At 40.3% G+C, this 57,671-nt stretch carries 54 protein-coding genes (1 of these 54 running past the window's edge); 23 read left to right on the forward strand and 31 right to left on the reverse strand.

The features are described 5' to 3' along the window. Positions 1-116: 116 nt before the first annotated feature. A complete protein-coding gene (yihA, locus tag AC4PL9_RS07870; protein WP_491604204.1) occupies positions 117-731 on the forward strand; it encodes a ribosome biogenesis GTP-binding protein YihA/YsxC in 615 nt (204 codons plus the stop codon). 3 nt (positions 732-734) lie between these two features. Beyond that, complete coding sequence (locus AC4PL9_RS07875) at positions 735-1,175, forward strand: YqaA family protein (RefSeq protein WP_491604205.1); 441 nt, start codon at positions 735-737, stop codon at positions 1,173-1,175. Here the strand turns inward: AC4PL9_RS07875 and AC4PL9_RS07880 are convergent. Genes AC4PL9_RS07880 through AC4PL9_RS07890 form a run of 3 tightly spaced genes read right to left on the reverse strand, consistent with a single transcriptional unit; the run spans position 1,172 to position 3,393 of the window. Next, a complete protein-coding gene (locus AC4PL9_RS07880; RefSeq protein ID WP_491604206.1) occupies positions 1,172-2,362 on the reverse strand; it encodes a sensor histidine kinase in 1,191 nt (396 codons plus the stop codon). The two genes, AC4PL9_RS07875 and AC4PL9_RS07880, sit on opposite strands and share 4 nt — an antisense overlap. Before the next feature lie 2 nt (positions 2,363-2,364). After that, entirely contained in the window at positions 2,365-2,925 is a 561-nt protein-coding gene (locus AC4PL9_RS07885) for a suppressor of fused domain protein (RefSeq protein WP_491604207.1), read from the reverse strand. Continuing rightward, the gene (locus tag AC4PL9_RS07890) at positions 2,926-3,393 is read right to left on the reverse strand and encodes a DUF6495 family protein (RefSeq protein ID WP_491604208.1); all 468 of its coding nucleotides are present in this window, start codon (positions 3,391-3,393) and stop codon (positions 2,926-2,928) included. A 97-nt stretch (positions 3,394-3,490) separates the two neighbouring features. On the opposite strand from AC4PL9_RS07890, the gene AC4PL9_RS07895 reads away from it, so the two are divergent. From AC4PL9_RS07895 to AC4PL9_RS07920, 6 genes are all read left to right on the forward strand, one after another. Beyond that, positions 3,491-3,958 carry a MarR family winged helix-turn-helix transcriptional regulator gene (locus tag AC4PL9_RS07895; protein ID WP_491604209.1) on the forward strand — a complete coding sequence of 156 codons (468 nt, stop codon included), beginning with the start codon at positions 3,491-3,493 and terminating at the stop codon, positions 3,956-3,958. Positions 3,959-4,224: 266 nt separating this feature from the next. Continuing rightward, complete coding sequence (locus AC4PL9_RS07900) at positions 4,225-4,698, forward strand: GNAT family N-acetyltransferase (RefSeq protein ID WP_491604210.1); 474 nt, start codon at positions 4,225-4,227, stop codon at positions 4,696-4,698. 2 nt (positions 4,699-4,700) lie between these two features. After that, a complete protein-coding gene (locus tag AC4PL9_RS07905) occupies positions 4,701-5,780 on the forward strand; it encodes an alanine racemase (RefSeq protein WP_491604211.1) in 1,080 nt (359 codons plus the stop codon). 74 nt (positions 5,781-5,854) lie between these two features. Then, a complete protein-coding gene (locus tag AC4PL9_RS07910) occupies positions 5,855-6,832 on the forward strand; it encodes an OmpA/MotB family protein (RefSeq protein WP_491604212.1) in 978 nt (325 codons plus the stop codon). A gap of 238 nt (positions 6,833-7,070) precedes the next feature. Then, positions 7,071-7,385, forward strand: a complete 315-nt coding sequence (locus AC4PL9_RS07915) for a hypothetical protein (RefSeq protein WP_491604213.1) — start codon at positions 7,071-7,073, stop codon at positions 7,383-7,385. A 103-nt stretch (positions 7,386-7,488) separates the two neighbouring features. After that, positions 7,489-8,814, forward strand: a complete 1,326-nt coding sequence (locus AC4PL9_RS07920; protein WP_491604214.1) for a sigma-54-dependent transcriptional regulator — start codon at positions 7,489-7,491, stop codon at positions 8,812-8,814. On the opposite strand, the gene AC4PL9_RS07925 is transcribed toward AC4PL9_RS07920, so the two are convergent. The 10 genes from AC4PL9_RS07925 to AC4PL9_RS07970 all read right to left on the reverse strand — a co-directional run bounded on the left by AC4PL9_RS07925 (position 8,811) and on the right by AC4PL9_RS07970 (position 19,499). Further along, positions 8,811-11,252 (reverse strand): ATP-binding protein, encoded by a 2,442-nt coding sequence (locus tag AC4PL9_RS07925; RefSeq protein WP_491604215.1) that lies wholly within the window; start codon positions 11,250-11,252, stop codon positions 8,811-8,813. The two genes, AC4PL9_RS07920 and AC4PL9_RS07925, sit on opposite strands and share 4 nt — an antisense overlap. A gap of 109 nt (positions 11,253-11,361) precedes the next feature. Next, positions 11,362-12,240, reverse strand: coding sequence for an alpha/beta hydrolase fold domain-containing protein (locus tag AC4PL9_RS07930; protein WP_491604216.1), 879 nt, complete (start codon positions 12,238-12,240; stop codon positions 11,362-11,364). A gap of 106 nt (positions 12,241-12,346) precedes the next feature. Next, the gene (gene accC / locus AC4PL9_RS07935; protein ID WP_491604217.1) at positions 12,347-13,684 is read right to left on the reverse strand and encodes an acetyl-CoA carboxylase biotin carboxylase subunit; all 1,338 of its coding nucleotides are present in this window, start codon (positions 13,682-13,684) and stop codon (positions 12,347-12,349) included. A 39-nt stretch (positions 13,685-13,723) separates the two neighbouring features. Next, positions 13,724-14,236, reverse strand: a complete 513-nt coding sequence (gene accB, locus AC4PL9_RS07940) for an acetyl-CoA carboxylase biotin carboxyl carrier protein (RefSeq protein WP_491604218.1) — start codon at positions 14,234-14,236, stop codon at positions 13,724-13,726. A gap of 40 nt (positions 14,237-14,276) precedes the next feature. Beyond that, positions 14,277-15,266: a beta-ketoacyl-ACP synthase III gene (locus AC4PL9_RS07945; RefSeq protein WP_491604219.1), complete on the reverse strand. Its 990-nt coding sequence runs from the start codon at positions 15,264-15,266 to the stop codon at positions 14,277-14,279. Further along, on the reverse strand, positions 15,266-16,204 hold the full coding sequence (gene plsX, locus AC4PL9_RS07950; RefSeq protein ID WP_491604220.1) for a phosphate acyltransferase PlsX: 939 nt from the start codon (positions 16,202-16,204) through the stop codon (positions 15,266-15,268). The genes AC4PL9_RS07945 and plsX overlap by 1 nt, the downstream gene beginning before the upstream one ends. A gap of 27 nt (positions 16,205-16,231) precedes the next feature. Then, complete coding sequence (rpmF, locus tag AC4PL9_RS07955) at positions 16,232-16,423, reverse strand: 50S ribosomal protein L32 (protein ID WP_343790725.1); 192 nt, start codon at positions 16,421-16,423, stop codon at positions 16,232-16,234. 37 nt (positions 16,424-16,460) lie between these two features. Further along, positions 16,461-16,976, reverse strand: a complete 516-nt coding sequence (locus AC4PL9_RS07960; protein ID WP_491604221.1) for a YceD family protein — start codon at positions 16,974-16,976, stop codon at positions 16,461-16,463. A gap of 53 nt (positions 16,977-17,029) precedes the next feature. Beyond that, positions 17,030-18,094 carry a 4-hydroxythreonine-4-phosphate dehydrogenase PdxA gene (gene pdxA, locus AC4PL9_RS07965; RefSeq protein ID WP_491604222.1) on the reverse strand — a complete coding sequence of 355 codons (1,065 nt, stop codon included), beginning with the start codon at positions 18,092-18,094 and terminating at the stop codon, positions 17,030-17,032. After that, positions 18,084-19,499 carry a leucyl aminopeptidase family protein gene (locus AC4PL9_RS07970; RefSeq protein ID WP_491604223.1) on the reverse strand — a complete coding sequence of 472 codons (1,416 nt, stop codon included), beginning with the start codon at positions 19,497-19,499 and terminating at the stop codon, positions 18,084-18,086. Before AC4PL9_RS07970 ends, pdxA begins: the two co-directional genes overlap by 11 nt. Before the next feature lie 177 nt (positions 19,500-19,676). On the opposite strand from AC4PL9_RS07970, the gene AC4PL9_RS07975 reads away from it, so the two are divergent. Together AC4PL9_RS07975 and AC4PL9_RS07980 are read left to right on the forward strand one after the other, a co-directional pair. Next, positions 19,677-22,277: a T9SS type B sorting domain-containing protein gene (locus tag AC4PL9_RS07975; protein ID WP_491604224.1), complete on the forward strand. Its 2,601-nt coding sequence runs from the start codon at positions 19,677-19,679 to the stop codon at positions 22,275-22,277. A gap of 5 nt (positions 22,278-22,282) precedes the next feature. Further along, positions 22,283-22,861, forward strand: a complete 579-nt coding sequence (locus AC4PL9_RS07980; protein ID WP_491604225.1) for a riboflavin synthase — start codon at positions 22,283-22,285, stop codon at positions 22,859-22,861. A 15-nt stretch (positions 22,862-22,876) separates the two neighbouring features. Here AC4PL9_RS07980 and AC4PL9_RS07985 read toward each other — a convergent pair whose 3' ends face one another. The 4 genes from AC4PL9_RS07985 to paaZ form a co-directional block, all read right to left on the reverse strand. Then, positions 22,877-23,437 (reverse strand): hypothetical protein, encoded by a 561-nt coding sequence (locus tag AC4PL9_RS07985; RefSeq protein WP_491604226.1) that lies wholly within the window; start codon positions 23,435-23,437, stop codon positions 22,877-22,879. Positions 23,438-23,514: 77 nt separating this feature from the next. Continuing rightward, positions 23,515-24,465 (reverse strand): methylenetetrahydrofolate reductase [NAD(P)H], encoded by a 951-nt coding sequence (gene metF / locus AC4PL9_RS07990; RefSeq protein WP_491604227.1) that lies wholly within the window; start codon positions 24,463-24,465, stop codon positions 23,515-23,517. Between the two features lie 99 nt (positions 24,466-24,564). Then, positions 24,565-25,752, reverse strand: coding sequence for a glycine C-acetyltransferase (kbl, locus tag AC4PL9_RS07995; RefSeq protein ID WP_491604258.1), 1,188 nt, complete (start codon positions 25,750-25,752; stop codon positions 24,565-24,567). A 20-nt stretch (positions 25,753-25,772) separates the two neighbouring features. Then, positions 25,773-27,824 carry a phenylacetic acid degradation bifunctional protein PaaZ gene (gene paaZ, locus AC4PL9_RS08000; protein ID WP_491604228.1) on the reverse strand — a complete coding sequence of 684 codons (2,052 nt, stop codon included), beginning with the start codon at positions 27,822-27,824 and terminating at the stop codon, positions 25,773-25,775. A 166-nt stretch (positions 27,825-27,990) separates the two neighbouring features. On the opposite strand from paaZ, the gene AC4PL9_RS08005 reads away from it, so the two are divergent. Both AC4PL9_RS08005 and AC4PL9_RS08010 read left to right on the forward strand, forming a co-directional pair. Continuing rightward, a complete protein-coding gene (locus AC4PL9_RS08005) occupies positions 27,991-28,734 on the forward strand; it encodes a hypothetical protein (RefSeq protein WP_491604229.1) in 744 nt (247 codons plus the stop codon). Positions 28,735-28,767: 33 nt separating this feature from the next. Next, a complete protein-coding gene (locus AC4PL9_RS08010) occupies positions 28,768-28,959 on the forward strand; it encodes a hypothetical protein (RefSeq protein ID WP_491604230.1) in 192 nt (63 codons plus the stop codon). Positions 28,960-29,019: 60 nt separating this feature from the next. Here AC4PL9_RS08010 and hflX read toward each other — a convergent pair whose 3' ends face one another. From hflX to AC4PL9_RS08025, 3 genes are read right to left on the reverse strand one after another with little or no spacing between them, the layout of a single operon-like run. After that, the gene (hflX, locus tag AC4PL9_RS08015; protein WP_491604231.1) at positions 29,020-30,213 is read right to left on the reverse strand and encodes a GTPase HflX; all 1,194 of its coding nucleotides are present in this window, start codon (positions 30,211-30,213) and stop codon (positions 29,020-29,022) included. 3 nt (positions 30,214-30,216) lie between these two features. Continuing rightward, positions 30,217-30,546, reverse strand: a complete 330-nt coding sequence (locus tag AC4PL9_RS08020; protein WP_491604232.1) for a c-type cytochrome — start codon at positions 30,544-30,546, stop codon at positions 30,217-30,219. Further along, a complete protein-coding gene (locus tag AC4PL9_RS08025) occupies positions 30,537-30,980 on the reverse strand; it encodes a hypothetical protein (RefSeq protein ID WP_491604233.1) in 444 nt (147 codons plus the stop codon). Before AC4PL9_RS08025 ends, AC4PL9_RS08020 begins: the two co-directional genes overlap by 10 nt. A gap of 92 nt (positions 30,981-31,072) precedes the next feature. Between AC4PL9_RS08025 and AC4PL9_RS08030 the strand changes: the two genes are divergently transcribed. Together AC4PL9_RS08030 and AC4PL9_RS08035 are read left to right on the forward strand one after the other, a co-directional pair. Then, on the forward strand, positions 31,073-34,120 hold the full coding sequence (locus AC4PL9_RS08030; RefSeq protein WP_491604234.1) for an amidohydrolase family protein: 3,048 nt from the start codon (positions 31,073-31,075) through the stop codon (positions 34,118-34,120). Further along, positions 34,107-35,414, forward strand: coding sequence for an amidohydrolase family protein (locus tag AC4PL9_RS08035; protein WP_491604235.1), 1,308 nt, complete (start codon positions 34,107-34,109; stop codon positions 35,412-35,414). Before AC4PL9_RS08030 ends, AC4PL9_RS08035 begins: the two co-directional genes overlap by 14 nt. Positions 35,415-35,482: 68 nt before the next feature. Here the strand turns inward: AC4PL9_RS08035 and AC4PL9_RS08040 are convergent, their stop codons facing one another. From AC4PL9_RS08040 to AC4PL9_RS08055, 4 genes are read right to left on the reverse strand one after another with little or no spacing between them, the layout of a single operon-like run. Further along, positions 35,483-38,953, reverse strand: a complete 3,471-nt coding sequence (locus AC4PL9_RS08040) for an efflux RND transporter permease subunit (RefSeq protein WP_491604236.1) — start codon at positions 38,951-38,953, stop codon at positions 35,483-35,485. Positions 38,954-38,960: 7 nt separating this feature from the next. Beyond that, positions 38,961-40,073 (reverse strand): efflux RND transporter periplasmic adaptor subunit, encoded by a 1,113-nt coding sequence (locus tag AC4PL9_RS08045; RefSeq protein ID WP_491604237.1) that lies wholly within the window; start codon positions 40,071-40,073, stop codon positions 38,961-38,963. A gap of 30 nt (positions 40,074-40,103) precedes the next feature. After that, positions 40,104-41,456, reverse strand: coding sequence for a TolC family protein (locus tag AC4PL9_RS08050; RefSeq protein WP_491604238.1), 1,353 nt, complete (start codon positions 41,454-41,456; stop codon positions 40,104-40,106). Continuing rightward, on the reverse strand, positions 41,449-42,066 hold the full coding sequence (locus tag AC4PL9_RS08055) for a TetR/AcrR family transcriptional regulator (protein WP_491604239.1): 618 nt from the start codon (positions 42,064-42,066) through the stop codon (positions 41,449-41,451). Before AC4PL9_RS08055 ends, AC4PL9_RS08050 begins: the two co-directional genes overlap by 8 nt. A gap of 104 nt (positions 42,067-42,170) precedes the next feature. Here AC4PL9_RS08055 and rnhA point away from each other — a divergent pair, with 104 nt between their 5' ends. Then, positions 42,171-42,653, forward strand: a complete 483-nt coding sequence (gene rnhA, locus AC4PL9_RS08060) for a ribonuclease HI (protein ID WP_491604240.1) — start codon at positions 42,171-42,173, stop codon at positions 42,651-42,653. 10 nt (positions 42,654-42,663) lie between these two features. Here the strand turns inward: rnhA and AC4PL9_RS08065 are convergent, their stop codons facing one another. The 3 genes from AC4PL9_RS08065 to AC4PL9_RS08075 form a co-directional block, all read right to left on the reverse strand. Next, the gene (locus AC4PL9_RS08065; RefSeq protein ID WP_491604241.1) at positions 42,664-43,359 is read right to left on the reverse strand and encodes a CTP synthase; all 696 of its coding nucleotides are present in this window, start codon (positions 43,357-43,359) and stop codon (positions 42,664-42,666) included. Positions 43,360-43,449: 90 nt separating this feature from the next. Beyond that, positions 43,450-44,076, reverse strand: coding sequence for a hypothetical protein (locus tag AC4PL9_RS08070; RefSeq protein ID WP_491604242.1), 627 nt, complete (start codon positions 44,074-44,076; stop codon positions 43,450-43,452). A gap of 97 nt (positions 44,077-44,173) precedes the next feature. Continuing rightward, positions 44,174-44,491 carry a hypothetical protein gene (locus tag AC4PL9_RS08075; RefSeq protein ID WP_491604243.1) on the reverse strand — a complete coding sequence of 106 codons (318 nt, stop codon included), beginning with the start codon at positions 44,489-44,491 and terminating at the stop codon, positions 44,174-44,176. A gap of 166 nt (positions 44,492-44,657) precedes the next feature. Here AC4PL9_RS08075 and AC4PL9_RS08080 point away from each other — a divergent pair, with 166 nt between their 5' ends. From AC4PL9_RS08080 to AC4PL9_RS08105, 6 genes are all read left to right on the forward strand, one after another. After that, positions 44,658-45,950, forward strand: a complete 1,293-nt coding sequence (locus tag AC4PL9_RS08080) for an aminopeptidase P N-terminal domain-containing protein (protein WP_491604244.1) — start codon at positions 44,658-44,660, stop codon at positions 45,948-45,950. A 4-nt stretch (positions 45,951-45,954) separates the two neighbouring features. Then, entirely contained in the window at positions 45,955-46,689 is a 735-nt protein-coding gene (locus AC4PL9_RS08085; RefSeq protein ID WP_491604245.1) for an alpha/beta fold hydrolase, read from the forward strand. Positions 46,690-46,975: 286 nt separating this feature from the next. Then, on the forward strand, positions 46,976-47,752 hold the full coding sequence (locus AC4PL9_RS08090) for a LytR/AlgR family response regulator transcription factor (protein WP_343790803.1): 777 nt from the start codon (positions 46,976-46,978) through the stop codon (positions 47,750-47,752). A 2-nt stretch (positions 47,753-47,754) separates the two neighbouring features. Next, positions 47,755-50,739, forward strand: a complete 2,985-nt coding sequence (locus AC4PL9_RS08095; protein WP_491604246.1) for a ligand-binding sensor domain-containing protein — start codon at positions 47,755-47,757, stop codon at positions 50,737-50,739. A 51-nt stretch (positions 50,740-50,790) separates the two neighbouring features. Beyond that, positions 50,791-51,027 (forward strand): hypothetical protein, encoded by a 237-nt coding sequence (locus AC4PL9_RS08100; protein WP_491604247.1) that lies wholly within the window; start codon positions 50,791-50,793, stop codon positions 51,025-51,027. A 189-nt stretch (positions 51,028-51,216) separates the two neighbouring features. After that, positions 51,217-52,767, forward strand: a complete 1,551-nt coding sequence (locus AC4PL9_RS08105; RefSeq protein ID WP_491604248.1) for a hypothetical protein — start codon at positions 51,217-51,219, stop codon at positions 52,765-52,767. Here AC4PL9_RS08105 and thiL read toward each other — a convergent pair. Then, positions 52,746-53,792 carry a thiamine-phosphate kinase gene (thiL, locus tag AC4PL9_RS08110; RefSeq protein WP_491604249.1) on the reverse strand — a complete coding sequence of 349 codons (1,047 nt, stop codon included), beginning with the start codon at positions 53,790-53,792 and terminating at the stop codon, positions 52,746-52,748. The genes AC4PL9_RS08105 and thiL overlap by 22 nt on opposite strands. 126 nt (positions 53,793-53,918) lie before the next feature. On the opposite strand from thiL, the gene rseP reads away from it, so the two are divergent. Beyond that, positions 53,919-55,232 (forward strand): RIP metalloprotease RseP, encoded by a 1,314-nt coding sequence (gene rseP, locus AC4PL9_RS08115; protein ID WP_491604250.1) that lies wholly within the window; start codon positions 53,919-53,921, stop codon positions 55,230-55,232. A gap of 12 nt (positions 55,233-55,244) precedes the next feature. Here the strand turns inward: rseP and AC4PL9_RS08120 are convergent, their stop codons facing one another. Then, entirely contained in the window at positions 55,245-55,688 is a 444-nt protein-coding gene (locus AC4PL9_RS08120) for a nucleoside deaminase (RefSeq protein WP_491604251.1), read from the reverse strand. A gap of 148 nt (positions 55,689-55,836) precedes the next feature. Here AC4PL9_RS08120 and AC4PL9_RS08125 point away from each other — a divergent pair, with 148 nt between their 5' ends. Then, entirely contained in the window at positions 55,837-56,721 is an 885-nt protein-coding gene (locus tag AC4PL9_RS08125; RefSeq protein ID WP_491604252.1) for a hypothetical protein, read from the forward strand. A 47-nt stretch (positions 56,722-56,768) separates the two neighbouring features. Here AC4PL9_RS08125 and AC4PL9_RS08130 read toward each other — a convergent pair whose 3' ends face one another. Together AC4PL9_RS08130 and AC4PL9_RS08135 are read right to left on the reverse strand one after the other, a co-directional pair. Next, the gene (locus AC4PL9_RS08130) at positions 56,769-57,419 is read right to left on the reverse strand and encodes a signal peptidase II (protein ID WP_491604253.1); all 651 of its coding nucleotides are present in this window, start codon (positions 57,417-57,419) and stop codon (positions 56,769-56,771) included. A gap of 12 nt (positions 57,420-57,431) precedes the next feature. Next, positions 57,432-57,671, reverse strand: partial view of a TraR/DksA family transcriptional regulator gene (locus AC4PL9_RS08135; RefSeq protein ID WP_343790830.1) — the 3' portion only. 150 nt of this gene lie beyond the right edge of the window; only the last 240 of its 390 coding nucleotides appear in the window; the start codon falls outside the window, past its right edge — the gene reads right to left on this strand; it ends in the stop codon at positions 57,432-57,434.

The raw sequence follows: 57,671 nt of genomic DNA on the forward strand, positions 1-57,671 counted from the left end.
TTTCAATTAGCCCCACAAAGATAACCAATCCTTTTGTCTGGTGTTTTTGATTATTCCGCAAAATAGAAGGTATTCACGTATCAAAAATCCTAACTTTGTAAAAAATTCGTGTACCCATGAAAATTAAGTCTGCTAAGTTTGTTATCTCCAATACCAAACCGGAGAATTGTCCGAAACCCGATATGCCCGAATATGCGTTTATTGGTCGTTCAAACGTTGGTAAATCTTCATTGATTAACATGTTAACCGAGCAGAACAAACTAGCCAAAACTTCAGGAAGACCCGGAAAAACACAATTAATCAATCATTTTCTGGTCAATGACAACTGGTATCTGGTTGACCTTCCCGGATATGGTTTTGCAAAAGCTTCAAAATCCGAACGGAAGAAATGGGAGGAGTTTATTCAGAAATACCTGAACACACGTGAGAATCTGATCACAACATTTGTACTGATTGACAGCAGATTGGAACCTCAGAAGATTGATCTGGAATTTATGGAATGGTGTGGAATTAAAGGAATTCCATTTGCAATGGTATTTACAAAAATTGATAAACTTTCCAGCTCTGCGCTCCAGAAAAACATGGCTGCTTATAAGAAGGAAATGTTAAAAGTCTGGGAAGAAATGCCTCCCGTTTTTACTACTTCCTCGGAGTCTGCTTTCGGAAGAGAAAAACTTTTGAATTATATTGATCAGCTCAACGAGAATATCGGAAACGCTTTCGGTAACTAATCGATGACTCACGAGTATCTGAGTTGGGGACTGGCAGGATTGTTTTTCATGACATTTCTGGCAGCTACGCTTATACCACTCGCTTCTGAAGCTGTTTTTATCACCTACCTCATTCTGGGGTACGATCCGATAAGTGTAATTTTTGTAGCTACTGCCGGGAATTCAGGAGGAAGTATTCTCAATTATTTCATCGGAAGACTGGGAAACCCTAAATGGATCAAAGTTTTCGGGAGTTCAGAAGCAAAACTAGTCTCCGTTCGTGAACGAATTCGCACATACGGTCATTGGACAGGACTTCTATCCTGGTTACCCATCATTGGTGATCCGTTAACATTAGCGATGGGTTTCTTCAGAACACGACCTATCCCTTCATTTCTGGTTATAATAGGAGTAAAGTTATTGCGCTATGTTGTACTTTGGCTAATCTGGGCTTATTTTTCTTAATCCTCCAGTTTCGTAAGCGTAAATTCATAACGACTTCCTTCGCGATGTAATTCTCCCTCCATCTGATCGGTAAGAAGCTCTATCAACTCCAGTCCGAAACCAAAATGGGAACTTTCTTTCCAGTTACCTGAATCTGAATACATCAATGTAAATCTCCCTCCTTCCCTATCTTCTATCCGAATCTCTATTTCTCCTTCCGATGTAGCAAGAAAAGCATGCTTAAAGGAGTTTGTCAATAGTTCGTTGAGCAATAAACCAAGAGGCACAACCGTTTTCGCTCCTGTTTCGTGAAGCTGACAAACAACTTTCACATTAATATCTTTGGACACGTCCCGCGACAAACGAACAATGTCATTTACAAGATCATTGACATAAATTCTCAAATCCGAGCTTGAAAGAGCCTTTTCATTATACAACTTATCATGTACCAGAGACATGATCATTATCCGGTTAATCGCATCGGAGAAATTCTGTTGGCTTTCTTCGGAGCTCAGATCATCCCGCTGCATTTTCAACATACTTACAATAATCTGAAGGTTGTTCTTTACCCGGTGATGTACTTCGCGCAGCAAAAAAGAATTGGTTTCATTCTTTCGCATCAATTCCTGATTGATCTCAATCAGCTTGTTTCTGGCATAGTCCTGAAAAATGAGGTGTTGATGAATCAGATAGCCAAAAACAAGAACTGATACCACTACTTCAATTAATAGGGCGAAGACCTGCGTGCGATTATGCAGTATCAGTGCTTCAATATTCGCATTCAGACCAAAAAGGATAAACCAGACCAGCAGTCCGATATGATAGATCAGGAAAAAGACACCCGCTTTTTTCCCGGAACCAACAAAAGCAAAGGTCACGATACAAATCATCCAGATCAAATCCGCATAATGCAGAATCTCCTGCACATAAATGGTTGATACGGAAACAATAATACTCGCAGAAATATTAAAAATCCAGTAAGCTGTTTTATAGAACCCGCTGCATTTGTATAAAATTAGCAAGGTTATCAGGGAAACCAGAAACGACCCGATGTAAAAGCTGAGCATCAATGGGTTTCCATCCAGATAAAAAAGAGAAAGTATAGCAAAAATGAATACAAAAACAACATTCAGTCTCCATACAAGTAGAAAACGACCTTTTTCATAAAAGTCCTGAAAATTGGCTGTTTTTGGGGTAAACAAGGACATAATCAGAAGATATAATATTTCTTTCTAACCGAAGAGGTTCTAAAATCATCCAATACTTCCGAGTTTCCTTTTTGTCTGAACTTATCTTCCAGTTTGAATGTTCCCTTTGCAACTTTATAGTCAAATTCATCCTGAAACAATGGAATAACTGCGAGGTACTTCTTTCCTTCCAATTGACCTTTAAACAATGGAGCCGTGGCAATCGGTTCCGAAAACATAAAATAGGTTTGTTTCATCGTTTCCGAAAGAGGCTCAGGCGGATTTCCAGCTGCTATGGTATGACCGTGATCAAAAAACGTTTTATTCTTCACCAGGTAATCCGAAAACCGAAACAACCAGTTAATCACCCAGTTAAACCTGGGATTCTCCAGTTCCTCCAATAACCAATAAGACGGCAAACAAAAGAAAAGTTCAAAAGATTTATCTTCCTCAACTCCTTGCTCTTTTATAATTTCGGATAATCCGCTCGTAGCAAGAATTCGAAAATCTCTTACTTCCTCCCAGTTGATCAGCTGTAAATCAACTCCATTTTTCGATTCAATGTTTTTTATTTCAAGAGCCATCTATTCTACCATTTTAAGTACTGCTTCAAAGAATACAACAGAAGACTTTAAACAACCTTTCTCCGTCATTTCAAACAGTTCTTCTTCCCGTTTTTTAGCATAAGGTTTGCTTTGTCGAAAAGAGACAATTTTATCCGCATGATATTGTAAACTCTTGTGAATATTATCTGTTGTAGAAAAATCTACCTCAGGAGCTTCGCTCCGAAGACCAATCAGGTTAATACTATTTTTCTCACAAGAGAACAGCAGTAACTGCTTCGAACCCCTGTGTTCAAGATGCGTGATTCGCTCCATCAATTGTGAGAAAACGCTTTCGGAAAACAACCGAACTAATTCTATTGCTTTCTCCGGCTCATCTTTATTCAAACGTTCCCAGTCTTCTGCACTGACCCCGTTGATTATTAGAAACTGTTTCAATTCATCCTCAAAGTGGATCAATTCATCCTCTTTCAGCATTCTGTATCGCATACTGCAAAGGTAGGAAAGTTTTGGATTGAAAAATTTGTACTTTATTTGTACACGAAAATAATTTTACCTCAAATAATTCTGAAAAATAATCTGATTTATGAAGAGTACTGATATCTTATTAAGCATCCGGAAAATAGTACGCACCGTTCACCTTGAAAGTAAACGGATTGACAAACGTTTTGGTGTCAGTATACCACAACTACTTTGCCTTGGATTCCTTCAGTCTCAACCCGACTTCAGAGCAACCCCCAAGCAAATCAAATTATTCCTTCAGCTAAACGCCAGCACCGTTACGGGAATATTGCAGCGTCTCACTGCTAAAGGACTTATACACAAAATTGACAATCCTGCTGATAAGAGGGCTCCGTTTATCACGTTATCCGTATCGGGAGAAAGGCTCCTCAACAACTCTCCTGAACTTATCCATGAAAAGATTGCACGTAAACTGGAGAACATGACCCCTGAAAAAGTGGGTGAATTACGTAATGCGCTGGAGCTTATTGAACGACTCATGGAAATAAATGACAACGAGGATGAAAATGAGATTGGTCCCTTGTATGTTTAACAGAAATTGGGACAGAAACATCTCGTTTATCAACTGATAATCTGGATAAAATTTGGAAAATACGTTACATTTCACTACTTTTGTACGTATACAAACAAAATATCATATTTAAATGTCCAACAGAAAAAGTAAACAAAACTCAAATTCAAGATTAAACGCAAGAATAGGAAAAACCAAAAAAGCACCTAAACTCTCAGAAAAAGCCAAAAAACATCACGAGAAGTTGTGGCGATTAACAAAATCAGGCTGCATTTAAAATCAAAACTATGAATAACTCAGGAGTAACCAATGAGTTGCAAGTCGACTATGAGGTTCTTCACCAACTAAGTGTTCCTACACTTTTAGAAATGGTAGAAATCACTGGTTTTCTGTCCAGTCAACTTGGAGAGTATAGTGATACTCCTGAATTTATCCAATCCAGTCTCGAATATGCATTTAATAAAAGTGCAGGTACGGGAGGATTTGCCATACTTGCCAAATTTAAAGGAAAACTTATTGGTGCAAGTGTTGTAAACACGACTGCGATGCGGGGATATATCCCTTCTAATACGCTCGTTTATATCGCCGTTCATAGGGATTTCAGAAACAAGGGAATTGGTTCCCGCATTCTGAAAAAAACACAACGGCTTGCTAAAGGCGGCCTGGCTCTCCATGTTGAGCCGGATAACCCTGCCAGAAAATTATTTGAAAAAATAGGTTTTAACTACCGCTATCTCGAAATGAGATACGAAAATGAATAACAGTGGCCCAGTTTATTCTTAACAAAACTGCACTCAGGTGCAATTACGAATATCTCAAAACTCTTTTTGAGAAAAACAATATACAATTTGCGATCGTTAGTAAACTCCTGTGTGGAACCAAATCTTTTCTGAAAGAACTGGTTGACTTAGGCGTACAAGAAGTTGCTGACTCAAGAGTTACTAATCTTGAACGTATTAAAAAGATTAATCCGGATATCCGGACGATCTATATTAAACCTCCTGCGAAGAGATCGATACGTAAAATTGTTCAATACGCAGACGTTTCCTGTAACTCGGAGTTACAAACCATTCTTTGGTTGAATGAAGAAGCCAAACGACAGAATAAGATTCATAATGTACTTATTATGATCGAAATGGGTGACCTTCGCGAAGGAGTTATGGGTGATGATCTTATGAGTTTCTATGCATCTATTTTTGAACTGGAGCATATTCATGTCATTGGTCTTGGAACTAATCTGAACTGTTTGCACGGTGTTATGCCTTCAAGTGATAAGTTGGTACAACTGGGATTATATAAGCAACTTATTGAATCCAAATTCGGACAAAAAATAGAATGGGTATCGGGTGGTACCTCTGTTGTACTTCCTCTGCTATTCAGACAGCAAATCCCAGCCTCTAACAATCACTTCAGAATTGGAGAAACATTGTATTTCGGGAATAATCTTTTTACCGGTGAAATCATCCCTGAAATGCGCAATGATGTATTCAGATTAAAAGCAGAAATCATTGAAATTACAGATAAGCCCAAAGTTCCCTTTGGAGAATTAGCAACTAATCCGAGTGGAGAACAGTTTTCTTTCGAGGAAGAAGATTACGGACAGACTGTTCACCGCGCAATAGTTGATATCGGAATCCTGGATGTGAACCCCGATTTTCTGTTCCCTATTAATCCGAAGATCAAAATAGGAGCAGCAAGTTCGGATATGCTTGTTGTAGAAATTCCGGCAGACCCGGGATATACAATTGGAAGCACCATTGAGTTCCGTGTTGAATATATGGCTGCTTTACGATTATTAAACTCTTTTTATATCGAAAAAGTTGTGGTAGAAGATCCTTCCTGATATTTTCCTGTTGATACGTACCTGTTTCGTCTCTTTTTGAGTACTTTTAAGCAGAATCAAAAAAAGATAAAACAGTGAAAAATAATGTATTCATTTTATCTGCTTCCTCTTTGTTATTCCTGGGTTCTTGCGGAACCGTTTACAAATGTGGGGAAGATCGTCCGGAAAGGTTTGCTGCAGGTAATCGGCTAATGGCCGTTGTAGAAGAACGGGATCAATTATGTGATCGCATTTCAGGCTATGAAAGCGAGAACAAGGAATTGCAGGATTCTGTACTGACTCTTAATGAAGAAATAGCCTCCCTTTCGTCTCACAATAGTGTTCTCAAAAATACTATCCTAAACCTTGAAGAGAGCAATCAGCAATTAACAGAAGAGAATCAGGCTCTCACTAAAGAACAAATTAAACTACAAAAAGAATATTCGAATTTATTTACGGATAGCTACACCCAGGCTCACTTATACAACGAGCGTTTGAAAGTTAAAGAGCAAGAATTATCCAGAAAAGAGCAACTACTTTTGGAACGGGAAGCGGCTATTCATGAACTACAGCAAGAGCTTGCCCGACAGGATTCTATTGCAAAACGCATGAATGACATCCTGAGAAATGCTTTGCTCGGATTCAATTCAGATGAACTTACCGTCGAGATCAAAAACGGGAAAGTATACATATCTATGTCAGATAAGCTGCTTTTTAAGTCAGGAAGTGCCGCTGTTGAAAACAAGGGTCAGGAAGCTTTAGAAATTGTTGCCCGTGTATTGGAAAAAAATCAGGATTTTGACATTCTTATCGAAGGGCACACGGACAATGTACCTATCAAAACAGCTCAGTACGCTGACAACTGGGATTTAAGCGTTGCTCGCGCAACTTCAATTGTCCGTATTCTTGCAGACAAATACAATTTGGAACCTAAACGACTTACAGCTTCTGGTAAAGGAGAGTTCTCGCCGAGAGCATCTAATGAGACAACACAGGGAAAAGCTCAGAATCGTAGAACCGAGATTATCCTTTCGCCGAGACTCAATGAGCTTATGGAACTTCTGAATGAGTAAACTCACTTCATAACTGCCCCTGTTTTTGGGGAACATCTCTACAAACTGTGGAAATTTTCCACAGTTTTTTTGTTTTTGTGAAACACTTTTCCGCTTATACCAAAAACAATCACATACACACAAAAACCTATAAAACAATTATTTACAAGCGAAAAATTATGTTTTTCCTGCTATTCCATTTTTTCATGGCACGGTTTTCTCACTATGGTAAAGCGTAAACATTTAAAACATAATAGTTATGAAAAAGTTGATTATAGCAGTAGCAGCAGTAGCTTTAACAGGAATTTCTTTTGCAGCGGTAAACACAAACACTGAAGCAATTACAAACCAGGTACGTATCATGGAAGAAGAGCAGGACAAAACTCCAGTAAAAGCTGAAGAACTTCCTGAAGCAGTGAAAAAAGTTCTTTCATCCGATGCGTATGCCGGAACAACAATAAAGCAAGCTTTCCTTGTACAAGGCGAAAAAGCGTACTACGAAGTAGAGCTTGTAAAAGAAGATGCCTCTACAATGACAGTAATGCTGGATGAGCAGGGGCAGGAAGTGAAGTAGGCAGTAATAGTGTGTAGAGTAAGATATTTTCCTAAAATATCTTAAAGAAGGCTGGCATTTGTCCAGCCTTTTTTACTTTTATAGTACATCCAAATATTGGTCCGTGAAACAAATATTACTCATTGAAGACGACGTTACTTTTTCAACTATTATTTCGAGCTTTCTCAAAAAAAAGGGCTTTGAAGTAACAGCTGTTTCCGGTATACAAAAAGGATTAGAACAGTTGAGGAACGAACGTTTTGATCTTTTACTACTCGATTATCGACTTCCTGACGGAAATGGTCTTGAACTTATCCGCGAAATGGGAGGAGAAATTCCTTTTACTCCGACTATAATCATTACCGGGTTCAACGATGTCCGCACAGCCGTTAAATCTATTCAGTCAGGCGCGTTCGAATATATTATCAAACCAGTTAATCCGGACGAATTAATGATGGTCATCCAGGCAGCCCTCCGGAAAAAAATTGAGGTTCGAAAACCGGAACCTTCCGTTTCTCAATCTATCATCCAGGGAGAAAGTAAAGTATCAAAAAAACTGTATGAACATGTAAAACTGGTTGCTCCTACAGAACTTTCTGTAATGATTATCGGGGAGAGCGGTACGGGAAAAGAACATATCGCACGGTCTATACATGATCAAAGTAATCGTTCCGGAGAGCCTTTCGTTGCTGTCGACTGCGGTGTGCTTTCAAAAGATCTTGCTGGTAGTGAATTATTCGGACATATAAAAGGCGCTTTTACCGGTGCATTAACCGACAAAAAAGGGTTAATGGAAGAGGCAAACGGAGGGACTCTCTTTCTGGACGAGATCGGGAACCTCAGTTATGATGTACAGGTAAAACTGCTTCGCGTCATTCAGGAGCGAATTATTCAACCTCTGGGCAGTTCAAAAACAATTCCTGTCGATCTACGTCTGATTACCGCTACGAATGAGAATCTGATGCAAAAAGTTGAAGAAGGTGATTTTCGGGAAGATATTTACCATCGCATCAATGGGTTCAAAATTCAAATGCCAGCTTTGCGCGAAAGAGGTACCGATCTAGATCTTTTCATTACGCATTTTATCCAAATGGCAAATTCCGAACTGAATCGCGAGGTACGACAGATTTCTCCCGAAGCTCTGGTGACATTGAAACGATACGACTGGCCAGGAAACCTGAGAGAATTGAAAAATGTAATTAATCGCATGGTTCTGTTGAGTACATCTTCTGTAATTGGTCCCGAATTAATCCCTGATGAAATGCTGTTCGCTCTCCGCCACCAGGAACAAGAAACAGATTTAAAACAAACACAGGAAAGTACGGAAAAGGAAATGATTATTCAGGTTCTTGAACAAACCCGGTATAACAAATCCAAAGCTGCCCGCTTATTGAATATTGACAGAAAAACGCTTTACAATAAGATGGAGAAATACGAAATTGATGGTTAATTTGCTTCCATTATCTGAATGGTCAGTCCCTTCAGTGTAATAACTCTATGTCTTAGTTGTTCGTCAGTCAGATACTTTTCTTCTGCTTCCAATACGCGAAACTTTCCTGCCAGCTCTTTTAATCCCATTTGTGCACAACGTCCAGCCAGACGATGCACTAATAACAGGATATCTTCCCGTTTCTTTTGGGAAAGTGCTGTTTCCAACCCATCCAAATCCTGTCTGGTATCTTGATAGAATTGTTGAATTACGAGCTCCAGTTCCTCTTCGCTACTCAACATCTCTCTCAAGGCGGATAATTCAAACTTTTCGTTCGTACGCTCTTTATTTTCAAGTACAGCGTAAAGTTCCTCTGCTGTAAACGGTTTCAAAACAATCGCATCAAAACCACTTCTCAATACAATCTCCTTTTCTTCAGGTAAAACCTGGGCAGTAAGAGCAATAAGACGCACTCGATCTGTTCTTTCTCTGATAATCCGACACAATTCAATACCACTCATTCCAGGCATCCGTATATCGGCCAAAATCACGTCAGGATGCGCTGTATTTAACGCATGCAATATATCTTCCGGTGCGTTGAAGAATCTTGCCCGACCTACCCTGTCTTCCAATAGCTTTCTACACAGGTTTAGAATAAACGAATCATCATCTATGACCCATACTTCCAGATCTGAATCCTGAGTCTCGTCTTTCACCTTTTCCTCAGGCAGATCAATAAGTTCAGCAACTCTTACGTACAATTCGATACTAAAACAACTCCCTTCACCCGGTTCACTTTCGACTTCCACTTTTCCCTTCATCTGGCGTACCAACTGACTGACAATACTCAACCCTAATCCGGTTCCCGAATGTACCGAAGCATTATCCAATTGTTCAAACTGGTTGAAAATTCTGTCTTTATCATCCGGTTTCATTCCTACTCCTGTATCATGCACCTGCAAAATCAATTTCGCAGAACCTGGTCCGGTTCTTTTAATTGTAACGCCAAGAGCTATTTCACCCTTTTCGGTAAATTTCAGGGCATTACTTAAAAGATTTATAAGAATCTGACGAAGTCTGAAAGGATCTGAAAGTATACCTTTCTTTTCATGCTCATTCCGATACGTACATCTCCATTCTATACCCTTCTGCTGACATTGTAATCGCATCCAATCATCTATTTCAGCAATAACCTGCTCCGGGTTCATTTCTTTTTCTTCTATCACAAGACGATTAGAAATAATACGGGAATAATCCAATACTTCATTTACAACCTGAAGCAAGTGTTTCGATGATTGATAAATTGCTTTGGTATGTTCTTCGGGTCGTTCTTTCATGACCAATTCCGAAAAACCAATAATCGACTGCAGGGGTGAGCGTATCTCATGGCTCATATTTGCAAGGAATCGTTGCTTCGCTTCGCTATGGAAATCAGCTCGTTTTTTGGCTTCTTCAAGTTCTTTTCGGTAGCTATTCATCCGGAAAATATCCCGGATTACCAATGTAATAAGCAGAAAGGTAAGGATAGTAAAAAGCATCATTAGTCCCCGGTTGAATCCAATCGTATCACGGGCAATTTCAATAGACTCTTTCTGATCCTGCGTCATCAGATTCTCATTCTGCCTTTTTACATCATCCAGAAGCTGCATCAGACCTCCATAAACAGTCTCATTACTGGTAATTAATAAATGTTCCTGTTTATTGAGATAATTCAGGTTAAATCTCCGTTCCCTTTCCGCTTCTTCAAATGACACACGAATGGTTTCAAGAATACTATCTCTTTGGTGTGTTGTGGAAAGGGTGTCCACCTGAACTTCCGTATATTCTTCTACCAAAACTTTTGGCTCCTCAATCTTCTCTTCTGTCTTCTTCCTTCTCTTAAACAAGCCTTTTTTCTCTTCTTCCTCTTCGGGAAGAGTATAATCGTAGGTTAAGGTTTTTGTTCGGGTGGTTGTTGTAACAATATTACTGTCTATTTTAAGCTTATTCTTTTCTACTTCTTCTGCCAGCGCCTCAAACTGCCGGTCTACAATTCCATTATGGATATAACTGTAGCGCGTTTTCAGGTATTGCTCAAATAATTTCTCGCGAATACGGAAAAGGGAATCGATCTTCAATAAACGATCTAATTGCTGAGGCTGATTTTCGAATGCATCTGTCAGCTTATCCAAGCGGGCATAAATTTCTTTCAGTTCCTCTGAAAACTCTTCTGAAATATCTCTTCTTCCTGATAATGCTTCCTGACGATACATATCGTTCAGCACCACCATTCTATCTCTGAGAGCAATGAGGGAATCCTGTCGGGCATCCGGCTCCGTCAACCGCGCAACTACATCGTTCATCCGATGAAATGCCTGCCGGTTCACTAACCATAAACTTAAAGAAAGTGTAAGTACAAACAAGAAAGCTATGGCTAACTTACCGCCAACAGATTGTATAAAATTTCCCTTTTCCTTCAAAAACCAATTTTACCTTAAAAATAGAGGTTTAGAGGAAGTACTTTTCCCAAAAAATGTAAAAACAGTCGATTTTAGGAAAAAACGGGCAGAATTTTAGAAAAACCGAAGATTAATGGATAAAATGATTCGTAATAAAACTGATGATTTTTGTCTGGTAATCATTTGCATTCGTGGAATTCCAGTTACCATGTCCCTCTCCCGCATACAATGTCCACTCATTATATACGGAGACATCCGATAATTTATTGTGAAGAATTGTCACTTGCGTTGCCGGAACCAAAGGGTCCTGATCACCATAAAAAGACAAGGTCTTCGGAGCATTTTGCGTAATGTGGTATACCGGACTTACTTCCTGATACAAAGCTGGGTTCTGATCGTAAGTTACAGGCCCTACCAGACTTATCAGTCCATATTCAAAATCAGGTTCATTGGTATAAGAGGGATCTGTAAAATCAGCCGGACCAACCGTATTACAAATTGCTTTTATGTACCCCTCATCATCAAACTTATACGCGTATAGCATCGCAAGATGGCCTCCCGCACTATTCCCAAAAAAGCAAATCTCATGCGCAAGATCATATTTACCACTAAAAATAAACTGAATGGCCTTTTCTACATCGTTTATTTGCTTCGGATATCCCGGACTACTATTCGTAGCTAATCTGTAGTTCATATTAACAATAGCACAATCCGGATACACAAATTTCAACGCATTAAAGGTACTCTGGAAGTTCTCTTTATCTCCTGCACTCCATCCTCCGCCATGAATAAGGAAAAACACCTGCGTACTCTCCACTGAGCGATTTGCCGGCAGATATATATCCATTACCTGCTCCGGATCTGATCCGTAGGCAACATCAGTTAAGTCATACGAAACAGTCGGATCTAACTGTTCCTGAACAGGTTCTTCTATGACTTCTTCTTCCTTTTTACAAGAGACTACAAGCGTGAATAGAAGAACCGGAAGTAACAAATAATAGCTTCTCATTTCGAAGGTTTTGGTGAATTTATCTAAATGTAGAAAAATTTATTAGTACAAAAACAAAAAAACGGGATATCTGTTGACATCCCGTTTTTCCTATACTTAGATTATACTATTTGTAATCAAATGTTTCCATAAATTTGGTAGTAAAATTCCCTTTTCGGAAATCTTCATTATCCATCAGCTTTTTATGGAAAGGAATTGTTGTTTTAATTCCTTCGATGATGTACTCATCAAGAGCACGCTTCATTTTAAGAATAGCTTCCTCTCTTGTTTGTGCTACAACGATCAGCTTTGAGATCATTGAATCGTAGTTTGGTGGAATTGTATATCCAGCATATACGTGCGTATCAAGACGAACTCCATGTCCTCCGGGAGAGTGATAGGAAGTAATCTTACCGGGAGAAGGACGGAAATCATTTTCCGGATCCTCAGCGTTAATACGACACTGGATGGCATGCATCTGCGGATAGTAATTCTTACCTGAAATTTTTTCTCCTGCTGCAATTTTGATCTGTTCTTTGATCAGGTCAAAATTGATTACTTCTTCCGTAATGGTATGCTCAACCTGGATTCGTGTATTCATCTCCATAAAATAGAAGTCACGGTTTTTGTCCACAAGGAACTCCACCGTACCAACACCTTCGTATTTCACAGCCTTAGCAGCCTGAATAGCAGCTTGTCCCATTCGCTCACGCAGATCATCTGTCATGAAGGGACTTGGCGTTTCTTCCACTAGTTTCTGGTGGCGACGCTGAATAGAACAATCCCGTTCCGAAAGGTGACAGACATTTCCGTATTGGTCTCCTGCAATCTGAATCTCAATGTGGCGAGGTTCTTCAATGAACTTCTCCATGTAGATTCCATCATTACCAAAAGCAGCTCCTGCTTCCTGACGCGCTGAATCCCAGGCTGCTTCTATATCCTCTTCAGCCCAGACAATACGCATTCCTTTACCACCACCACCGGCAGTCGCTTTAAGAATAATCGGATATTTAATCTCTTTTGCAACTTTCTTAGCATCAGCTAGGTCTTTCAACAACCCCTTTGATCCGGGAATACAAGGTACTCCTGCTTTAATCATGGTCGCCTTTGCGGTAGCTTTATCTCCCATACCGGCAATCTGCTCGGGAAGTGCACCGATAAACTTGATTCCATGTTCCTGACAAACTTTCGAAAATTTCTCATTCTCCGAAAGAAATCCATATCCTGGGTGAATAGCATCTGCATTGGTTATTTCAGCAGCTGCAATGATATTAGGAATAGAAAGGTAAGATTGTGAACTTATTGCGGGACCGATACAAACTGCTTCGTCTGCAAACCGTACGGGTAAGCTGTCTTTATCAGCAGTTGAATATACTGCAACGGTTTTGATACCCATTTCTTTACATGTTCTTATAACACGTAAAGCTATTTCACCTCTGTTGGCAATTAATATTTTTTTAAACATAGTGAATGACGTTGGTTCAACAAAAAAATGAGTCTTTTCTTATGCAGGCTCAACCAGGAAAAGAGGCTGATCGTACTCTACAGGAGTAGCATCATCAACCAGTACTTTCACGATTTTTCCGGCAACTTCTGACTCAATTTCGTTAAACAACTTCATTGCTTCAATAATACAAACTACATCACCTGCCTTAATTGTATCCCCTACGTTTACAAAGTTATCTTTACCAGGACCAGGAGCTCTGTAGAACGTACCGATCATTGGTGACTTAATAGTAATCAATTTCGAGTCATCTTCAGCAGGTGCAGCTGGCTTTTCAGCAGCAGGTGCAGGAGCTGCAACCGGAGCCGCGGCAACGGGTTGAGCTTGTGCTGCAGCAATCTGTGCTGGTGTGGCAACCGGAGCTTGTTGAAGAACGATAGTTTGCTCTTCTTTCTTCGACTTTTTGCCTTCTGATTTGATTGTTATCTTAAAATCCTTTTGTTCGATTTCTACCTCGGTAACACCTGAGCGCGAAACAAACTTTATAAGTTCCTGAATCTCACTTAAATTCATAATACTCTATTATTTGGTTGGATAAATATACAAAATGTTTTTACGAATTGTAGGCCCATTTCAGATAGATAGCACCCCATGTGAATCCACCTCCAAAGGCAGAAAGAATCAGGTTATCACCCTTTTTCAACCTACTTTCCCAATCCCACAAACAAAGCGGAAGTGTACCAGCAGTTGTATTACCGTACTTATCTATGTTTACCATAACTTTTTCAGGAGGAAGCCCCATACGTGATGCTGTCGCATCAATGATACGAAGATTAGCCTGGTGTGGTACCAACCAATCTACATCATCACTTGTCAGGTTATTTTTCTCCATGATTTGTGCAGAAACTTCTGCCATATTTGTAACAGCAAACTTGAACACCTGTTTCCCTTCCTGCTTTACATAGTGTAATCTCTGGTCTACTGTTTCATGCGATGCAGGCGCAACGCTACCACCTCCCGGTTGTAACAGGTAATTTCTTCCTGCTCCGTCACTGTGCATAATACTATCGATGATCCCCAATCCTTCAGTATTTGGTTCCAGTAATGCGACTCCACCACCATCACCAAAAATAACACAAGTGGTACGATCCTGATAATCCAATATCGAGGTCATTTTATCGACCCCGATTACCAATACTTTCTTGTGTTTTCCCGTTTCAATGAATTGTGCACCAATGGACAGTCCGTATATAAAGCCTGAACAGGCCGCAATGACATCAAAACTCCAGGCATTTTTCATTCCTACTTTATCAGAAATGATATTTGCCGTACTTGGGAAAGGGTAGTCCGGAGTAACCGTACCACAAATCACAAGATCAATATCCAATGGATCGATATTTTTCTTTTCCAGTAAATTCTTTACAGCAGCGGCACCCATATCAGATGTAGAACCGTCTCTCATAATACGCCTTTCACGAATACCCGTTCTTGTGCGAATCCACTCGTCAGACGTATCCACAATTTTTGACAAATCTTCATTTGTCATCACATGCTCAGGAACATATCCCTCAACACCTGTAATTGCTGCTGTAATCTTTCCCATTATTTAAAAGCTTCTTTAATTTTCTTCGACAAATCAGAACCTACTACATTTGCGGTGTGCAGAATCATATTCTTCACCGCAACATCGTTGGAAATTCCATGACCGATAACTACTGTTCCGTTCACACCTAAAATAGGAGTACCACCGTAATTTTCGTAATTAAAACGGTTAAAATACTCATCTTCCACTCCTCTTTTTCTAAGAAGTGAATAAAATCCTTCGGCTGTTTTCAGAACCACATTACCTGTAAACCCATCACAAACAATAACGTCTGCGTGATCGGTAAACAAATCTCGTCCTTCAATATTTCCGACAAAATTCAAATCATCCGAATCCTGAAGTAGTTTGTGTGTAGTTGTAGTCAGCAGGTTCCCTTTTTCAGGTTCCTCACCAATATTCAGCAATCCAACACGCGGGTTTTCGATCCCGTTTACGTGCTTCATATAAAGTGAACCTAAAATTGCAAACTGGTATAAGACATCCGGTTTACAATCCGCATTTGCCCCCACGTCCAAAAGAATGGATTCTCCTCCTGTAAGTTTGGGAAGTGTGGATGTAATACAGGGTCGAATCACCCCCGGAATTGCATTTATCTTATAAATAGACCCTACCAGCATTGCACCTGTATTTCCTGTACTGGCAAAAGCATCAATCTTTTGAGTCGCCAGCAACTCAAAACCTACAGCAATACTGCTATTCGGCTTTTTCGGCAATGCACGGGTCGGGTGATCACTCATTGTGATCACCTCCGGAGCATGTACAAAGTCTACCTTGTCAGGATCCTCTCCTAACCCGGCAATTTGTTTACGGGCGATTTCTTCGTCGCCTATAAATACAATACGACAATCCTCCGGAAGATCTTTCAGGGCGAGATAAGCTCCTGCAATATTCGCATCAGGAGCGAAATCTCCTCCCATAATATCTATTCCAATCCTCATCTGGAATCTCGTATTCAGCTGCAAAAATTATACAGCTACTTCTTTCTCAGCTACTACTTTACCTTTATAGTAAAGTTTTCCTTCGTGCCAAAATGCTCTATGGAACAAGTGTGGCTGACCCGTCGTTGGACATGTTGCGATATTCGCAGCAGTTGCCTTAAAGTGGGTTCTTCTCTTGTCCCTTCTCGTGGTCGAAGTTCTTCTCTTAGGATGTGCCATTTTACTTTATTTTTATATACAAATCTACAAATACTTTTTATTCTTCTTCGTCATCGTCCCAATCGTCCTCAAAATCATCTTCATCATCAGGATCGGAACTATTGATTGAATATTGGCTAATCAACGTTACCATTTCTTCATCACACTCACCTTCCTTATGCACTTTTCGCGCAGGCAGCAAGACATTAATGAATTCATAGAAATAAGGAGCCATTTCCAACATATAAGCTTCAGGCGGTAAAACAATCAATTCTTCATTATCCGACTGTTCTTTCCCGAACTTAAACACCAGTTTAAACTCTCCTTCTACCGGCAGCTCCAACGGAGCTACACATCTGTCACAGGTTGTATTCACAACCCCTTTGACTTTGTAACGTGTTGTCAACATGTTTGGCTTCTTATCCAACTCCATGTCGATTAGCACTTCTCCTGATTCAATCAGGGAATACTCAAAATTCTCAAAGAACTCAGCACCAACATCAAAGCTAACCTGATGTAAACCATCTTTTAACCCTGAAAATTGAACATCATAATTACGCAATGAACTTTTCACTGTTCAAAAAATTGGACGGCAAAGGTAAGAAAATAAACTGAAATCAAACACATTTAATCCCTCCCTTTATTATTTTGTGGTTGTGACTGTAGCGGATTCGCTTCAATCTCCCTGATAAATTCACGGTTTCTGTATATATCTACTGCCAGATAAATCGCACTTCGCATTGACATTTCGGAGGCAATTCCCTTTCCGGCAATATCAAAAGCAGTCCCGTGATCAGGAGAAGTTCTTACCACAGGTAATCCAGCAGTAAAGTTCACTCCCGAATCAAATGCAAGTGCTTTGAACGGCGCCAACCCCTGATCATGATACATAGCCAACACAGCATCGTAGTGCTTACGGGCATCTGAACCAAAAAATCCATCTGCCGGAAAAGGACCATTAACGAGAATATCCTCCTGCTTGGCCGCTTGTATTGCCGGTGTAATAACCTCAGACTCTTCTTGTCCCATGGCTCCTTTTTCACCTGCATGCGGATTAAGCCCCAGGACAGCTATTTTCGGGCGGACAATTTTAAAGTCTCTTTTTAACGATGCATTTAGTGCTTTGATCTTATTCAGAATCTTCTCTTTTGTCAGTTGTTCAGGAACCTCCTTTAAAGCAATATGCGAAGAGACCAAAGCAACACGCAAATTCTCAGACACCATCATCATTAAAGCTTCAGCTACCCCGGACATGTCAGCCAGATATTCCGTATGACCCGGAAACTGGAACCCTGCCTTCTGAATAGTCTCTTTGGAGATAGGTGCTGTTACCAAAACATCAATTTTATTAGCAGCCAGATCCGCTGTAGCAGCCTCCAGAGAAAGGAATGCATGCTTTCCCCCTGCATCTGTTTTTTGCCCCGGTTCGATTTTTAAATCATCACCCCAACAATTGATCACGTTGATTTTACGTGGATCTATCTGATCCGCTGTTTTAATCGATTGATACTGAAAATCATGCTCCTTAATCGCTTTTTTATAAAATGAAAGCGTTCGTGTCGATGCATAAATAACAACTGAACAGTCTTGCAGAATTCGGTTATCTGAAAGAGCTTTGATTGTCACTTCCGGTCCGATACCGTTAACATCTCCTATACTGATTCCTACCCGAACGGGTTGTCTATTTTCCATCTGCGTAATTTGCTAAAAATTTTGTTAATAAACGGACTCCTGTACCGGTTCCTCCTTTTCCTCGATACCCATCTTCAGCTTCTAAAAATGCCGGACCGGCTATATCGATGTGAATGTATGGATTTTTTGTGAAGTGCTCTAAAAACTTTCCCGCAGTAATCATTCCGGCATGAGGACCACCAAGATTATTCAGATCGGCAATGTCAGACTTCATTTCCTCAGCATACTCATCCCAAAAAGGAAGTTGAACCAGACGTTCATGCACTTGATTCCCGGCAGCAACCAAATTATCAATCACTTCCTGTGAAGCATTTCCCATCACACAAGCAGCCCGCGTTCCAATTGCACGCACAGCAGCACCGGTTAATGTTGCCGCATCAATTACAAGTTCAGGACTGTATTTATCTCCATAAGACAGTGCATCTGCCAACACCATCCTACCTTCTGCATCCGTATTTTTGACTTCTACCGTTTTACCATTGTACATGGTGATAACATCTCCGGGAGCATAGGCGTTTTTCCCCGGACGATTATCGGTTGCCGGGATAATACAAATAACATGAACGGGTAATTTATTCAGCGCTACTGACAACATGGTTCCGACCATACAGGCCGCACCTCCCATATCACTTTTCATGATATCCATGCTGTGCGCAGTAGGCTTAAGGCTTAACCCTCCTGTATCATACACAATCCCTTTTCCTACAAGCACAATGGGTTGAGTGTTAACAGCTGTATCGGGCTTATATTCTATTACCGAAAAAGTGGGTGGTTCTTCACTCCCCAGATTCACAGCTATCAGCCCTCCAAGTTTCAATGATTCTATTTGGTGCTTTTCCAGTACCGTTACATGGACTCCGACAGGAGCTAGTTTTTCCTCTATCTCGTGACTCAATTGAGTAGCTGTAAGATAACTATGCGGCTCGTTTACCAGATCTCTCGACCAGTACACAGCACGGATCGTATTGTTTACGACTTCAATCTCCTGTTCATTTCCGCCTAACACTGCAATTTTCCGGAGAGAGAACTCTTTCTCCTGCTTATCTGACCGGTATTTAAGAAACTGGTAATTTGCTAATGCCAGACCCTCTGCTACTTCAATAGTAGCTCCTTCAGCACCAGTTATTTCAATTTCTTCAACTGCTTTTTCAAGTTTCTTTCGAACCTGATATCCATACATTCTGTTCTTCTCCGAATCCGATTTAACTTTGGCAACAAAAATCCATTGCTTACCTGTTTTCACAAAGTCAAAATCTTCTTTTGATCCGGAAAATTCGTTCAAAAATGCAACTACTTCCGATGGAATTTTTTCCATTTTTATTGCATCTACACCTCTCTCATCCAGCAAAATCACCTGACATGCTGTTTTATCTGCTACTTGCTTACTATATATTTCCGGTCGCATCTGAAAAAAATTTAGGTAAAGTTAACCAAAAGTGTCCAAACCACAGGTCTGACCTCCGAGAGAATTCAATCCGTTATTTATTTTGCTTATCGTGTCGGTCATTTAAATTATTGCATGCAACTTTATTTGTAATCGCATTACTATGAATTATTTCCAAGTTTGTTGTATTTTCACCTTATGAGTTTGCGACAGGTACTACTTCTGATTTGTTCTATGCTACACTTCTGGGGGTATTCTACTCATAATCGTATGGGCGAAATAACCTATCGTCATTTATACGGAAACACATACGAGTTCACTGTTAAGACCTGTACCAAACTCACCGCAGAAGCAGACCGTCCGGAACTGGAGATCAATTACGGAGACGGAGACAGTGACACGATTCCGAGAATTTCACAAATTCCTGATCCAGTAACGGATACCCAAGAGAATCTTTACAGAGGTATTCATACCTTCAGTGGACCGGGAACTTTCACAATTCAGGTTGAAGACCCCAATCGGAATATGGGAATTATTAATATTTCCAATTCTGTAGAAAAGATCTTTTGTATTCAGTCCGTACTTGTCATCTCACCCTTTCTGTCCCCTAATAATTCAGTTCAATTTTCGAACTGTCCCTGTCCGGAGATTGCTTGCATGAATCAACCATGGGTGTATAACCTGGCGGCATTTGACACAGATGAAGACAGTTTGTCTTACTCACTTATTCCTTGTAAGGGTGAAAACTGTGCTGATTTTGCTATCCCCCAGGTATATCAATACCCACAAATGGTAGGTGGCGGAACAATGTCCATTCATCCGGTGACGGGAACAATTATTTGGGACAGTCCGGCTATTATCGGAGAATATAATCTGGCTATTTTGGTCACAGAATGGAGAAACGGGGTCAGAATTGGATCTGTTATCGTAGATATGCAACTCACTGTTGCGCCTTGTAACAATGCAGCTCCGGAGATTACTGATATTGCCGATACCTGTATACAGGCAGGTACACATCTCACAAGGCCTGTCACGGCAACAGATTCAGATTTGGGTCAGACATTGCAAATGACTGCCGAAGGAGTCCCCTTCCAGTTAGAAAGCTCACCGGCTCTGTTCTCTTCTGTTCCTGCTCAATCATCTGTTATCGGGACATTCAGCTGGACACCGGATTGTGCTGCAATACGAAATTCACCGTACAACGTTCTGTTCGAAGTATCAGACAACGCGCAAGATGTCTCGCTCAGAGACATGAAAGTCTGGAATATAACTGTTAATGCACCTCCCGTCACGGGACTTGTAGTCACTCCCTCAGGCACTTCAATGGAACTCAACTGGGACGATTATTTTTGTGATGAAATACATCATTATTCGATTTACAGAAATACTGATTCCCTTGTAATCGATGATAATTGCTGTTCTCCAGGTTTTCTTTCAGGAAGTGGTTTCGAACAAATCGGAACAAGTGAAACCAACTCCTATACCGACACGGACGAACTTATAATCGGTAATCGATACTGCTATATCATAACAGCTGTATTTGAAAATGGTATTGAAAGCTGCTCCTCCGAGACAAACTGTTCTCAACTGGATTTCGCGGTTCCTATCCTAACCCATGTGACCATTACCAGTACGGATGTATCTAGCGGTTCTGATTCTATCCGATGGACCCACCCCAAGGACTTAAATCCCTTACAATTTCCAGGACCTTATTCCTACAATTTATATCGTAGTATTGCAGAAAACTATCCAGAAGAACTTGTTTTTCAGACAACTACAGAAGCTGCGCTTCAGGATTGCGATACTTTGTTTACAGAAACAACTCTGAATACTGCTGCCAACGGTTATCGCTACCGAATTGAATTGGTAAATAACGGAGCCATTGTAGGTTCAGGAGCATCGTCATCCAGTAGCTTCTTGTCCATTATTCCAAACGACAATCAACTTGAATTGAGTTGGACAACTAATACTTCCTGGCAAATAGACAGCACAGATGTTTACAGGGAATCTTCTCCGGGAAGTGGTATATTTACGATGATAGAAAGAGTTTACGGGACAGAATTTGTTGACACGGGACTGGTCAATCAGCAGCTTTATTGCTACAAGGTAAAGACCTACGGAAGTTACAGTTTGCCTTCTGTTATTCGTCCTTTGGTTAACTGGTCACAGGAAGTTTGTGCCGCACCCTATGATTACACAGCTCCCTGTTCACCTTCGTTGACATTACTAAGTGATTGTGATGCCTCTACTAATTTTCTCTCCTGGAGTAACCCCAATCAAAGCTGTTCGGATGATGTAACCCGATACGCCGTTTACTTCAGTCCGGATTCTCTGCAAGAACCTTCTTTGCTAGAAATCATAGAAGGAGATCAACATACGGACTACGCTCACTTTCTTCCGCAGGGAACACCTGGGTGTTATTATGTCACGGCTTTGGATTCAATTCCTTACAACAACGAAAGTTTACCTTCAAACAAAATCTGTGTTGAACATTGCGAACCACTATACACACTTCCCAATGTTATTACCAATAATGGGGATGGAATTAATGATATCTTCCATCCGCAACTCCCCTATAAATTTATCGATCATGTTGAATTCCGGCTCTTTAACCGTTGGGGGCAGATATTGTTTGAAACGCAAGACCCGCTTATCAATTGGGACGGAACAGAATCTAAAAAAGGAAAAACAGTAACAGAAGGCGTCTATTTTTACACTTGTCGCGTGTATTTCCTAACTTTGTCAGGAGAACAGTTTATGGATTTACATGGTTTTGTCCATGTCTTTAACGGGAATTAAGATTTATGTTTACAGGAATTATAGAACAGCTTGGGGAAGTAAAACACATTGAAAAGGATCAGGAAAACGTTCATTTTACGCTATCCGCTGACTTCACCAATGAGTTAAAGATTGATCAAAGTGTGGCACACAATGGTGTTTGCCTGACAGTTGTTTCTATAGAAAATGACACGTACGTAGTTACCGCTATAAAAGAAACACTGGATAAAACGAATCTGGGAAATCTGAATCCCGGGAATAAAGTGAACCTTGAACGATGCATGAAACTCGGGGATCGTCTGGATGGACATATTGTACAGGGGCACGTTGATAAAGTTGCCGAATGTACAGCGATAGAGGATCAGGATGGGAGTTGGAAATTCACTTTCAAGTATGAAGGAAATGAAAAAACAGTGGAAAAGGGTTCTGTAACGATCAACGGGATAAGTCTTACCGTGGTTGATTCAACTGACAACGGTTTTTCTGTTTGTATTATTCCATACACTTACGAACACACCAACTTTCACGAACTAAAAGTCGGTGACAAAGTAAATCTGGAATTTGATATTATCGGAAAATATGTAGCGCGTTTAATGCCTCAGTAACAACCTAAAAAGATTCTATTGCTGTGGCTTTTCCGCCCAACCTGCTAATTTCTTTTCCAGTTTTTTCTGTAATTTTTCGAATACTTGTGCCCGTGAGGAAGTTCCACTTAATCTCAGTATATCGTACCCTTTGAACTGCCCGTCTTCAAAGTACATAAACTCAAATGTGACAGAGCTCATTTCTTCCTGAAAGATCGGATAAAGATGTCCCTCTTCCAACGCTTCTGTTAACGTAACAGGAAAGTTCTCTCTCGGTTTGAACTTTCGATCAAATCCTCTTACCGAAATCAAAAGATATCCCTTAATCCCCTTTGTTTTCAGTACCTGATTCAACGAATCAGAACCCAAATCATCCACCGAATTCCCTACTTTAGAATAGTTCAATGAAGGTTTTACATTCATGCCGAACTGCGCAAAAAATTTGGTCAGGTTTACTTCAACAGCATACCGATCATCCGGCTTGTCGATTTTGCCAATAATCAAAAGGCTTTCGACCCCTTTTATCGGAACAGGTGACTTTTGTCCCATAACTGGTAAAACTACCCCTAACAACACAAGATACAGCAGATATTTCATGAACTCTGTTTTATTTTAATGCTACAAAAATCGTGCTAACTGAGCACAATTGCCAAATGTAGGAATTTATTAGCAGACTAAAACACCTCTCTGGCAATCACCTCTGTGGATGAAGAATTACTCATTGTATAATAATGAATGCATGGTGCACCCGCCTTTTTCAATTCCCTGGATTGGTGAACTCCCCATTCAATTCCTAATCTTTCTACATCTGCATTTGTCTTGCATTTCAGTAATTCGGCTGATAGCTCTTCCGGGTAATCAATATGAAAGAACTTGGGCAGAAATGAGATATGTGCCATCGTCTTAATTGGCTTAAGTCCCGGAATTATCGGAACTGTAATTCCTGCCTGACGACACTTCTCTACAAAGTCAAAGTATTTTTTATTATCGAAAAACATCTGTGTCACGATATACTCAGCTCCCGCATCTACTTTCTCTTTCAGGTATTGCAAATCAGTCGGAAGATTCATTGCTTCGAAATGTTTCTCAGGATACCCTGCCACTCCAATACAAAAATCCGTCGGTTCCAGTTTAATATCTTCAATGGAGTAATTTCCCTTGTTCATATCAACGATTTGACTCACCAATTCAACCGCATACGAGTGCCCTTCGGGATGTGCCCGGAAGTTACTTTCAGTTTTGATGGAATCGCCACGCAAAGCCAATACATTATCAATTCCTAAAAACTGAAGATCTATCAGCGCGTTCTCTGTCTCTTCTTTTGAAAATCCACCACAAATAAGGTGGGGCACAGCATCTACCTGGTACTTATTCATAATAGCTGCACAAATACCAACAGTCCCCGGGCGTTTTCTGATCGAAACTTTTTCCAGTAATCCCTGTCCCCGCTCCTTATACATATATTCTTCCCTATGATAAGTTACGTTGATAAATTTGGGTTTAAACTCCATCAGAGGATCTATCCCGTTATAGATAGATTGAATACTTTTTCCCTTTAGTGGCGGGAGAATTTCAAACGAAAAAAGAGTTTCTTTCGCGTTGTTAATATGATCTATTACTTTCATTAAAGTGCACTGTTTTCAATACCCGAATGTGCAAATATAAAGTTAATGAATTGACATTTATACCGAACTGCCAACTCATTAACCATTAGAGGAGGAATGCTATATTACTCCTAGTTCTTTTCCTACTTTTATAAATGCTGCGATTGCTTTGTCAAGATGTTCCCGTGTATGAGCTGCTGAGATCTGGGTTCTGATACGCGCCTGCCCTTTTCCTACCACAGGGTAGAAGAAACCAATCGCATATACACCTTCTTCAAGCAAGCGGTCAGCAAACTTCTGAGAAAGTGCCGCATCATACAGCATAATAGGAACGATAGGAGAGTCTCCCGGTTTAATATCAAAACCGGCTTCAATTATGTGTTTCTTAAAGTATTTTGTGTTCTCTTCCAGACGATCTCTCAACTCAGTTGTTGCACTCAGGATCTCAAAGATTTTGATGGACGCTCCAACGATACTAGGTGCCAGAGAATTTGAAAACAAGTAAGGACGTGAACGCTGACGAAGCATTTCAATAACCTCTTTCGGACCGGTAGTATAACCACCCATTGCTCCACCCAAAGCTTTTCCGAGTGTTCCCGTAATAATATCTACCTTGTCAAGAACACCATGGTATTCCGGCGCACCTCTTCCTGTTCTGCCAATAAATCCTGCAGCATGACATTCGTCTGTCATTACCAACGCATCGTATTTTTCAGCCAGTGCACAGATCTCATCCATTTTTGCAATATCACCATCCATTGAGAAGACACCGTCTGTCACAATAATCCGGTTACGCTGCGCCTGCGCTGCTTTTAGTTGTGCTTCAAGGTCTGCCATATCACTATGCTTATAGCGATAACGCTGCGCCTTACACAAACGCACTCCATCAATAATGGAAGCGTGATTCAACTCATCAGAAATAATCGCATCATCAGCGGTAAAAAGCGGTTCAAAGACTCCCCCGTTTGCATCAAAAGCTGCTGCATACAAAATAGTATCTTCCGTACCGTAAAACTCTGCTATTTTACGTTCTAATTCTTTATGGATATCCTGTGTACCACAGATAAAACGAACTGAGCTCATCCCGAATCCATGAGAGTCCAAAGCGTCTTTTGCAGCCTGAATCACTTCAGGATGTGATGACAACCCCAGGTAATTATTCGCACACATAATCACAACATCATCCTGCGTAGTTACGTTAACGGACGCTCCCTGTGGCGTGGTAATAATACGCTCCTTTTTATATAATCCTGCTTCTTTTATTTCTTTCAACTCCTGATCGAGTTGTGCTTTCATTTTTCCGTACATATTATTCAACTATTCGTTTTCTATTTCGACTGATCCAGTTTTTTCACCATGGTAAGAATAGTAGCCATTGCTACTGTCTCTCCCGTTTCATCATAAACATCTACCAGAAATTTAACAATTCCTTTTGCTATATCTTCCTCGGAACGTTTTTCCTGATCTACCTTTTCTTTTACTGTAAATCGCACGCCAATTGTTGCTCCGGGATATACCGGTTTTGTGAAACGTGCCTCATCAATTCCATAATTCAAAAGAACGGGTCCTTTTTTCGGATCGACAAACAATCCGGCAGCTTTGGAAAGGATGAAGTATCCGTGTGCCACACGCCCTTCAAAAATCGTCCCCGCCAAAGAGGTTGCATCCATGTGCGCATAGAAATTATCACCACTGACATTCGCAAAGTTGACAATATCTGCCTCGGTAACTGTGTGTTTATGTGTAAAAACAGTCTCTCCGATAATCAGTTCTTCAAAATGCTTACGGAATACATGTGGATTTGCTTCCGGCTGGGCTGCTCCGACCTGGAATTGTTTTGTTATTTCTGTTATTGTGGTAGGGTGTCCCTGAATAGCCGTGCGCTGCAGATAATGCAAAACACCTCTTTTTCCACCCATTTCTTCTCCACCTCCGGCACGTCCAGGACCACCATGTGTAAGAAGTGGCATCGGAGAACCATGTCCCGTACTTTCTTTTGCACAAGCTTCATTCAAGACGAGAATACGACCATGCATTGAAGCAGCTCCTACAACATATTCAGTTGCTACTTTATCATCTGCCGTAACAATGGAAGATACCAGAGAACCTTTTCCCAGTTTTGTAATTTCTATAGCTTCATCCAAATTCTTGTAAGGAAGAATTGAAGAAACCGGTCCAAAAGCTTCAATATTGTGGACATCTGTTTTTGTAAACGGATCATCATTCACAAACAGAATCGGGCTAAAAAACGCTCCTGCATTCTTGTCCGCTCCCACAACTTCAAAAGTATCCAGATCACCATATACGATCTGTTGAGATTTTGCCAATTGCTCTACACTTTCACGAACACGTTGTACTTGTGTACGGGTCGCCAAAGCTCCCATACGAACTCCTTCTACAGCAGGATCTCCAATTGTTGTAGAAGCCAGGCGTTTTGAAACTGCCTTCTGCACCTCTTCCACAAGATTCTCAGGAACAACAATACGACGAACAGCTGTACATTTTTGACCCGCTTTTACTGTTATCTCCCTAGTCACTTCTTTAATAAAGATATCAAACTCCGGTGAACCCGGAGTTACATCCGGTCCTAATACACAAGCATTCAACGAATCGGCTTCCAGATTAAATGCAACAGATTCCTCAACGATATGTGGCAGTGCTTTCAGTTTTTTTCCGGTAGCCGCCGAACCTGTAAATGTGACAACATCGTTACAATTTACGTGATCAATAATACCTCGTCCCAATCCGTTCACCAACTGAAGCGCCCCTTCTGGTAGGATCTTTGAGTCAATAATATCGCGCACCATAACTTCGGTAAGATATCCTGTATACTCAGAAGGTTTAACAATTGCCGGCACTCCTGCCATCAGGTTCACCGCAATTTTTTCCAACATTCCCCATATCGGGAAGTTGAAGGCATTGATATGAACCGCAACCCCTTCTTTCGGCACCATAATATGATGTCCTATAAACGTTCCCCCTTTGGAAAGCGGTGCGGCTACTCCGTCCACATAATAAGGCAAATCCGGAAACTGACGGCGCAGGGAAGCATTAGCAAACAAATTCCCTATCCCACCTTCAATATCAATCCAGGAGTCTATTTTAGTGGCCCCGGTCCACGCACTTACTTCGTAATATTTATTTTTCCTTTCCAACAGAAAAAGAGCCAATGCTTTCAGCATTCTTCCCCTTTCCTGAAAAGTCATTTTTCTCAACACCTTTCCTCCGACAGTACGACCATAATTCAGGATACTCTCGTAATCCAGCCCTGCACTGGAAGCTTCGCCTATCTTAGCTCCGGTTATTGCGTTAAACAATTCGATTTCTGTTCCGTCTCCGTCCATCCATTTTCCCTGGACGTAGTTCTGATATCGCTGCATAGTATTATACGTTTTTCAAAATAGAGCTCTAATTTACCTAAAATATTTGACCCGAAAAGAAATTTTACGCTACTGCAAATCATATCCGAATAGGTAATTCGCCCTATTGCCCACTGGCTTCGTTTACAGTATGTTTGTGTTCAATTAATAACGAAAAACTATTCTTATGAACCACAAAATCGTATTTACCGGATTATTCGTAGCCCTGATTGGGATGAGCTCTTGTAAAAAAGAAGAAATCATTGACGAAATTATTGATGAAACTCCCACCACTCAGTCAACTCCTCCACCATTCCCTACCCTTTCCAATTCAGACGGAACATTGGTTGCAATAAAAGTACAAAGTTCTCAATCTTCTCCTATCGGACCTGTCTCAATGACAATTGGATTAGGTGTCGCTGCATTTTATGAATCCAACAACATTGACAATTTAATTGATGCGGGAAATGTAAACGTAAACAGCAAACAATTGACAAAGCAAACAAACAATTCCTATGTGTTTCAACCGGACGCATCTAACGCCACAGGAGTTGATTTCAGCGGTGGTGTGTCATGGAGTGTAACAGGATCTGCTGCCGTAAGTGCCTTTAGTTTCGATCCTTCAATTGCCTTTCCTTCTGCCGGAGAGATTACCAGTTCAGAAGTGGTTAATAAGGCAAATGGGTACACGCTAACCATTTCCAGTGTTACAGATGCGGACTCTGTAATTTTCCAGGTTGGAAGTGTTCTAAAAACGGTTCCCGGTAACACAACGTCATGTTCATTTAGTGCTGCCGAACTTTCCGGTTTATCCAATGGCTCAAACGTCGCTCAGGTAGCTGCTTACAAAATGGAAAATGCTACGATAACAGGAAAAAGTTATTACTTCATCAATGAAACTGTTGCCACCAAAACAGTAACGATTGAGTAATAATTCGTACTATTGAAGTAAAGTAAAACAACTATGAAAACAGTATTTTTTGTGTCCGCAATAGCAATCCTGACACTTTTAACTTCCTGCAAAAAATGTGGCGAATGTTCTGTAAAAGAGAATAATGTCTACGACAAGGAGTATTGTACCGGAAATGCAATTGAAGATGCAATTTATGAAGACGCTAAAGAGGAATGCGAATACCTTGGTGGCACATTCGGATAGTTGATTAATTAAAAAGCCGGGATGAAAAATTATCCCGGCTTTTTTCTTCTCTATACTTCGCTAGTAAAGGAAATTATTATACGGATATCGTACTTCAAAAATCTTCTTTACTTCTTCATAAGTGATTTGTCTCAGTTCGTCAATATTCTCCTTTTTACTTGCAGAGATAAACACACATTTATCCTCAATCCTTGACACCCACATTTTCTTCAACTCGTCCAAAGAATATACTTTTTCTTCGTCTTCTTCCAAATCAAATTCATCTTTCGGAAAAAAACGTAAGGCATCAATTTTATTAAAGACTACGATTGTTGGCTTATCCGTACCGTCAATTTCCGCAAGTGTCTCATTGACTACATTGTAATGCTCTTCAAAATTAGGATGCGAAATATCAACGACATGTAAAAGTAAGTCTGCTTCTCTTACCTCATCTAATGTCGATTTAAAAGATTCCACCAACATGGTGGGCAACTTTCTGATAAATCCAACTGTATCCGAAAGTAGAAAAGGTAAATTGTCAATCACTACTTTTCTTACCGTTGTATCCAATGTTGCAAATAGTTTATTTTCTGCAAACACTTCCGACTTACTGAGCAAATTCATCAACGTGCTTTTTCCCACGTTTGTATAACCCACCAAAGCAACGCGAACCAATTGCCCCCTATTACTTCGCTGGATACTCATTTGCTTATCAATTGCCTTCAATTTCTCCTTGAGCAAAGCAATTTTCTGCTGAATAATACGCCGGTCGGTTTCGATCTGGGTTTCTCCGGGTCCCCGCATACCGATTCCCCCTTTCTGACGTTCAAGGTGGGTCCACATTCGCGTCAAACGAGGCAATAAATACTGATACTGCGCTAATTCAACCTGTGTCTTAGCGTGTGAAGTCCGCGCCCGTTTAGCAAAAATATCAAGAATCAGGTTGCTCCGATCCAGAATTTTACATTCCAGTATTCGCTCTACGTTCCGGAGTTGTGAAGGAGACAGTTCATCGTCAAATATGACAAGACCTATTTCTCTTTCGGTAATAAACGTCTTGATCTCCTCAATTTTTCCACTTCCGACAAAAGTCTTCGGGTTAGGAACATCAATTTTTTGTAAGAATCTTCCACACGTTTCCGCTCCTGCCGTTTCAGCCAGAAAGGCTAACTCATCAAGATACTCCCTTGCCTGCAATTCATCCTGGTGCTGCGTTATCACACCAACAAGAACCGCCTTTTCCGGTATATGTTCAGTTAAAATAAAATCTCCCATTCACTAATTCTGCAATGTTTGCACATGATCAATAACGGCCTGAATTTCTTCAGGAGTAAGCACTTCCTTAAAAGGCATCATATCTCCTGAACCATTCGAAACAATTTGTCCGATCTCATCCCGTGAAAGTGAAGAAATTGTCAGGTCTTTCGCTCCTGAAACTCCTCCTTTTCCATTGTATTTATGACAAGCTGCGCAATGAATATTGAACAACTTTTTTCCGTCTGCTTTTTCCTCCTTTTGCGTTGTCTGATTTCCAGTATCTTCAGGAGTTGAAGAACATCCTATCAGAAAAGCAGCAGATAACCCAATAGCAAAAAACCTTAGAACCATGATCCTCCCAGATTTCTGAATGGCCATGGAATACTTGCTATAATCAGGATCAATGCAAAAAAGTAAGCAATAAAAATAGTCTTGTGCTTTTTCGCAGGATCTTCTGCTCTTTTGGCTTTAGAATGCCCAACAGTAACCAAAATAATTGCCAATACCATACCAAATACATGCTCCAAACCATAAAAACGGTTTAGTGATGATTCAAACATATATTCAAAACTCACTTTAGAGCTTGTGAAGTACAGCACTAATCCTATTAGCAGCTGAATATGCATGAAAATCATGGCAAACAAATTCAGTTTTCGATCCCCTTCAGAGTATATTCCTGACTTTTTCTTCATCGTTGCATTAGCAATAGCCGCAATCAATAAAGCCAATACGATCCATCTTAATCCAGAGTGCGAACGCACTAAAATATTTACTACTGTGTCCATAATGTGTATTTGGAATCAAAAATACTTAAAATTCGCGGATTCTTGAGTTTTCAAACCTTTTAACTATTTTCACAAACTCGAAATATTCGCAGATGAGGAATTTACTGGTTATTTGTAGCTTTTTATTGATCTCAGCCGGTCTTTTTGGACAACTTTCCAGACCTGCTAACGGAGTAAAAGAATCCAAACCCAGATACGTTGGTATCAAAGGTGTTACACTTGTCGTCAGTAGTGATGAGATTATTGAAGATGCCGATGTTTTAATTGAAAATGGAAGAATCTCCAAAATAGGTACGACACTTCAGTTTCCTAAGGGAACACAAATTCATGAGTTCTCCGGTGAATATCTTATCCCTGGGTTTATAGAGATAAATACAGACATCGGAATTCAAGCAGCTCCACAGCAACATACCGGGAATCCGCATTCTCCTCAATTGGAAAGCAGCAAACAGGGACCCTATTATTGGAATGAAAGCATACATCCTGAAGTTCAGTCTTTAGACTTTTATCAATTTAATGCGAAAGAAGAATCGAAACTCTCAGATAAGGGGTTTACTTTCTCGGTTCCCCATGTCGCCAATGGGGTTGCCCGCGGAACTGCTCCCCTAATTGCATTGGGAGAAGTTCCACATCATGAAAAGGTACTATCGGGAAACGCAGCTGCTTTTTTTAGTTTACACAAAGGAAATTCAAAGCAAACGTATCCATCCTCTCAAATGGGAGCTATTGCCTTATTAAAACAGGCTATCATTGATGCGAAATGGTATGCAAACTCTTCTGATAATTCTGAGAATGTATCGCTTGAACATCTCTCAAAGCAACTGCAACAAAAGCTCTTCTTTACCGCAGAAGATAAACTGGAAGTATTGCGAATCTCAAAAATAAGTAAAGAGTTCGGGCTTGAAGCTGCTATTGTATGCGGAGGGGATGAATATCAGCAAATAGAAGCGATAAAAGCAGGTGGACATTCTTACATACTTCCGTTAAAATTTCCCGAAGCATTTGATGTGGTCAACCCCTTCATTGCAAAGGAAATTCCTCTTCGTTTATTGAAACACTGGGAAATGGCTCCTGCTAATCCAGCCATTTTTTATGCGGAAGAGATTCCTTTTGCCTTTACTTCTTCGGGAATTGAAAAAGCGAAAGACTTCTGGGCTGCCATTCATAAGACAATTGCAAAAGGACTTCCCTGGAAAAAAGCACTTGATGCTTTAACCTGCGTTCCTTCAAGAATTCTTGGAATGGACAATGAAATTGGTTCATTAGCATCCGGTAGGCTGGCTTCTTTCTCTGTTTATTCTGCTAATCCATTTACAGATAAGGATGCTGAACTTCTGGAAACCTGGAGCGTGGGACACCGATCCGTCCTAAAAACAAATACGACCAATGATATCCGTGGAACTTATAATCTTAAGCTTACCACTCATCTCTATACCCTTAAAATTGAGGGTGAGATGAATAAACTTTCTGCAACTGTCTACCCGGGAGCAGACTATAAACCCAAAGAAAAAGACACCAATGCCGTTGCCTGTACTATTTCTTTTAACGATCGGGATCTCGTTCTTCAGTTTAACCTGAAAGATTACCATTATAAAGGAGCTGTCTTGTTAAATGGGAAAACATATCCGAAAATGGGAGCCATGGAAGGTTCCGGAATGTTGCCAACAGGAGAATGGATTAAATGGACAGCCATAAAAAACACAGCTTACAAAGCGAACAAACCCAAAGAAGAACTGGCAACAATCGATACAATAGCCGGTAATCATATTTGGTTTCCGCACATGGCTTTCGGAAGAGACTCTCTTCCCACGCACTCAACCTATCTTATCCGGAATGCTACTTTGTGGACGGGGGAAGAGGAAGGCATTATTGAAAACGGGGATCTATTAATTGTTGACGGAAAAATCAAACATGTGGGAAAAGGAACTTTTCACGTCCCCTCAGGAACCAAAGTAATTGATGCCAAAGGAAAAGTCGTAACCGCCGGAATTATTGATGAACATTCACATATTGCAATTTCAAAAGGAGTTAATGAAAGTGGTCAGTCGGTAACGGCCGAAGTTTCTATCGGTGATGTTATCAACCCGGACGACATAAACATATACCGCCAGTTAGCGGGAGGGGTTACGTGTTCGCAACTTCTCCATGGATCGGCCAATGCTATCGGAGGTCAGTCAGCGATCATTAAATTAAAGTGGGGATTCGGACCGGATGAGATGCTTTTGGACAATGCCCCGAAATTTATCAAGTTTGCTCTGGGAGAAAATGTCAAACAGACCAATTGGGGAGATTTTCAGACGATTCGCTTCCCTCAGACCCGAATGGGTGTAGAACAGGTTTATTACGATGCTTTTTATCGTGCCCGCGCTTATATGGATGCTACTGCTAAAAAGAAAAAAGGGCAGCAACCGGAAACCAAACGCGATCTTGAACTGGAAGTTCTGGCAGAAATTCTCAGAGGAGAACGTTTTATCACCTGTCATTCTTATGTACAGAGCGAAATCAATATGCTAATGAAAGTTGCAGACAGTATGGGATTCACTCTCAACACGTTCACACATATTCTGGAAGGATACAAACTAGCGGATAAGATGCGAGAACATGGAGCCGGTGGATCTACATTTGCTGACTGGTGGGCTTATAAATATGAAGTAATTGATGCCATACCACACAATGCCAGCCTATTAACGGAACAGGGAGTAACAACAGCTATTAATTCGGATGATGCCGAAATGGGAAGAAGACTCAATCAAGAGGCTGCCAAATCCGTAAAGTACGGAAATATGTCTCCTGCAGAAGCCTGGAAGCTCGTAACTCTGAACCCGGCAAAACTTTTGCACCTTGATGATCGGATGGGAAGCTTAAAAGCCGGAAAAGATGCCGATATTGTTATCTGGTCAGACAATCCTTTATCGATTCACGCCAGAGCGGAACAAACCTTTGTTGACGGTTTATTATTGTATGATAGTCGATCAACTGAAAGCCTGAATACAAAAAACCAGGCAGAGCGCTCAAGGATCATTTCAAAAATGCTGAATGCTGCAAAAAACGGAGAAAAAATAGTTCCCTATTCTGCCAAAACCCTACCTCGTTATCATTGTGACACAGAAGAAACAGAACATCATCATGAAGCGCATTAATATACGCCCCCTCTTCCTTTGTCTTGCCTCCCTTTTTCCTTTATTCGGAAATGGGCAAACACCTGCTCAGAAGTTCGAAGGTAAAATTTTAATCGAAAACGGCGTTCTACACACCGGTACCGGTCAGGTTATTGAAAGAAGTTATATTGTCGTTGAAAACGGGAAAATCACTTTGGTCAAAAATGCCCTTGCTTATACATTAGACAAGTCGGAATTTGACACGGTAATCAATGCCCAAAATCAACATATTTACCCTGGATTTTTTGCTCCCAACTCCACTTTGGGACTTACGGAGATTGACGCTGTAAGAGCTACACGTGATTTTTATGAAGTTGGTGAGTACAATCCACATGTGCGATCACTCATTGCCTATAACGCGGAGTCTTCTGTTACCTCAACGGTACGTACCAACGGAGTTCTTTTTGCTCAGGCAACCCCAAGAGGAGGTGTGATTTCCGGAAGTTCTTCATTATTTCTTCTGGATGGCTGGAACTGGGAAGATGCCGTACGGTTACAGGACGACGGGATTCACCTGCACTGGCCCGGGTTCATAAAAAGAGGCTGGAAAACGGTGAAAACTAATGAACAGTATACTACCGAACGTGAAAAGGTGAATGATTTTTTCACTGCTGCAAAGGCATACGCTGAAGATAATTCGAAAGACAAATCAATTGACCTCCGCTTTGAGGCAATGAAAGGATTGTTCACAGGAAACAAACGATTGTATATACACGCCAATTACATCCAGGAGTTACTCGATATCATAGATTTTTCAAAAGAACTTACTGTACAATTCCCGGTCATTATCGGAGGATACGACAGTCATCTTATCACTGCCCAGTTGAAAGACGCAAAAATTCCTGTAATGCTGGGACGTGTGCATGATTTGCCACAACGTGAAAGTGATGATATTCACCTTCCGTTTAAGCTTCCGTACCTTCTTCAAAAAGCAGGTGTAACCTTCTGTCTTCAGAATGCAGGTGACATGGAAGCTATGAATGCCCGGAACATCCCCTTTCTGGCGGGTACTGCAAGAACTTACGGACTAACAACAGAAGAAGCCATCACAGCCATTTCTCTCAGTTCAGCTAAAATAATCGGAGTTGATAAATCATATGGTTCCGTCGAAGAAGGAAAAATGGCAACTCTCTTCATTTCAAAAGGAGATGCGTTAGACATGAGTGGAAACAAAATTACAACCGTTCTTGTTGATGGTAAATTTATGGATCTGACCAATAGACAAGAAGAACTCTATCAGAAATACAAGAGGAAATATACTCCTGAAGAAAACTAAAAGAACCTGAATAAAAAAGCCATTCTCAATGTGAGAATGGCTTTTTTGATGGCTATGAAATAATTGAATTATATATTACTACGCATCTTCCATCCGGCAACTTTGTATATCCATAGCTTCAATCTGTACAACGACAGATACATCGCAGGAACAATTACCAATGTAAGGAAGGTAGCAAATGTAAGTCCAAAAATGATTGTCCAGGACATCGGAGAGAAGAACAGGTTATTATCTCCCCCAAAATAAATCTTGGGATCATATTCAGACAAAAGACTAAAGAAATCTATATTGAAACCTATTGCCAAAGGAATCAGTCCGAGCACCGTAGTTATTGCCGTTAATAACACGGGACGTAGTCTTGTTTTACCGCCTTCAATAGTTGCGTCGATCACATCCTTCATAGGAAGTGTTTCAAACTCACCCAACCCTAATTCCTCTCGTTTTTCTACGCGAATCAGGTTCGTATAATCGATCAATACGATCGCATTGTTTACAACGACTCCGGCGAGAGATATAATACCGATCATTGTCATGATGATCACAAAGGACATTCCTGAAATAACCAGTCCCAGAAAAACCCCGATTAGCGAGAAAACAACACTCGTCATGATAATCGCAGGAGTAGAGAACGAGTTAAACTGCGTTACAATAATCAACATGATAAGGAATACCGCTATCAACAAGGCATTACTCAGGAAGGCCATTTCTTTCTGCTGCTCATCCTGCTGTCCTGCGAAACGGTAGGTAATCCCCTCTGGTAAACCTACTTCCGTTTCGTAATCTCTCATTTTTAATTTGAGTTCTTCAACCACCTCGTTAGCATTGTACCCTTCTGCATTTTTAGAAGTTACAGCAACCATTGAAACCTGATCTTTTCGGTTTACTGCCGAATATGAAATGTTGTCCATTGGTGGCAGAACTACCGATCGAATAGGAATCCGCAGCAACTCTCCTTTATTATTTCTAAAGATGAGTTTTTGATCCAGTAAGGCGTTCAAATCTTCCCTGTTATTCTTATTAAACCGAACAACAATATCATACGTATCCTCACCTTTTGTATAGGTTGCAATATCCTGACCTAATAATGCTTTACGAATTGCCATTCCGACAGCCATTGTAGAGGAGTTCAACTTTCGAACCTGATCTCTGTCCACCACAAAAGGTATTTCAGGACGATTTGCCTCTACATCCATTTTTAGTTTTTCCACTCCTGCAACATTCAAACGAGCCAGATAATTCTTTATACGGGATGCTTCCTGTATAATTTCTGAATAGTCCTTTTTTCCGGATACTTCAATATAAATCGGGTCTTTCTGTGGGGGACCTTCTTCATTCTTTTCCGCAGAAATTTCTATATCCGCTGTAAATTGCTGCGGAAGTTCCGTCTGTATCTTTTGCAGAATTTCAGACGTCTGTATACCATCTCGATACTGAAATTCAGAAAAATTAATTGTGATTTTTGCTTTATGGGGCGTCGCCCCCATAGACACTTCGTTTTCGGAACCGGTACCTTCACCAACCTGAGTGATGATTGACTGTATAATTCGTGCATCCGGATCCTCAATCTTACTATCACGCTCAAGATACGGAGCAAGAATTTCATCCAGTGCTTTCTCAGCCTGAAGGGCTGTTTGATTGGTTACTTTGATATCCGTACCAATCGGATGTGTTACGTACACACTTACATACTTTGGTTGGTTAACCGGGAAGAAATCAACTTTTGGCTGAAACACCCCGACAAGAACGACAGAGAAAATCAACAACAAGAATGTTCCTACAATAAAAATCACCGGTTTTCTCCCTGACAAAGCATAAGTTAGAAAACGTGCATAGAAAGCTTCTAATTTCGGAAGGAATTTGTTTTGGAACCACTCCATGATCGGGAATAAAACAAACACATTGACAACTGAGATGATTCCTAAAATAATCAACAAGTTTCCAAATGTAATAATACCACCCGCTAAAAACAGACCTCCAAGCACCAGTAATCCTATACTTATAATAACTGTTTTTCTCTTATTAGGAGAATCTGCTCCCACTTTCATGTACAACGCAGTAAGCACAGGATTGATCACAAGCGCAACAAAAAGTGACGAACCTAATACAATCATCAGTGTGATTGGAAGATATTTCATAAACTCTCCCATAATTCCCGGCCATATCGCCAAAGGGACAAACGCAGCCAATGTTGTTGCTGTTGACGCAATGATTGGCCAGGCAACCTCTCCTACTCCTTTTCGGGCAGCCTTAAATGGCTCCATTCCAAGGTCCATATAACGGTAAACGTTTTCTACAACTACAATTCCGTTATCCACCAACATCCCTAGCGCAAGCACCAGCGAGAACAGTACCATTACATTCAATGTTACTCCCATGGCATTCAAAATCATGAAAGACATGAACATCGACAAAGGAATAGCCACTCCCACGAAAAGAGCATTTCGTAGTCCCAGAAAGAATAATAAAACAAGTACAACCAACAGAATACCGAAAATGATGGAATTCTCCAGATTAGACACCATGTCCCGCGTCATGTTTGACTGGTCATTTGTTTTCGATATTGAGATTCCACTCGGAATCATTCCTTCTTCTTTTGCCTGCTTTAATAATGCATCTATTTTCTCAGAAGCATCTAGCAGGTTTTTCCCTCCCTGCTTCTTCACATCCAGCATTACTACAGGCTCTCCAAACTCACGTGCATATGATGTTGTATCGGCATTACCGAAATATACTTCGGCAATATCTTCCAGATGCACAGGCATATAGTCATCCTGTTTTACAATCACCTTTTTTAGCTCATCCGCATTCTGGAATTCGCCATCAATCCGGATGTTCTTACGCACACCATCCATCAGGATTTCTCCCCCCGGAATAGTCTGGTGCTCTGAGGAAACTGCATTTTCTATATCTGTTAAGGATACATTTACAGCCTCAGCTTTAAGTCTATCCACTTCAATACGCATCTCCTGTTCCTGGATACCGCGTATATCCACTTCATTAATTTCCTGAAGATCTTCTATAATATCTTCCAGATATTCTGCTGTTTCTTTCAACTGCTGCGGATTATCTCCACTCAGGTTGATATTCATAATTGGCATTTGAGAAGGATCCAACTCAAAAATGTTCGGCTCGGTAGGAAGCTCCGGGAAGTCTGATTTTGCCCGCGCCTTATCCACAGCATCTTTTACCTTCTGAAGTGCATCTTCTGCTTCAATAGAGAAATCAAATTTTATTCGAATAGTAGCATAACCATGTATACCATTCGAATTCATTTCATCCACCTTCTTTACTGTCGCTATTTCTTTTTCAATTGGCTTGATAATTTTATCCGCCATATACTTCGGTGAACTTCCCGGCTTTGCAATTCCAATGTAAATTTCAGGAATCTGTAGTTCGGGAAAGTTCTCCTTCGGCATAGACTGATAGGCGAAAAACCCACCCATCATAATAATCAACATTACCAGAAATACCGTTTTTCGGTTATTTACAGACCATGATGACAAGCCAAATTCCTTTATGTCTTTCTCTTTTTCTCCCATTTTTCAATTATTTCACACGTAAATAATCGCCTTCTGATACTCCTTTAGCACCTTTTAACACCACCTGGTCTTCAACTGACAAGCCTCCGTTTACTTCCGACACTCCGTTGTAAGATTCAACCACTTTAACATTTACTCTTCGGGCAATCAGCTGCCCCTCTTTGTTATCTGCAACAAAGACATAACTATTGTTATCACGGTCTTTTAATAAAGCAGGAGTAGGAACCACTATCGCTTCTTCGTTCTTGTAATCAAGAATCTGCACCTGTGCCAACATATTCGGCAAAAGAATTTTGTTTTCTTTTAAAGCTGCCTGAATACGGAAAGTCCGGTTTGTAGGATGAATATAATTCCCAATATTTGTAATGGTCAACGCGACAGTTGTATCTCCCAGCGAAGGAACTGTCAGCTGTACTGGTGTTCCTACTTTAATTCTGCTATACAAGCGCTCCGAGATTTCAGCTGTTACCTTTACCTCTCTGTTGTTTACTAAACGGACTACCGGAGATTGTGGACCTGTCATTTCCCCAATTTTCGGGAAGACTTCATCTATTACTCCGTCAAATGGAGCTGCTACTGTGTATTTCGAACGCTGTGTTTGTAATCCTGTCAGTTTTTCTTTCAGGTTATCCAGGTTGTTCTTTGCCTGCTTCAACTGGAACTCAGAACCCACTCCTTTATCGAATAGTTCTTTTTGCTTATCGTAATTATACTGTGCAAAATCAACTCCCGTTTTCAATTCCTGTATATTATCAGAAATGATTGAGGCATCAATTCGAACCAATGCTTGTCCTTTGGATACCCGCTGGCCTTCTTTTACAAGCACCTCGCGAATAACTCCATTGGATTCAGCATTAACCAATGCATCTTTCTCTGTTTCGATATTCCCCTGAACGTCAATATTATGAACAAACTCAGTCAATTCTACCGGAGCTAAAGAAACAAGAGCCGCGGGTGTAGAATTTGAAGTTGTATCCATCTCCGCTATCTTCTTCTCGATATCGGCAAGTTCGTTTTTCAATTTGGTTCGTTTTTCTTCCAGTTTGGAAATTTGTGTGCCCTCACTACATCCGATCAGGATGAGTGTAATGGCTGAAAGAAAAATAATTCCCTTTTTCATGTTGTTCTTTTTAGTGACTTGTTTCTTTTTTTAGTTTTCAGTTAATTGAGTAGTAAAGTTCCCATACAGGTTGTCTAGCTCGTTCTTTGCATTCATTACCTGTAGAATTGCATTCAGGTAATCTGTTTGTGCGGACAATACTTGTGAGTAAGTTTGAGTAACCTGCAAACTTGTAACAACTCCCACTTCTTTCTTAATCGATGTATTCTTATAAATTGATTTTGCCAACTCAATATTTCTTCGCTCCAACTTCATCATTGTCAATGCATTCTCAAAATTCGCTTTGGTCTGAATTTCCTGAAATTGAAGTGTTCGTTCCAATTCTTTGATTGAGTTTTCATTCTTCTCCACCTCGATCTTTGCCTGTTGAACCTGCATAGCACGCATTCCACTTGAGATAATCGGGATTTTTAATGTAATTCCCCATGCGGTTGAAGGGTACCAGGGTTTATCCTGAAACAGGTCAAATTCTGATCGGAAAGCCATATATTGATGCTGGAAAAACGCAGCTAGTTGGGGGAAGTGCTGGAAACGCTTATTTTTCAAATCAAACTCTGACAAACGCTTTTGTTGATTTAGCATGATCAAATTGATATTATCCTGAATAGACCCCTTCAGGTCAGCGAACTCCAACTCAATTTGAGTCAGATAATGATTCAGATCGCCTTCCAGCAGAATTTCTTCCGTCAGCGGGTATCCCATTTGTAGTTTAAGTAAATTTTGAGCAACAAGTAGCTGACGCTCTGTGTTTACCTTCATGCTGTTCAACCGAATCGAGTTTAGTTCCAATTGATCCACTTCCTCTTTTTCGATCATTCCCTGGTCATAAATCACCTCCGTGTTCCCCAATAACTCTTCAGCGGAAAGAATCAATGAATCGATCAATTTCAGATTATCTTCAGCAATCAGAACGTTATAATATGCCTGTGTGATATTGTACTGCACCTCCTGCTGAGATTTCTCGATACTGCTTCTCACAAACTCCGTATAAAACTTGGAAACTTGCAACCCAACTATATAGGAACCGTCAAATATTAACTGAGAAGCATTAATTCCTCCCGTTACATTATACTTCTGCCCCATTCTGAACGACACAACATCTCCAGGTTGTGCATTTGGATTGATAAAAGAAGCGTCTACCACCGATGTAGGAATATTAATGTACTGTTGAAAATTTCCTTCAGCATTAATCTGCGGCAAACCGATTGCCGTTGTTTCCCAGACTTTCTTTTCTGCCGATTTCAAATCCAGATGGGCGTTCATGACCTGCTCACGGTGTTCGACACCATACTGTTGTGCCTGTTCAAGAGTAAATTTTTGCTGCCCGTTACCGGTTAACACTCCGGCTACTACAGTTATTATTACTAAACCAATTTTACGCATTTTCTTGATTATTAAGTCGTTGTTTTAAGTATTCCAATCCCTTTTCGCTGGCCATTCCCCGAATTTGCAAACGGAAAAGCTCTGTGAAAATCTCCTCTATATTACTCTGATCTATAGGAAAGAACTCTCCTCCGAAAACCAAATCAGATTTTGCCAGATGCAAACGGGCAACCAAATCAGGATTCATATTATCCCGGTAAAGACCTTCGTCAATACCTCTATTAATGTTTTTAAGTATTTGTCCGAACAAAAACTCCCACTTGTGGGTATTCAATAATTCCCACGCTTTAGGATGGTATTTTTGCAAATCATAAAAAACAGATGGATGAACATTTTTTACCATATCGGCAACAAACTGCGATATCCCAAGTAACTCTTCAATTGCATTCTTTGCGGTCGACTCATTCAGTCCACAATTAAACCTGTCTGCCTCCAGTTTGGTTTTGATTATTTCCTGAACAATTTCATCCTTATCTTTAAAATAATTGTAAATGGTTTTTTTTGATACTGAGAGTTCTCTGGCAAGATCATCCATGGTAACACTCCTTATACCATAACGTGTATAAACCTGTGTTGCCTTGAGTAATATTTCCTCTCTTTTTTCTTCCATGGCGCAAAAGTATATCAAAAAAAACACTCAGGAAACGAAAAACAAAAAAAAAGTTTCCGAAGTTTCCATTTTGCCATCATTCATTTTTTTTGTACTCTTGACCCATGGCAATTAAAATCTATACAGACGGTGCTGCACAAGGCAATCCGGGCAGAGGAGGTTATGGTGCGATACTCCGCTTTGGGAGTAAAGAAAAAGAACTCTCCTGCGGATATCGTCTTACTACCAATAACCGTATGGAACTACTTGCCGTTATCGTTGCTCTGGAACATCTGAAAACAGATAAGTACCCGGTGACCGTTTATTCGGACTCAAAATATGTTGTTGATGCTGTGGAACAAAAATGGGTTTTCGGTTGGCATAAGAAAGGTTATAAAGGTAAAAAGAACGCTGACCTTTGGAGGAGGTACCTGCCCCTTCATCAAAAATTTCACCCTAAATTCGTTTGGGTAAAAGGACATTCCGGCCATCCCGAAAATGAACGTTGTGATCAGTTGGCAGTAGCCGCGGCAAACCAACATGAACTACTTATAGACGAAGGCTATGAAAAAAGTGAACAGGAAGTAAAAGGAAAAAATCTTTTATAGTCGTATTGCATCACACTGTTTCTCCTGCAGTTTTTAACTGCTCCATACAGGATCTCACAAATAAGTTTATCAAAGGATGAGGCATTTCACGGGTTGATGATATTTGCGGACAAAACATCGTCGCAAGCGCAAAAGTGTGATTCTTTAATCGAATAATTTCAGGCTCTTCAAACTGATCCCGACCTTCTATACTTAGCACCTGATCCTGGAGCACTTCCAACAATCGGGGATACAAAGAATATCTTGAAGAAGTTAATTCGACATTACTGTGTGTGGCATACAATTTTTTCATTGTCGAATTCAACGGCTGAATCTGTACCGGTTCAAACTGGTTGCCTGAAACCAGATTATCACTGATTAGTTTTTCATTATTCCCGTTCAGATTATTCTGCTTGATCAACAATTCAATAAACAATCTGTATACTTCCCCGGTCATTAACAGAGGGGTATTCAGATTAATTACCTGCCCTAAAACACCACTAAGAAAAAACTCATTGAAATAGGGCCCCGGAGCAATCAGAATTCCGTCGTACACTGAAAATGTATGCGGACGCATATTAACCGCCTCTGACGGACGAATCCAGTAATAACTCAACTCGACCTCCAGATATCTTTCACTGTGTTCCAACGCCATGTTCGTAGCGTGATGTGAATTGTAAGTAAAGTTGAAATCACCGATTACAGCTATTTTCAAGCATTCCGACATATTTCGTGTTTGATGAAACTTTTGAAAAGTAAGAAAAAAAAAAGACCGATACAATATTATCGGTCTTAATTTAAAAAGTTTTAACTAAAATTAGTTGTTCTTAAAATAAGATATATACGTTCCATTTTCAAAATGTACTGAGTCTAAACCATCCAAAGAATACAACCAACAGGAGAAGTCAGCTGTAAACTTAATATAATCCCCTTCTTCATCCGACTCCTGCGTAATTGACGTAAAAGAAAATGTTTGAGGCTCAGGAGAATTTTCATTTGAAACCCAAAGATTACTCTCACTGTCTCGCCATTCTAACATAATTCCGTTTAAGGCTTCATCCGAATAAACAGGATCATTTGGCGTCAGCATCCCTTCAAAAAACAATTTAAACTGGCTAATAGAAGGTAAATCTCCCTCTACAGCATCCCAAAATGCTCTACCCACAGAAATTTTAAACAAATCCGAATAGTTCGTTGAACGGATTGTATTAAAATAAATGATACTCGACAATTGAGGAGACGATTGTAACTCCCGGAAACTGGTTGTCTCTACAGAGAATCCATCCACATCATTCACATAGGAAATTGACGTTCCGTTTGTATCCGCTACAAAAGAAGTACTCAGGTCAACTTCCGGCTTTGGTGGTGGAATCACCTCATGTTTCACACAAGACACCAGCACTCCTGAAGCTGCAGCAGCCAAAAAGAAAAATTTCAGTTTCATGTTAAAGCATTTTGACGGATAAAAATACAATTATTACCCTTTGTTTCCAACTAATGAGACGAAAATAATCACATTAGGTTGGCTTTATCCCTTTTTTTCACGCTCTGATCTGTCTCACAGGATTATAAAAAGTCGGTTCTTCTATAGTAAAGCTATCCAGACCAAAGGTTTTTGAATCACATTCGTACAGACATTCATCATTTCCCATATCAATTACTTGGAAACGCGAAGAGTCCACTTCTACTCCACTATTCCCTAGCCTGGCAAGCAAACGATTCAAATCTGAAAATGTAATTAATAATGTAGCTGCAATCTTTTCTCCCGCCTGTGTAATACGACAGTTAACAACTACTTCATTATCTCCTTGCTGGAACTGAATTCTGTTGATCTCTAAACGTTCAAAAATTGCTATCATAACTCTTGTTTTTTGTTACAGGACAAAGTTGCAACACTGACAACGTAATCAATTTACGCTGTAAAAAACAATCTGTATATCAGAAAAATGAAGTAAAAGCTCTTCAGAAGTCACCCGAAAACGCGAAAAAAGTAGTACTTTCAACCATTGAAAAACGACATTAGATATGAAATACGATAGAATACCGTCAAAGCTGTTTATTGCAAACCGATCCAAATTTACTCAGCGAATGCAGCCAAATTCGCTCGCTGTTTTCAACTCTAACGATATTTATCCGATAAGTGCCGACAGCACAATGCCTTTTCAGCAACACCGGGATATCTTTTATCTTTCCGGTGTAGATCAGGAGGAAAGTATTCTTGTTCTGTTCCCCGATGCAAAAGACGAAAAACACCGTGAAGTTTTATTCCTTCGGGAAACAAACGAACATATTGCTGTATGGGAAGGAGAAAAGCTAACAAAAGAAGCTGCCTTTGAGGTTTCAGGGATTAAAACAGTGTACTGGCTGTCTCAATTCGACACCATTTTCAAAACATTGATGGCAGAAGCCGAAAGTGTGTATCTCAACACCAATGAACATTTACGTGCAAACACAGAAGTTCAGACACGGGAAGACCGCTTTATTGCATCCTGTAAGCAAAAATATCCCGCTCATATATACCGAAAGAGCGCTCCTATTATGCATACAATTCGCTCGGTAAAAGAACGAACGGAGTTAGAACTTATGCTCCATGCGTGTTCAATTACAGAAAAGGGGATTCGTCGTATATTACCGTTTATAAAACCCGGTGTATATGAATATGAAATAGAAGCCGAACTAATTCACGAATTTGTGCGTAACCGGTCACGAGGCTTTGCATACACTCCAATTATCGCCAGTGGTAAGAACGCATGTGTTCTTCACTACATCGATAACAACAATATTTGTAATGATGGTGATGTCATTCTACTTGATGTAGGGGCTGAATATGCCAATTACGCATCCGATCTTTCCCGGTCTTTTCCGGTAAACGGACGCTATACCCCAAGACAAAAAGAGGTTTACAATGCCGTTCTTCGCGTAAAGAAGTTTGCAGAAACACTATTAGTCCCGGGAACGGTACTGGCAGAATACCACAAAGAAGTCGGTTTATTCATGGAAAAAGAATTGATTCAATTAGGATTAATTGATCAGACAGACGTGAAGAATCAAAATCCTGAGTGGCCTGCTTACAAAAAATATTTTATGCACGGTACATCTCATTACATCGGACTTGACACACATGATGTCGGCCCATGGAATGAACCCATGAAAGCAGGAATGGTCTTCACATGTGAACCGGGTATTTATATCCAGGAAGAAGGTTTGGGAATTCGTATTGAGGATGATCTGGTAGTACAGGAAACAGGTGCCCCTGTCAACCTTATGGCTACTATTCCTATTGAAGCAGATGAAATAGAAGATCTTATGAACTCATAAACAGGTGGATACAAGTAACAAACCCATTGTATTCCTTCATGGATTTCTTTTGGATTCTTCGGGGTGGGAGGTGATGAATACATCTGTCTTCTCCCGCCCTTTGGTATTTCTTGATCTTCCCGGACATGGGGAAAATAAAGAAATAATCCCGGAAAAACAGCAGATTTCAGCCTACGCTGATTGGTTGGAAAACGAAATAAAACAACGTGAAATAACTCACTTTGATCTGGTCGGGCATAGCATGGGAGGTTATATCGGGCTTGAAATGCTTCAACGCACATCCTCGGGAATGGATAAACTCGTATTATTTCATTCCAATTACTGGGAAGACAGTGAAGAACGAAAAAAAAACAGAGACCGAATAGGAGCTGTAGTTCGCAAAAACGCCAGAATTTTTCTCAACGAGTCTATCCCGTTGCTATTCCACACACCTGAAAAATACTCTTCAATTATTTCAGATATAATTAACCGTGCAGCAGCAATGCATCCTGATGCAATTGTACACAGTGCCCAGGCTATGAAAAACAGAACCAATCACAGAGCTCTTGTTGCAAAGCACAAAGACCGGGTATATTCAATACAGGGGGAATTTGACAATCTGATTTCCTCAAAAGAATCAGAAGAAGACTGGCCGGGACATAACGAACATTTTTTCATACAAAAAAACTGCGGACACATGAGTCACATTGAGCAACCCCACGCATCCGCAGAAACCTTATTAAAAATGTTGGAAAATTAATTTCCGTTTTCTCCGAAGACCCAGATATAGTTAGCTGAGCTCAAAGAAAAAATAGATGGTAGATGTTTTCTCATAATTTTGTGTTTTTTTGGATTCCTAAAGCAACAATGTTATCACTAAGTTAAGCGATAAGGTTGTTTCTTTTTTCCTAACTTTTTCAGTTGTAGGGTTCATTTAGTGAACGGTATCTCATATTGACTAAAGGGATTCCGTTCTTTTTTACGTAAAGATTGCGTTATCATATAGATGAAAATCACTATTTTTAATAAAAATCCAAAAAACTAAAATGAATTTACGTGCAGTTGTTGTAGATGATGAAGAATTAGCAAGAAAAAACCTCATTATGCTTCTTGAAGAGTTTTGTCAGGAAGTAGAGGTAATCGGTGAAGCCGGTAACATTGATGATGCACAGAGTATTATTGAATCCAGCAATCCCGATGTTGTCTTCCTTGACATTCGCATGCCTTCAGGAGCAGAAGGGTTTGACCTCCTGGAACGAATTGAAAAGAAAGATTTTCTGGTTGTTTTTGTAACCGCTTTTAAAGATTTTGCGATTCGGGCATTTAATGCAAATGCTGCCTATTACATTCTAAAACCCGTTGATGTAGAGGATCTTCAAAATGCCGTTCGCAAAGTTCAGGAAACGAAAGACGCTTTTCAGGTAGCTCCCGAAAACTTCTCAACGTATTTCGAGTCCATACGCAACCTTTCCGATTCACTTGTTCGCAACAAACCTTCTAATCGTATAGCCATTTCACATACCAAGGGATTGAAAATTATCGAGGATAATACGATTGTACATCTGGAAGCAAGCGGAAACTGCACAATGCTTCATTTCGAAGACGGATCAAGATACCTCGATACGAGAACATTAAAAGTATATGAAAACCTTCTCGACCCTTCTAAATTTTTCAGAGTACACAAATCACACATAGTAAATCTCAATTACCTGACAGAGTATTTGAACGAAGATGGTCATTTTGCCGTATTGAACAATAAAGACCATATTCCCGTAGCTCGAAACCGCGTTGTGGATTTTGTAAAATTGCTGAAAACACTTTAAGCATGTCCTATCGTGCCCTGTATGTTTTTCTTGGTCTAGTTTTATGCTGCCATTCACTCGCTGCACAAGAATATTCCTTCCGAACTTATAGCGTAGCTGAAGGTTTACCTCAATCTCAGGTTACTTGTATTACACAAGATAAACAGGGATTCCTTTGGGTAGGAACTCTTGGAGGGCTAGCTCGCTTCTCCGGTCGCGAGTTTGAGGCGTTTTCTGTTGACCAGGGTTTACTTAACAACCGCATTTCTTCATTGGCAATTATAGGAGATACTTTGTGGGTAGGACACGAAAACGGTGTATCATACAAGTTTAACAATCAATTCGTTGCACTTCCTATTGAAAAGATAAAAGACGGAGGAAAAGTAAGCAGCATTCTTTTCTACAAAGGCAACTATTTCTTTGGGGTCAACGGAAGTGGTCTCTTTCACTTTTCAGAAGATCGGATCGTTCAGATTAATCCAACAATTCATGGAGTTAGTAACCAGGATGAGTTTGAACGTATCCGCGACATGGTACTTTATGATTCCAAAATGTACGTTGCCACACGAACAGGAGTATTCTACTCGAATGATGGGTTTTCTTTTCACCTTGTACCCGGATCAGAAGAATACAGTTTCAGCTCACTGAAAATTGACCCTCTTACCAATCAGCTATTTGCCGCGTCATACGGTGACGGTGTATTTTATCTTGAAAAATCGGAACTTAAACCTTACGATAATTCAGCCTCATTACTTGGAGGAAATTTCAAACACTTATTCATTGATCATACCGGAAAGATCTGGTTATCTACAAAGTTTAGCGGTGCTGTCCGTATTGATGAGAAAGAAACCTTACACTTACACACTTCCAATGGTTTACCGATGGAAAATATTTCCTGTGTTTTTGAGGACAACACTCATGGTATCTGGTTAGGGACCGAAGGAAAAGGGCTTGTCCATTTCTCAGGAGAAGCTTTTACCTTTTACACAACAAGAAGCGGATTAAACAGTGATTTAATTGTATCTGTAGCCCAGGATAAAGATCAAAACATCTGGTTTGGCTCCTACGCAAACGGAGTAAGTCAAAAAACAAAATCCGGATGGAAAATTTACGACGACAGAAACGGACTGAGTAATAATACGGTCTGGGCAATCGCAACGGATAAAAAGAAACAGGTATGGTTTGCAACAGCAGATGGACTTAACCGTTTTGAAAAAGATCAATTTATTCCTTACTTTCAATCTGACTACCCTTCCTTACCTGGCAATAAAATTATGTCGCTTTTTCTGGATAGTCATCAACGCTTTTGGATAGGAGGTCAGGAAGGTGCTGCTTATTTCGAAAACGATTCTGTTTACCCACTGAGTAAACTTATCTCACAATCTGCAAATATCAGAAATGTAAGGGATTTTGCCGAGTATGACGGTCAGCTTTTCATGGCTTCACAAACGGGAATTCATGTCCTGACCTCCAGCAAAGTATTATTAAATTATCAGATTTCAGAAAATCAACCCGGCGCCTATAGTATCGAAGCTGACAAATTCGGGAATATATGGATTGGTACAGAAGAGGGAGTGTACCTTTTCAGAGATGGCGTGATCCGCCAGTTGAATTACTCGGACTTTAGTGGATCTAACTTTGCTGTGTTTATCCAAAAAGATGGAGACAATATGTGGGTCGGAACTAACAACGGTCTCTTCCGGTTCACTCCCAAAAGCGGAGACTGGAATGCCTTCCATGTTGAACAATTTGGTATTTTCGAGGGACTTGTAAGTTTGGAGACCAATATAAACTCTTCTTTCATTGATCAGGTAGGAAATCTGTGGTTCGGGACTTCAGAAGGGTTAATGAAATTTGATAAAACAAAGGAAAATGTCTTCGCAAAGACCATTCCTCCTATCCTTAGTCTTAGTTCTGTTCTCGTGAACTTTCAGCCCTATGAAAAACCGATGGATGCGTATAGTCCTGCCCGCTTTTCGCATAGTCAAAATCGTTTCATTTTTAACTTCAAGGCAGTTACTCTTGCCTTTCCGGAGGACATTAAGTTTCAGTACCTCATCGAAGGACTTAATGAAGACTGGTCTCCTCTTTCGAAAGTGGATGAAATCAGTATTTCGGGACTTGTACCCGGGGATTATCGACTCCGGGTCAGAGCCGTCAGTAAAACGGGAATTTACTCAAATGAAGTGACTTTCCCTTTTATTATTCTTCCACCCTTTTATACAACCTGGTGGTTCATTTCTCTTGGCGTTCTTCTTACCGGAAGTCTGCTTCTTATTCTGTTTCGTTTTAAGCTGAAACAGGAACGCTCCAGAAGAGAACAGGAACGACTTGTTTTTACTTCCCGTTTACGCGATCTGGAACAGCAATCATTGAACGCTTCCATGAACAGGCATTTTATCTTCAATGCCCTTAATTCCATCCAGTACTTTATTAATACGCAGGATCGTCTTTCAGCAAACAAATACCTGAGTCAGTTTGCTAAACTTATCCGAAAAAATCTTGACAGTTCTTCAACCGATCAAAATATGGTTACGCTTTCAGAGGAAATTGAACGGCTGAAGCTATACCTCTCCCTTGAATCTATGCGCTTCCGGGATCGATTTGATTACGAATTCACGATTGACCCTTCCATAGATACTGAAGCTGTAAAAGTTCCATCCATGATATTCCAACCCTTTGTTGAGAACAGTATTATTCATGGCATATTACCCCGTCAAAATACCAAAGGAGAGATCCATTTCTCTGCACAAAAAAATGGAGACACCATCGACTTTATCATTGAAGATAACGGGGTTGGATATGAAAAGAGTATCAAACAGAAACAGGGAGATGGCGATCATCAGTCAAAGGGAATGAGTATAACCAGTTCCCGAATCGAGCTTTTACAAAAGATTTCGGGTAAATCTTTCTTGCTTATTGGTCCCAATGACATAAAAAATGACGCAGGAGAATCAATAGGTACGCGTGTTCACATAAAAATACCAGACAATTCTTTGGAAGATTAGAAACAAAACCATATATTTGTTAGACTAAGTTTGATTTTTTTCTTATTAAGAATGAAAAAGTTACTCTTCATATTAGCCGTTTCCACTTTCGTTTTTACTTCATGTAAAAAGGAAGTTATAACTCCTGTTTCAGTTGAGGAAAACAGTGATGAAGCGACAGAAATGACTACTCGTAGCCTTAAAGGTAGCGGATCAACAAATACCAGTGGAGATTTTTTTGGAGGGACAGGTATTACAGATCCCAACAACGACACTGACGAAGATAAGCGTAAACGAGAAGGAAAGTAGTAAATTTCCTTTCTAACATATTTTAAGGATGTCTTTCAGGCATCTTTTTTTATTTCTAATCAACAGATTACAACTACCAATCAATAATACTACCTTTCTATTTACTAAATGAATTATACAGGTCAGATTTTATTTTGTCTGAATCTCATTCTTTTTCCTACCTTGTTTTCTGAATTATAAGTTACAACTATGGCAGCAACTCCTTCTACATCATTATACGAACTAATCAAAAGCCTAACAAAATCCGAGAAGAGGTACTTCAAGGTGTTTTCTTCCAAACATACGATTGGAGAAGAGAATAATTATATCACTCTATTTGATTATTTGGATCATCAAAACGGCTATGATGAAAACAAACTATTCGAAGATTTTAAGGGACAGGCCTTTCTCAATAAATTTTCAATAACAAAAAAAAGACTTCAGGAAAACATTCTACGATCTCTCGACTCATATCATTCTAACTCATCCATTGATGCCCAATTATATAGAATGATGCATTACGCCGAAATTCTATACGACAAGTCTCTTTATAAGCAATGTAAAAAATACTTACAAAGCGCTGAAAAACTAGCTGAAAAGCACGCAAAAAATCACATCCTTCTTGAAGTTAATCAAAAAATGAAGCGCTTACTTGAGAACACAGGGTATGCCGGTTCTGATCAGGATTTTTTAGATGCTATGCGAACAAAAGATAACGAATTAAGTGAAGTCATCAGGGGATATAATAATCTATGGCATATCAAAAGCTCACTAATGATGCACCTGAATAGAAATGGTGTTGCCCGAAATCAGGAAGAAAGAGCGGTATATGATGAACTTATACTCCCCCTTTCTCAATGCCAATATGCGATAGCATTTGATTCTAATTTTCTTGTTAATCAGATTCAGGCCGCCTATTATTTTGGCACATTAGATTTTCAGAAATCAGAACAGTATATCGCAGCAAATATTACGTTATACAAAGAGAACCCTGAACGACTTAAAGAAGAAGTAAATATGTACTTCAGCCTGATCTCAAATGGAATTTATCTGAATCATCACTTGGGAGCATATTCAAGGGTTGATGAGTTACTTAACGAGCTTAAAAGTATTTCAAAAGAATCCGGAAAGAACTTATCGGAAGACTTAAACATAAAATTATTCAGCAGTATCAACAGCACGCGTCTGATGCTTTGTAATGAACGTGGAGAGTTTACTGAAGCCATACAAACTGTCCCTCTGATTGAAGAGGCATATCGTCTGTACGGATCAAAAATTGCCCCGGCAAGAAGAGCTTATCTCAATTACAATATTGCCGTTGCCTATTTTGGAGAAGGAGAGTATACCCAGTCACTTAAATGGATCAATACGATTCTAAATGACAAAGAGCTTGATGAGAAATTGGATATCTACTGCTTCTCGCAACTTCTGAATCTGATTCTCCACTTTGAACTCGACAACCGGGAACTTCTCCCATACGCTATCAAAAACACCCTACGCTATCTGAAGTCGAGAAACCGCGTCTATAAATTTGAAGAGATCTTCCTCAAGTATCTGAACAAACTGTCCCGAACCATCTCTCCGCTAGACCAAATGGATTTGCTCGAAAATGTTATTACAGAAATACAACCCTTAACCGAAGATCCTTTTGAACGATCTGTATTCGATTCATTCAAGTTTCTACTTTGGGCGAAGTCCAAAGTATCGAAACGCCCTTTTGCCGAGCTTGTGCATCTGGCTTACTCTGAGCGATCGAAATGATTCCAGCCCTGTGCCTGAATAGGAATTAACGCTCCTCCCCGATCTATTACATAAATTCCGGCATTCTCCTCCACCATATGACCAATAACGGTCATGTGAGGACTCCCTTTTATCTTGTCAAAATCAGATTGACTTACAGTAAAGAGTAATTCATAATCCTCTCCACCGTTCAAAGCACATGTACTGGGGTCCAGATCGAAATCTCTCGCCGTAGAATATGTTGTCGGATCAATAGGTAATTTCTCATCATAGACATGACATCCCACTTTACTTGCTTTGCATAAATGTAGAATCTCGGATGCCAATCCGTCAGAAACATCAATCATTGCAGTAGGTTGCACACCCAGTTCATCCAGAAATCCGATCACATCTCTTCTTGCTTCTGGTTTAAGTTGCCGTTCCAGTATATAATCATACCCCTCCAGATCAGGTTGTGCTGATGGATTAGCCTTGTATACTTCTTTCTCACGTTCCAAAACCTGTAAACCGACAAATGCACCTCCCAAATCTCCGGTAACAACCAACAGGTCATTTTCCTTCGCTCCCGAACGATAAACAACATCTTTCTGATTTACTCTCCCAACAGCCGTAATGCTAATTACCAATCCGGAAAGAGAAGAAGTTGTATCGCCTCCCACAAGATCAACGCCATACACATCGCACGCCTTCTTTATTCCTTCGTACAGTTCATCAATCGCCTCAGCCGGGAATCTGCTCGAAACACCAATAGAAACGGTAATTTGTTCCGGTTTACCGTTCATTGCATAAATATCCGACAGATTCACAACAACTGATTTATACCCTAAATGCTTTAGCGGAGCATACATCAGATTAAAGTGAATCCCTTCAACCAACATATCCGTGGAGATTAACATATGTTCCTCTTCATTGATCCGGATCACAGCAGCATCGTCTCCTACCCCCTTTACCGTTGTACCATTGTGGTGTGCAAAGGAGCTTGTAATACGGTCAATCAATCCAAACTCTCCGATTGCATCAAGTGGCGTTCTTTTTTCTGTACTCATACTGCAAAATTAGGAAAATTATAAGGGAACAATTTCACATGCAAACAGTTTTAGTCGATTTTGTCAGTACACGTGACGAGCAGAGCAAGAAAAAACCGCTATCTTTGAGTTCTGAAAATTTAAACAATGGAATTTTGGATTAAAGCTGGACAACTCGTTTTGTCACTTTCTATACTTATTGTACTTCACGAATTAGGGCACTTTATCCCCGCACGCTGGTTCAAAACACGTGTTGAAAAATTCTACCTCTTTTTTGATCCGGGATTCTCACTTTTTAAAAAGAAAATTGGGGAAACCGAATGGGGAATCGGATGGCTTCCATTAGGAGGATATGTGAAAATATCAGGTATGATTGATGAGTCCATGGACACCAAACAACTTGAAAAGCCTGCACAACCCTGGGAATTCCGTTCAAAACCAGCCTGGCAAAGACTAATCATTATGATTGGAGGAGTAACCGTGAATCTTATTCTCGGGTTTCTCATCTATATGATGGTTCTTTGGGTATGGGGTCGCGAGTACGTCACAATGGATGCTGCACCCTACGGAGTACACGTGCAGCAGGAACTAAAACAATATGGTTTTCAGGATGGAGATATTATTCTTTCCGCAGAAGGAGAACCGGTTGAAGATTTGCGCGAACTAAACGTTGGTATCCTACTGAGAGGATACCGTGAAATAGAAGTACAACATAGCAATGGCGACAAAGAAACCATTACACTTCCCGAAGATATTGACTACACGCTCTTCCAAAAAGACGCTTTTCCTGCCTTCTCCATAAGAAGTCATTTTAGTGTAGATAGCGTACTTCCGGTAACTCCAGCATCTCATGCAGGAATGATGCGGGGGGATAGTATCATTTCCGTAAACGGAGAGCCGGTTGTTTTCTTTCAGGATTTCTCAAACCAACTCGGAGAGCTAAAAGGAAAAAAGGTTGATCTGGTTGTTTGGAGAGACAATGCGGCTGTCACATTAACTCCCCAAGTAGACTCGCTTGGAAAACTGGGATTTTCTGCCTTGCAACACATCGAAACAACTCAAATTGATTACACTTTCGGACAGGCACTGGCAAGTGGGTTTTCGTATGGCTACTGGACACTTCACGATTACGTTGCCCAGTTAAAATTCATTTTCACCAAAAAAGGTGCTTCCAGCCTGGGAGGATTCGGCGCAATCGGAAACATGTTTTCACCCACATGGAACTGGCAGTCTTTCTGGTTAAACACAGCCTTTATTTCAATCGTCCTTGCCTTTATGAACATTTTGCCTATCCCCGCATTAGACGGAGGACATGTGATGTTCTTATTGTACGAGATGATTACCGGAAGGGAACCTAACAAAAAGGTTCTTGAATATGCGCAAATGATAGGAATTATCCTCTTACTTGGATTATTACTCTATGCAAACGGGAATGATGTTTTCAGGTTCTTCTTTAAATAAAGGTCTTGGAAACTACCTCTTCTTAGCAAAGAAGTCCAGTAATAAGGCTCTACAGTCATCTGCAAGTATTCCCGACACAACCTCTGTTTTGGGATGATAAAGAGACGGCTGTACCCTTCCTGCTCCTCTTTTTTCATCCGAAGCGCCATAGACTATTCTTGCTATCTGTGACCAGTATAATGCTCCTCCACACATTACGCAAGGCTCCAGAGTAACATAAAGCGTGCAATCAGTGAGGTATTTCCCACCTATATAGTCCGCTGCTGCAGTAATTGCCTGCATTTCCGCATGTGCCGTTACATCATTCAGTTTCTCTGTATAATTATGCGCCCGGGCAATAATCCGGTTATTAGCAACTATAACTGCTCCGACAGGTATTTCATCTTCCGCAAACGCTTTTTGCGCTTCCAAAAGAGCCTGCTTCATAAAGTATGTATCATCGAATGGTTCAAGCATACTGCAAATATGTCAAAATTCTTAGCGGCATTGAGAATTTCATGTTAAAAATCAAACTCTCTTCTCATTTACAGGAATGAGAATTTATATCTGGTAAAATAAATCTATACATTCGTTCGTATTCATATCGAAACCCTAAAACGAAACTATGAAAAACTGGAAACTCCTGTCGATAATCCCGCTAATTATGATCTCAGCCTGCAAAAAAGAAGAAGCCGACCCTCCCGGAACAGATACCTCCGGTCCCAAACTGGTCTTTAAATTCAAATTTGATCCAAATCAGGAACGGTTAAACAACTTTGGACAACCCTCAACGATTCCTGCAGAACATGGTGCCCAAACTCCTGATTTCAATGGAATGTCCGCACATTATATTGAACTTGCCCCATCCGGCTACACACCATTAGGAGAAGGTGAAGTGGTTTTCTATGGCGCAGAAACAAGTGTAGGAGGAGAAAAAGCAGTTGACTTTTCAAAAGCGATTATTAAGGGCGACAGTGAAATTTTCTACTCGATTCCTTTAAGTCAGGTTGCAGCAGGAAATTATCAATGGGCACGTGTCTCCCTTGCTTATCAGAACTTTGATATTGATTTCCGTTGGGATAATGTTGATTATACGGGAACACTTGCTTCTTTTGTCGCCTACAGAAGTTACATCAATACCTACAAAATAAAAACAGCCTCACGTTCTGTAAATGCTAACAAAGATCAGGGGTATTGGGGATTTGAAGCTACCTATCCCGTTGTGGGAGCCGTAACAATTGACGGACAGGCACAAGGGACTACGGTTCCGAACCCGCTATTTGACACGTCGCCCATCCCGGCAGGAAGTTGCGTAGTTACAGGCCAATTTGAAAACGGACTGACAATAACCGGCAACGAAACGGAAGATATCGTTGTAACACTTTCCTTTAGTATTAATAATAGTTTTGAATGGTATGATGTCGATCAGGATAATATCTACGAAACACAGGCAGGGGATTATCCTGTTGATATGGGAATACGTGGTTTGATTCCCATCGTTGAACCATAAAAAAGATAACTGCATAAAAAAGCAACCGTCACGGGTTGCTTTTCTATTTATTCTTGTATTACCTCTGAGTCTTTCTTTTTACTTCCCGAAGAAGGGAAATAAGTGCGTTGACGAATCAGTATCATAATCACGCCACAGGTTATCGCTGCATCCGCAACATTCCAGATAGCCCCGAAGACATCTTCACCACCAAGCCACGGAACCCATTCAGGCCAACGGGCGTTAAACTGGAACATATCCACAACATTGGCAAACAGAAATCCTTGCTTACGCATCACATACTCACCTTCACTATTCAACACCCAGTTAAAAGGTGAAGAAGGATCAAACTCGAAAACATAATCGTAAACAGCACTATCAATCAGATTACCTGTTGCCCCCGCAAGAACAAGCGATATAGCCACAATATACTCTGTTCGAACAGAACGATTTCTTAACTGCTTAATCAAGTAATAAATCAACCCCGAAATAGCCAGTAGACGGAAGATACTCAACGCCAATTTCGCCCATGAACCTGAACCTAACGTCGTACCAAAGGCCATCCCCTGATTCTCAATATACATCAGACGAAACCAATCGCCGAAAATATTCACGGTCTCGTGAAGTTCAAACGTCGTTTTAATCCAAACCTTAACTACCTGGTCAAGGATCAATATTCCGAGGATTAAGACTACTGCTATTATGGCCTTTTTATTCAAACTTACCGTTAATTATCCCTGTGCGTTTTTTGCTTCAATACTCAACGTAGCATGAGGAACCAGACGCAAACGTTCTTTACGAATCAATTTTCCGGTCTGACGACAAATACCGTACGTTTTATTTTCAATTCGTACCAGTGCATTCTGAAGATTCTGAATAAACTTCTCCTGACGAGCAGCTAATTGCGCCATTTCTTCTCTTGAAAGCGTCTCCGAACCATCTTCCATCATGTTGAAGCTACGACCTGTATC

This window comes from Wandonia sp., assembly GCF_984588085.1.

Excerpts from the sequence above, each read along its gene's own strand:
- yihA (WP_491604204.1), top strand. The coding sequence starts at position 117 with ATGAAAATTAAGTCTGCTAAGTTTGTTATCTCCAATACCAAACCGGAG.
- AC4PL9_RS07875 (WP_491604205.1), top strand. The coding sequence starts at position 735 with ATGACTCACGAGTATCTGAGTTGGGGACTGGCAGGATTGTTTTTCATG.
- AC4PL9_RS07880 (WP_491604206.1), bottom strand. The coding sequence starts at position 2,362 with ATGTCCTTGTTTACCCCAAAAACAGCCAATTTTCAGGACTTTTATGAA.
- AC4PL9_RS07885 (WP_491604207.1), bottom strand. The coding sequence starts at position 2,925 with ATGGCTCTTGAAATAAAAAACATTGAATCGAAAAATGGAGTTGATTTA.
- AC4PL9_RS07890 (WP_491604208.1), bottom strand. The coding sequence starts at position 3,393 with ATGCGATACAGAATGCTGAAAGAGGATGAATTGATCCACTTTGAGGAT.
- AC4PL9_RS07895 (WP_491604209.1), top strand. The coding sequence starts at position 3,491 with ATGAAGAGTACTGATATCTTATTAAGCATCCGGAAAATAGTACGCACC.
- AC4PL9_RS07900 (WP_491604210.1), top strand. The coding sequence starts at position 4,225 with ATGAATAACTCAGGAGTAACCAATGAGTTGCAAGTCGACTATGAGGTT.
- AC4PL9_RS07915 (WP_491604213.1), top strand. The coding sequence starts at position 7,071 with ATGAAAAAGTTGATTATAGCAGTAGCAGCAGTAGCTTTAACAGGAATT.
- AC4PL9_RS07930 (WP_491604216.1), bottom strand. The coding sequence starts at position 12,240 with ATGAGAAGCTATTATTTGTTACTTCCGGTTCTTCTATTCACGCTTGTA.
- accC (WP_491604217.1), bottom strand. The coding sequence starts at position 13,684 with ATGTTTAAAAAAATATTAATTGCCAACAGAGGTGAAATAGCTTTACGT.
- accB (WP_491604218.1), bottom strand. The coding sequence starts at position 14,236 with ATGAATTTAAGTGAGATTCAGGAACTTATAAAGTTTGTTTCGCGCTCA.
- AC4PL9_RS07945 (WP_491604219.1), bottom strand. The coding sequence starts at position 15,266 with ATGGGAAAGATTACAGCAGCAATTACAGGTGTTGAGGGATATGTTCCT.
- plsX (WP_491604220.1), bottom strand. The coding sequence starts at position 16,204 with ATGAGGATTGGAATAGATATTATGGGAGGAGATTTCGCTCCTGATGCG.
- rpmF (WP_343790725.1), bottom strand. The coding sequence starts at position 16,423 with ATGGCACATCCTAAGAGAAGAACTTCGACCACGAGAAGGGACAAGAGA.
- pdxA (WP_491604222.1), bottom strand. The coding sequence starts at position 18,094 with ATGGAAAATAGACAACCCGTTCGGGTAGGAATCAGTATAGGAGATGTT.
- AC4PL9_RS07970 (WP_491604223.1), bottom strand. The coding sequence starts at position 19,499 with ATGCGACCGGAAATATATAGTAAGCAAGTAGCAGATAAAACAGCATGT.
- AC4PL9_RS07975 (WP_491604224.1), top strand. The coding sequence starts at position 19,677 with ATGAGTTTGCGACAGGTACTACTTCTGATTTGTTCTATGCTACACTTC.
- AC4PL9_RS07980 (WP_491604225.1), top strand. The coding sequence starts at position 22,283 with ATGTTTACAGGAATTATAGAACAGCTTGGGGAAGTAAAACACATTGAA.
- AC4PL9_RS07985 (WP_491604226.1), bottom strand. The coding sequence starts at position 23,437 with ATGAAATATCTGCTGTATCTTGTGTTGTTAGGGGTAGTTTTACCAGTT.
- metF (WP_491604227.1), bottom strand. The coding sequence starts at position 24,465 with ATGAAAGTAATAGATCATATTAACAACGCGAAAGAAACTCTTTTTTCG.
- kbl (WP_491604258.1), bottom strand. The coding sequence starts at position 25,752 with ATGTACGGAAAAATGAAAGCACAACTCGATCAGGAGTTGAAAGAAATA.
- paaZ (WP_491604228.1), bottom strand. The coding sequence starts at position 27,824 with ATGCAGCGATATCAGAACTACGTCCAGGGAAAATGGATGGACGGAGAC.
- AC4PL9_RS08005 (WP_491604229.1), top strand. The coding sequence starts at position 27,991 with ATGAACCACAAAATCGTATTTACCGGATTATTCGTAGCCCTGATTGGG.
- AC4PL9_RS08010 (WP_491604230.1), top strand. The coding sequence starts at position 28,768 with ATGAAAACAGTATTTTTTGTGTCCGCAATAGCAATCCTGACACTTTTA.
- hflX (WP_491604231.1), bottom strand. The coding sequence starts at position 30,213 with ATGGGAGATTTTATTTTAACTGAACATATACCGGAAAAGGCGGTTCTT.
- AC4PL9_RS08020 (WP_491604232.1), bottom strand. The coding sequence starts at position 30,546 with ATGGTTCTAAGGTTTTTTGCTATTGGGTTATCTGCTGCTTTTCTGATA.
- AC4PL9_RS08025 (WP_491604233.1), bottom strand. The coding sequence starts at position 30,980 with ATGGACACAGTAGTAAATATTTTAGTGCGTTCGCACTCTGGATTAAGA.
- AC4PL9_RS08030 (WP_491604234.1), top strand. The coding sequence starts at position 31,073 with ATGAGGAATTTACTGGTTATTTGTAGCTTTTTATTGATCTCAGCCGGT.
- AC4PL9_RS08035 (WP_491604235.1), top strand. The coding sequence starts at position 34,107 with ATGAAGCGCATTAATATACGCCCCCTCTTCCTTTGTCTTGCCTCCCTT.
- AC4PL9_RS08040 (WP_491604236.1), bottom strand. The coding sequence starts at position 38,953 with ATGGGAGAAAAAGAGAAAGACATAAAGGAATTTGGCTTGTCATCATGG.
- AC4PL9_RS08045 (WP_491604237.1), bottom strand. The coding sequence starts at position 40,073 with ATGAAAAAGGGAATTATTTTTCTTTCAGCCATTACACTCATCCTGATC.
- AC4PL9_RS08050 (WP_491604238.1), bottom strand. The coding sequence starts at position 41,456 with ATGCGTAAAATTGGTTTAGTAATAATAACTGTAGTAGCCGGAGTGTTA.
- AC4PL9_RS08055 (WP_491604239.1), bottom strand. The coding sequence starts at position 42,066 with ATGGAAGAAAAAAGAGAGGAAATATTACTCAAGGCAACACAGGTTTAT.
- rnhA (WP_491604240.1), top strand. The coding sequence starts at position 42,171 with ATGGCAATTAAAATCTATACAGACGGTGCTGCACAAGGCAATCCGGGC.
- AC4PL9_RS08065 (WP_491604241.1), bottom strand. The coding sequence starts at position 43,359 with ATGTCGGAATGCTTGAAAATAGCTGTAATCGGTGATTTCAACTTTACT.
- AC4PL9_RS08070 (WP_491604242.1), bottom strand. The coding sequence starts at position 44,076 with ATGAAACTGAAATTTTTCTTTTTGGCTGCTGCAGCTTCAGGAGTGCTG.
- AC4PL9_RS08075 (WP_491604243.1), bottom strand. The coding sequence starts at position 44,491 with ATGATAGCAATTTTTGAACGTTTAGAGATCAACAGAATTCAGTTCCAG.
- AC4PL9_RS08080 (WP_491604244.1), top strand. The coding sequence starts at position 44,658 with ATGAAATACGATAGAATACCGTCAAAGCTGTTTATTGCAAACCGATCC.
- AC4PL9_RS08090 (WP_343790803.1), top strand. The coding sequence starts at position 46,976 with ATGAATTTACGTGCAGTTGTTGTAGATGATGAAGAATTAGCAAGAAAA.
- AC4PL9_RS08095 (WP_491604246.1), top strand. The coding sequence starts at position 47,755 with ATGTCCTATCGTGCCCTGTATGTTTTTCTTGGTCTAGTTTTATGCTGC.
- AC4PL9_RS08100 (WP_491604247.1), top strand. The coding sequence starts at position 50,791 with ATGAAAAAGTTACTCTTCATATTAGCCGTTTCCACTTTCGTTTTTACT.
- AC4PL9_RS08105 (WP_491604248.1), top strand. The coding sequence starts at position 51,217 with ATGGCAGCAACTCCTTCTACATCATTATACGAACTAATCAAAAGCCTA.
- thiL (WP_491604249.1), bottom strand. The coding sequence starts at position 53,792 with ATGAGTACAGAAAAAAGAACGCCACTTGATGCAATCGGAGAGTTTGGA.
- rseP (WP_491604250.1), top strand. The coding sequence starts at position 53,919 with ATGGAATTTTGGATTAAAGCTGGACAACTCGTTTTGTCACTTTCTATA.
- AC4PL9_RS08120 (WP_491604251.1), bottom strand. The coding sequence starts at position 55,688 with ATGCTTGAACCATTCGATGATACATACTTTATGAAGCAGGCTCTTTTG.
- AC4PL9_RS08125 (WP_491604252.1), top strand. The coding sequence starts at position 55,837 with ATGAAAAACTGGAAACTCCTGTCGATAATCCCGCTAATTATGATCTCA.